Origin of the sequence: Mesorhizobium sp. ES1-4 (assembly GCF_020164745.1) — a bacterium.
Lineage (GTDB): Bacteria > Pseudomonadota > Alphaproteobacteria > Rhizobiales > Rhizobiaceae > Mesorhizobium.
Window position 1 is genome coordinate 621,891 of record NZ_JAIUGV010000001.1, and the last position, 57,299, is coordinate 679,189.

The following is a 57,299-nucleotide window of genomic DNA, read 5'->3' on the forward strand; positions in this document are numbered from 1 at the left end:
CTTCCATTTCTCAATGAACTGCTTGTTCGGCCCCATCCACGGCATGATCGCAAATTCCTTGCCGTCGAGTTTTACGACGCGGGATTTGAAGTCGAGCGACATGCTGAAATAGGTCCCAAGGAACGAGCTTTCACTGTGGATGTGGACCAGCCAGAACATCCGATGCTCGCGCCGATAGAAGGCCTCCCGTGCGTTGCGTTCGTCTTCGCTGATCGAGGAGTGCTGCAGTTCCAACACGGTTGCCATGGGGGTTCCGCCACCTACCAGGACGTCGGCGCGATGAAGCTCCCCGGTCAACGGATCGCGCAAAGCGATCTCGCGGCACGACATATCGAAGAGTTCTTTCCAGCCGAGGTGCCAAGGTCCCTCCGGTTCGCTCCACGAATCGCAGTCACCCGCCTTGTGCCGCCAGTGCGGCGTGTTCTCTACTGGCATAACGGCGGTAAGCAGGCCGCCACAATCTCGGCAGGTCGTCCGTTCTCCCTTCGCGACGGGAGCGCGTTTCTGGTCTCCGACCCATGCATAGAGCATAGCTACGCTCCCTCTTACGCGTCGGCCGTCGGCCAGCGCAGTTTTCCGCGACCGACGCGCAAGGCTTCCACAAGCCTGGTATTACCCGGCAACCGACCCGAGAAGAGGCTGGGCTTGGGATCGACCGCCGACTTCTTGAACGCGGCGACCCGCTGGTAATCGGGCGTCGCCAGCCATGTGCGCCCATCACCCTCGTCGGTGACGACCCGATAAAGGCCGGCAGGCGGAGCGGCGGCGATGTCGAGCAGGCGCTTGTAGTGTTCGACCGACCACTTCTGGATGCCGCCGCTGAGGGCCTCGGTACGGAAGCGTGCCCATAGCGCAGCAGTGTCGGGCGTCGGCCAGTCGCCAGCGTCTGTATAGGCCGTGATCTCGTCGGATTCGAGCCAGGCCCGCATCTCGGCGGGCGTGACGAAGATCGGTTTGGCATCTTCGATCGCCGCCATAGCCGCACGCCGTGACGGAAGGCCCGCGCGGATCAGCATCGCCATCATGAACTGCGGGACACCAGTTTCGACCGATGCCGCCGCACCGCCCGCCACCGTGTCCGGCGACCAGCCGAGCGACATTCGGCGGGTGCGGACAGCTTCCAGCGCCCAGACCAGGCGATAGGTGAAGGCCTCCTCGACCGCGCGCATGTTCTGCGGTCCAATCTTGGCGACATCCTCGCCAGAAACCCAGCTTCGCAGGATGGCTTTCCAGTTCGCCGGCAGCGCGTTCGCCTTGTCGGGGATGAACGGCCGCATGAACAGCAGGCGCTCCCCAAGGCCGCCAAGCGCATCGACAAGTTCGTCGATGTCACCGCTCAGCGCTGCGGCGTCGGCACGGTCGAGCAGTGCAGCCAACTCGTCGGCCATCGCGTCGATCGAGAGGCCCGCCTCAAGTCCAACGCCCATGGCGAAATGCCCGCGCCGCGCCGGCGCCGTGGTGGTTTTCCAAATAAGATCGGCGCGGGCCTCGAACACCTTCTTGTGCAGCGGGGCGACGTCCTCGTCTTCGCGGGCGATCTGACGTGCCCAGAGCGATCCCTTGAGCGCCTCGTCCAAGAGCTTCGGCAGGTCAGCGCGATCGGCATCAAGCGCTTCGATCAAGCCGAACACGGTCGCGTCGAGGCGCTCGACGATTTGCGAGAGCGGCTCCTCATCAACGCTTTCTTCCTCGTCACCGCCGCCGCCTTCATCCTCGTCGCCATCGGCATCGTATTCCGCACCGGCAGCGAGGCGCTCGGCGACCGCAGCTTCTTCCTCGGGTGATCTCCATGCTTCGCGGGCATTGGCCAGATATTCCCAGGCATCATCGCGATCCAGGACACCTTCGCGAGACAAGCGATCAAGGATCTCGGCGACGATCTGGATGAGGCCGCTTTTCAGCGTGCGGGCCTTGGCGGAGGCAACCAGCTTTCGCCACTCCTTCTTTCGCCAATCGATCTTGTCGAACATGACGTGGACGATGAGGCCTTCGACGTCCACGAAGGCGCGCCCGGCGCGGCCAGCAACGTTCGCGAACTCCTCGCCTTTGATCTTCTCGGACGCCCGATACAACGCTGGCACCAACAAGACGGCGGCGTTGAGGTTGCGGCCCAGCGCATTGTCATCTGGATCGTTACTCTCCAGCAGGCGGTTGGCGACGAACAGCAGGGAATCGGGCGTGCAACGGCCGCTATCGCGGTTGAGTACCTTGCGGGCGCTCGTGACAGTGGACTTGCCGAGCACCTTGTTGCTTTTGGCTTCGCCTTTCAGAAGCCAGAGCTTCTCGCCAGCCTCGTCGTATCCGGCGCCGATGAAGTCGTCGCCACGCATAGCCATGTTGCGCCCGTCTTTGTAGCGGAGGCGGCGCACGGGAACGCGCAGGCCGATCTCTTCCTCGACCAGCTCGGTCGCGAGAATCTCGCCGAGATCGCCGGAACGTCCTTTGGGCGTCTGGGGCATCGCCTCGCTGAGGATCTTGGCGGCGACCTTGTAACCGAGCCGCTCCACGTCCTCGGCGATGCGTTCGAGCCGGTCGTAGTGCGAGCGGATGGTTCCGACGAGGTCATTGCGAACCTCGTCGCGGCCGCCGTCCTTCTCGACATAGGTCCAGTAGCGTTTGCGCTTGTCCTCTTCCCTGGCGGCATCACACCACTTTCCGTATAGCCCCACGCTTTCCCCCAATCCCCATTATCCCGCCGCACGGTTCGCCCGTTCGGCGATGTCTGCGCACCGATCGATCAGCGCCTCAAAAGGCTCGGCATCTTCGAGGAGCAGCCCATCTTCGACCATGCGCGCATAGTCTGTTGCCAACACCGCGCGCGCCTCACCACTCGGTGCGAGCTGCAGCTTTCCGCCCACGGCGGCTTCATAGTCGATGGCCTCGCCATTGGCCGCCTTCTCCGCGAAGAACATGCTTTTGTGGCGAGCGACAGCATTGGCAAGGTCGCGGTCGGACATCGCGGCGTTGGCGATCCCCGCATCATCCAATCGAACAACGTCGTGCCAGTGGCGGGCGAAGCGTTCGCCACGAAGCCGCTCCTGCAAGCAGAAGACGTGCATCGCCGTTGCCTTTTCCCAGAAGGTCCGCTCGGCGTGCATCACCCGCGGCCGCGCCGCTGGAAATTCGATGCCTTCGATCAGTCCGGCCGCATCGCACACGACATCACGGGGGCTCGCCGGCTTCCCTGTCGAGCGGGCGCCGAACTCCAGCATCACGCTCGGAGCCACATAGCCCGATCCCGACGAGGTCGCTTCATAGTCGACAAACAGCTTGTCGCCTTCGACCCGGAGAGTCGCGGGCAGTGATTGCGCATCGATTGCGCCGGCAAGAAGAGGTCGGACCGTTCCGTCGACCCACTCAGGCAGGCGGTGCCGGACGGCCTTCGACCACCGCTTCTCCTCGCTCCGATTTTTCGGCAGGGCCTCGCCGTTTTCGTCCACCAGGTCGGGGGCTATGGCGCGAATATCGTAGGTGAGATCCACATCCTCGGAAAAGCGCCGGATGACGTGATACGCCTTCGACAGCGACGTGCCGCCCTTGAACACGAGGTGCTCGCCAAGGTCGGACCCGAACAACGTCGCGAGGGACCAGACGACCCACACATCCTTTTCCAGCAGATGAGGCGGACGGCCGGAGCGATCGGCGGCGACGGCCAGAGCCTCGCGCCGATCATCCGCCGACAATGTGAGAAACGCCTCAGCCATGCGCGACCTTGCCGACCGTTCTGGCGAGCCAGCTCGGGAGCTGGGGTGCGGCCGCGACAAGTTCGCCGAACGTGGAAGACGGCAGCTTGCGCTTCAGCATCTCCACGGCAGCTTCCGCCTTCTCCGGCCCCAGCCAGGCGAGCGCGCGCACGGCCTGTCCGGCGGGCCGATCAGCAAGCGCCAACTGCCAGCGCGGCGCATGCCGCAACTCGACGGTCTGCTGGCCCAGGCTCATGGTCCGGCTCCGGCCCGATGTCAGATAGACCGACCGGACCGGCACCTGGGTCGTAAGGCCGAGCGCGTTGGCGGCAGCAGCGCCGTTCGACACGATGACCTCACCGCGCTGGACTGCGAGGGCCTCGACGGCTTTCTCGACGGAGGGCGCGCGAACGCCGAACCGGCTCGAAACCGGACGCAGATAGACGCCGCGCCCGGCACGCATCAGCCGGCCACGTTCAGCCAGTCGCGACAACGCCTGGTCCACTGCGGCCCGATTGCCGAGATGGAGCAGGCTTTTCGCCGCGATCGGAGCGCCTTCGGGCAAGCCCTCGGTATGCGCCAGAATCTGTTCGGTCAGTCGTTGCACGGCAAATCTCCTGTCAGAAATATACGCGGTTTTCTGACAGTTTTCAACCCGGCTGCGAGATGGTGTGGATTAGGGCACCCCCCTGAAGGGAAAGGCCTCAAAGGGCCACGTCGCCGAGCTGGCGCCAGCTCTGAATCCGGCCAATTGGGAGTCAACGCCTCGCTAATTGGAAATGATGAGGCCGCAATTTGGGGGCCGGAGGGGAAGCTTTCCCCTGCGGCCGAGCCAAGGTCTCGGCCGACCCTTTCTGCGGGGAGACCCCGCAACGCCCCCTGAGAGTGAGAGTGTGGACGGGTTTTCCGTGACGGGCTGAGGGCTGGAGAAGAGGTCTCCCGCGCCTGTCGCGGAGAACTGCGATGTTCAGGAAAGATGGCAACGCGCGAACGGGTCAGGACCGGGCGAGCCTTTATGACGAAATCACTGGCAAGATCATCGCCGAGCTGGAGGCCGGGCGAGTGCCCTGGGTCCAGCCCTGGGGGGCGGTCTCGACCAAGGCGCCGCTCGCCATGCCGAGCAACGGTGCAACCGGACGGCATTATTCGGGCATCAATGTTCTCATCCTTTGGGGCGCCGTCATCCAGAACGGCTTCCCCGGCCAAAGTTGGCTAACCTTCCGCCAGGCGCTGTCGCTCGGCGGCAATGTCCGCAAGGGCGAGCGCGGCACCACCGTCGTCTATGCCGACCGCTTCACCCCGGAGGACGAGAAACGCCGCGCCCGCGAGGCCGGCGAGGAAGCCGCCGCCATCCCGTTCCTCAAACGGTTCACGGTGTTTAACACCGCGCAATGCGATGGCCTGCCTGACGCCATCGCCACGATTGTCCCGCCACCTCCGCCCGGCCTGATCGAGCCGAAGGTCGAGGCGCTGATCCGGGCAACAGGCATCGAATTCCGCATCGGCGGCGATCGGGCCTTCTATGCCCCGGCGCTCGAATATGTGCAGGTTCCGCCGCCGCAGGCGTATTTCGAGCCGATCAACTGGCACCGGACGGCCCTGCACGAACTGGGTCATGCGAGTGGCGCAGCCCATCGGCTGAATCGCGACCTTTCCGGCTCGTTCGGCACCAAGAAATACGCGTTCGAGGAGCTAGTGGCCGAGATCAACGCCGCTTTCTGCTGCGCCTCGCTCGGCATCGTGCCGACCGTCCGCCATGCCGATTATATCGGTTCCTGGCTGGAGGTGCTGCGCGAGGACAATCGCGCCATCGTCCGCGCCGCCTCCCAAGCAAGCAAGGCGGCCGACTGGCTGCTCGGCTATCTGCGCCATGACGGGCCGGAGCATGTGCTGTGCTTCGCACCGACCCGCTCCGGCAAGGGCGTCGGCCTGGTGGTCCCCTCGCTGTTGACCTGGCCGGGTTCGGCGATCGTCCATGACATCAAGGGCGAAAACTGGACCCTCACCGCCGGCTTCCGCGCGAAGCATGGCCGGGTGCTGCTGTTCGATCCGACCAATGCGAAGTCGTCGGCCTACAATCCGCTACTCGAGGTGCGGCGTGGCGAATGGGAGGTGCGCGACGTGCAGAACATCGCCGACATCCTGGTCGATCCCGAAGGCTCGCTGGAGAAGCGGAACCACTGGGAGAAAACTAGCCACGCGCTGCTGGTCGGCGCGATCCTCCATGTCCTCTATGCCGAGGAGGACAAGACACTTGCCGGCGTCGCAGGTTTCCTCTCCGATCCGAAGCGACCGATCGAATCCACGCTCGCCGCGATGATGAAGACGGCGCACCTGGGCGATGCCGGGCCGCATCCCGTCATCGCCAGCGCAGCGCGCGAGTTGCTCAACAAATCCGACAACGAGCGGTCCGGCGTGCTGTCCACCGCCATGTCGTTCCTTGGTCTCTATCGTGATCCGGTCGTGGCAGAGGTGACGCGCCGTTGCGATTGGCGGATCACCGACATCGTGGGCAGCAAACATCCGACGACGCTGTACCTCGTCGTTCCGCCCTCCGACATCAATCGCACCAAGCCACTGATCCGCCTGATCCTCAATCAGGTCGGTCGCCGCTTGACCGAGGATCTCCAAGCCAAGGCCGATCGGCACCGCCTGTTGCTCATGTTGGATGAGTTTCCGGCGCTGGGGCGTCTCGACTTCTTCGAGTCGGCGTTGGCGTTCATGGCCGGCTACGGTCTCAAGAGCTTCCTGATCGCGCAGTCGCTCAATCAGATTGAGAAAGCCTATGGCGCGAACAACTCGATTCTCGACAACTGCCACGTCCGGGTGAGCTTCGCGACCAACGACGAACGCACCGCCAAGCGCGTCTCCGATGCCCTCGGCACCGCGACCGAGATGAAGGCGATGAAGAACTATGCCGGCCATCGGCTCTCGCCCTGGCTCGGGCATCTGATGGTCTCGCGATCCGAGACGGCGCGGCCGCTGCTGACGCCCGGTGAGGTGATGCAGCTTCCGCCGACCGAAGAAATCGTCATGGTCGCGGGCACGCCGCCGATCCGCGCGAAGAAGGCGCGCTACTATGAGGATAGGCGGCAGCCATCGCTCCCACGAGCGCCCGTCCACAAACGCGCCGTAGATCGTGTGAGGTGAAGCCGCAATGATGCGCGATGCCGAGTCGGTCCTGCGTCCCGTCGAAGTCTTGCTCATGGTCGCTCTCCAGTCTGTTCTTTAGCGTACCGTCCCGCCGTTCTCCTGTATTTGCACGCCACGATACTACGACGCTTCAAATCTATTGAAGCTGCCAAATATATGGCTCTTTTAATCATCCCCGTGCGGGGAAGGTCTGTGTCGACCCCGATGGAATCGGGGATCACATGCCGGCATCACATCATAATTCTGAAAGTCTCGCGCGCGGCGCACGCATGCTGCGCACGGCGCTCGGGCCTGCGATTGCCCGCTATCTCGACGACGCCAGCATCGTCGAGGTGATGCTCAATCCCGACGGGCGTCTCTGGATCGACCGCCTGTCCGAGGGATTGTCCGATACGGGCGAGCGTCTGTCAGCTGCCGATGGCGAGCGCATCGTCCGCCTGGTCGCCCATCATGTCGGCGCCGAGGTTCACGCCGGCGCTCCGCGCGTCTCCGCCGAGTTGCCCGAAACGGGAGAGCGGTTCGAGGGATTGCTGCCGCCTGTGGTCGCGGCTCCGGCCTTTGCGATCCGCAAGCCCGCCGTCGCGGTGTTCACGCTGGACGACTATGTCGCGACCGGGATCATGTCGGCGGCGCAAGCCGAGACGCTGCGCCAGGGCGTCGCCGCGCGCGCCAACATCCTCGTCGCGGGCGGCACGTCCACCGGCAAGACGACGCTGACCAACGCATTGCTCGCCGAAGTCGCGAAGACCGCCGATCGCGTCGTCATCATCGAGGACACGCGCGAGCTGCAATGCGCCGCGCCGAACCTCGTGGCGATGCGCACGAAAGATGGCGTCGCCTCGCTCTCCGATCTCGTGCGCTCCTCGCTGCGCTTGCGCCCTGACCGTATTCCTATCGGAGAGGTGCGCGGCGCGGAAGCCCTCGACCTCCTGAAAGCCTGGGGCACCGGCCATCCCGGCGGCGTCGGCACGATCCACGCTGGAACCGCGATCGGCGCGCTGCGCCGGATGGAGCAGCTCATTCAGGAAGCCGTCGTCACGGTCCCGCGCGCGCTGATCGCTGAGACGATCGACATCGTTGCCGTCCTCTCCGGCCGCGGCTCCGCGCGCCGCCTCTCCGAACTCGCACGCGTCGAGGGCCTGGACGCCACCGGCGATTACCGCGTCGCGCCCGCCGTCATTGAGGGCGCCGACGGCCCGACCTTGCTCACCCAAAGCCCTGAAGGAGAAGACCTGTGATCCAACGCCTGCGCCTCGCGCGCCGTCATCTCGCCATGACTGTTTCCGTCGCCATGCTGTCGGTGGTCATGGCCGCGCCCGCTCACGCCTCCGGCTCGTCCATGCCGTGGGAACAGCCGCTCCAGCAGATCCTCCAGTCGATCGAAGGTCCGGTCTCCAAGATCATCGCGGTGATCATCATCATAGTCACGGGTCTGACGCTGGCGTTCGGCGATACCTCTGGCGGTTTCCGCCGGCTCATCCAGATCGTGTTCGGCCTCTCGATCGCCTTCGCCGCGTCGAGCTTCTTCCTGTCGTTCTTCTCTTTCGGCGGCGGAGCGCTGGTCTGATGACGGGCGGCGTCGATCAGAGCGGCGAAGTGCCGGGCTACACCGTTCCCGTTCACCGGGCGCTGACCGAGCCAATCCTGCTCGGCGGCGCCCCACGCGCGATCGCCATCATGAACGGGACGCTCGCCGGCGCTGTCGGCCTTGGTCTGCGCCTCTGGCTCGTCGGCCTCGCCATCTGGGCGATCGGCCACGTCGCGGCTGTCTGGGCCGCCAAGCGCGACCCGCTGTTCGTCGACGTCGTGCGCCGCCATCTGCGCGTCCCGGCGCATCTCACTGTCTGATCAAGGACACGCCATGATGAACCTCGCCGAATATCGCAACCGCAATAGCCGGCTCGCCGACTTCCTGCCCTGGGTCGCCCTGGTCGGCACTGGAATCGTGCTGAACAAGGACGGCAGTTTCCAGCGCACCGCGCGTTTTCGCGGCCCCGATCTCGATAGCGCCGTTCCGGCCGAGCTGGTCGCCGTCGCCGGACGCCTCAACAACGCCTTCCGTCGCCTCGGCTCCGGCTGGGCGATTTTCGTGGAAGCGCAGCGTCACGCCTCGAACCGCTATCCCGACAGCCGGTTTCCTGACGCGGCCTCCGCGCTGGTCGATGCCGAGCGCAAGGCGGGCTTTGAGGAGGCCGGCGCGCATTTCGAGTCGAGCTATTTCCTGACCTTCACCTATCTGCCACCCGCAGAGGACGCCGCCCGCGCAGAAAGCTGGCTCTACGAAGGACGCGAAAAGAAAGGCATCAACCCGCAGGAAGCCCTGACCGGCTTCGCGGATCGCACCGATCGCATTCTCCGCCTGATCGAAGCCTTCATGCCGGAATGCCATTGGCTCGATGATGCCGAAACGCTGACCTATCTGCACGGTTGCGTCTCGACCAAGCGCCACCGCGTCCGCGTCCCCGAGACGCCGATCTACCTCGACGCATTGCTCGCCGATCAGCCGCTGACCGGCGGCCTAGAACCGCGACTCGGGGCATCGCATCTGCGCGTCCTCACGATCACCGGCTTCCCGACTGCGACGACGCCCGGTCTGCTCGATGAGCTGAACCGGCTGGCCTTTCCCTATCGCTGGTCGACGCGCGCGATCCTGCTCGACAAAACGGACGCGACGAGGCTGCTGACGAAAATCAGACGGCAATGGTTCGCCAAGCGCAAGTCGATCGCCGCCATCCTCAAAGAAGTCATGACCAACGAGGCGTCGGTCCTCGTGGACACCGATGCAGCGAACAAGGCCGCCGACGCCGATCTCGCCCTTCAGGAACTCGGCGCCGACTATGCCGGCATGGCCTACGTCACCGCGACGGTGACGGTGTGGGACAGCGATCCTCGCGTTGCCGACGAGAAGCTGCGGCTGGTCGAGAAGGTCATCCAGGGCCGCGACTTCACCGCGATGGCCGAAAGCATCAACGCGGTGGATGCGTGGCTCGGATCATTGCCCGGCCATGTTTACGCCAACGTCCGCCAGTCGCCGATCTCCACGCTCAATCTCGCCCACATGATCCCGCTCTCCGCGGTGTGGGCGGGGCCGGAACGGGACGAGCATTTTGCAGCGCCCCCACTGCTCTTCGGCAAGACCGAAGGCTCGACCCCGTTCCGGCTTTCGCTTCATGTCGGCGACGTCGGCCACACGCTGATCGTCGGCCCGACCGGCGCGGGCAAGTCCGTCCTGCTGGCGCTGATGGCGCTCCAGTTCCGACGCTATGCGGGCTCTCAGGTCTTCGCCTTCGACTTCGGCGGCTCGATCCGCGCAGCCGCGCTGGCCATGGGCGGAGACTGGCACGATCTCGGCGGCGATCTCAGCGATGGCGCGATCGATAGCGTCAGCCTCCAACCGCTCGCCCGCATCCATAATGTCCCCGAGCGCGCCTGGGCGGCAGACTGGATCGTCGCGATCCTGATGCGCGAGGGCGTCCCGATCACGCCGGAGGTAAAAGAGCATCTCTGGACGGCACTGACCTCGCTGACGTCAGCGCCGATCGAGGAACGCACCATCACCGGCCTCGTCGTGCTGCTCCAGTCGAACGACTTGAAGCAGGCGCTCAGGCCCTATTGCGTCGGCGGCCCCTATGGCCGGCTGCTCGACGCCGAGCGCGAATATCTCGGCTCGGCGATGGTCCAGGCGTTCGAGACCGAAGGTTTGATCGGCACCGGCGCGGCACCGGCCGTCCTCGCCTATCTCTTTCATCGCATCGAGGACCGGCTCGACGGCTCGCCGACCCTCCTCATCATCGACGAGGGCTGGCTGGCGCTGGATGACGACGGTTTCGCCGGCCAGCTCCGCGAATGGCTGAAAACGCTGCGCAAGAAGAACGCCAGCGTCATCTTCGCCACGCAGTCGCTGTCGGACATCGATGGCTCGGCCATCGCGCCCGCCATCATCGAGAGCTGTCAGACCCGGCTTCTCCTGCCGAACGAGCGCGCGATCGAACCGCAGATCACCGCGATCTATCGGCGCTTCGGCCTCAACGATCGCCAGATCGAGATCATCGCGCGGGCCATGCCCAAGCGCGACTACTATTGCCAGTCCCGGCGCGGCAACCGGCTGTTCGAGCTGGGCCTTTCCGACGTGGCGCTCGCTCTGTGCGCCACGTCGTCGAAGACCGACCAGGCCGCCATCGCCCGCGTCGTCGCCGAACACGGCCGCGATGGCTTCCTCGCCGCCTGGCTCAACCACCGCGAGATCGGCTGGGCAGCGGATCTCGTTCCCAACCTCACCAACAAGGAGAATAACCTATGAAACTGCGCCATTCCCGCGCAGCGCGTTTCGCTGCCGCGCTGCTGACCGCCCCCGTCGCGCTCGCGCCCATGCTGGCGACGCCCGCTCACGCCATCATCGTGTTCGATCCCTCGAACTATGCGCAGAACGTGCTGACGGCGGCGCGTTCGCTCCAGCAGATCACCAACCAGATCACTTCGCTTCAGAACGAAGCGCAGATGCTGATCAACCAGGCACGCAACCTGACAAGCCTGCCGTACTCCGCGCTCCAGCAGTTGCAGCAGTCGGTCCAGAAGACGCAGCAGCTCCTCAGCCAGGCGCAGAACATCGCCTACGACGTCCAGAAGATCGACCAGATGTTCCAGCAGAAATATGGGAACGTTTCGATGTCGGCGACCGACCAGCAGCTCGTCACCGACGCCCGCTCTCGCTGGCAGAACACGGTGGGCGGCCTGCAGGACGCCATGCGCGTGCAGGCCGGTGTCGTCGGCAACATCGACACCAACCGTGCGCAGATGTCGGCGCTGGTCGGCCAGAGCCAAGGCGCGACCGGGGCGCTCCAGGCGACACAGGCCGGCAACCAGCTTCTGGCGCTTCAGGCTCAGCAGCTCGCCGATCTCACCGCCGTCGTCGCGGCCAACGGCCGGGCACAAGCACTGCAATCGGCCGAACAGGCTGCTGCCGCCGAGCAGGGTCGCGAACAACGCCGCCGCTTCCTGACGCCGGGCGTGGGCTATCAGCCCGGCAACGCCCGGATGTTCCCGAACAGCGGCAACTGAGGCCCGTGCGATGGACGGCAAGACCCTCGCTCGCATCGGCGCCATCGTCTTCGTCGCGGTCGCCATCACGGCGACCGCGATCGAGATGAACCGCAAGGACGATCGGCCGGAAGCATTTACGGGGCAGATCCGTCCCGTCGCGACGCAAGATCCGCTGGCGGCCGAGCTGCTTCGCTGTTCCGAGATCGGCGAGGTCGGCCCGCGTGATCCCTCGTGCCTGAGAGCATGGGCGGAGAACCGGCGCCGCTTCCTCGGGCACCCGGACCAGTCGTCATCGCAGGCCCCGGTTTCGTCGCCGTCGATGTTTCCGAATGCTCCGGCCTCGGCCGACCCCATCCGCAAGGAAAGCGCGCCAGCGGATCTGACCGGCCCCACGATGCAGGCCGAGCCTGCTCGGCCGGAGGTGCGCTGACATGGGCGGCACCGGCGTCATCGACCATTTCCTCGAAGTCTTCACGCGATACATCGACGGCGGCTTCGGCCTGCTCGGCGGCGAGGTCGGCTTCATCGCCACCACCTTGATCGTCATCGACGTGACGCTCGCCGCGCTGTTCTGGTCGTGGGGCGCTGACGACGACATCATGGCGCGCTTGGTCAAGAAGACGCTGTTCGTCGGTGTCTTCGCCTACCTGATCTCCAACTGGAATAATCTCGCCCGCATCATCTTCGAGAGTTTTGCGGGACTCGGCTTGAAGGCGTCCGGCACTGGCTTTGCCCTCAGTGATCTCATGCGCCCCGGCAAGGTGGCGCAAACCGGGCTCGACGCAGGTCGTCCGTTGCTCGACTCGATCTCAAGCCTGATGGGCTACTGGTCGTTCTTCGAGAACTTCATCCAGATCGCCTGCATGTTCTTCGCCTGGGCGCTGGTGTTGCTGGCGTTCTTCGTCCTCGCCATCCAGCTCTTCGTCACGCTCATCGTTTCAAGCTGGCGACGCTCGCCGGCTTCGTGCTGATCCCGTTCGGCCTGTTCGGCAAGTCAGCCTTCATGGCCGAGCGCGTGCTGGGCAACGTCATTTCCTCGGGCATCAAGGTGCTCGTTCTCGCCGTCATCATCGGCATCGGCTCGACGTTGTTCTCCGAATTCACCTCCGGCTTCGGCGGCGCCAAGCCGTCGGTCGACGACGCGATGGCGATTGTCCTCGCCGCGCTGTCATTGCTTGGCCTCGGCATCTTCGGACCCGGCATCGCCAACGGTCTCGTCTCCGGTGGACCGCAGCTCGGCGCCGGCGCGGCAGTGGGCACCGGCCTGGCTGCTGGCGGTATGGTCGCGGCCGGCGCCGCGACGGTCGGCGCGGTCGCGTCCGGTGGCGCTGCCCTTGCTGGCGGTGCCGCTGCCGTCGCGCGCGGCGGGGCCGCGCTCGCGGGCGGTGCATCGACAGCTTACAGCCTTGGCGCCGCTGGCCAGTCAGGCGCTTCGGGCGTTGCTTCTGGTCTCGGCAATGTCGCGAGCACCGGCGCGAAGGCCGCGGTCTCGCCGCTGAAACGCGCCGCCACACGCGCGGCCGATAGCCTCAAATCCAGCTATGACGCCGGCTCACGCGCCGCGACCGAAATCTCCGGCGGCGCATCCAGCGATGGCGGGGCGACAGAGTCCGCGGCTGCGGCCACTTCGGCTCCTGAGGCCGCTGGCCCGCCCGCTTGGGCCAAGCGCATGAAGCGCTCGCAGCAGATGTCCCATGGTCTCTCAGCCGCCGCGCACGCCGTGCGCAGCGGCGACAGCCATGGCGGCGGCTCCTCCGTCAACCTTTCCGAAAGCGACTGACCATGTTCAAACGACCATCCACCCACTACGGCAAATCCCCACCGCCCGCGACGCCTTATCAGCGCGCGAGCCAGGTCTGGGACGAGCGCATCGGCTCCGCGCGCGTGCAAGCCCGGAACTGGCGGTACATGGCATTCGGTTCGTTGGGGCTTGCCGCCGGCCTCTCCGCCGCACTTGTCTGGCAGTCGGCCAACGGTTCGATCGTGCCATGGGTGGTGCAGGTTGATCGACTCGGACAGGCGCAGGCGATCGCGCCGGCGACCGCCGACTATCAGCCGAACGATCCGCAGCTCGCCTTCTACCTGGCGCGGTTCATCGAGCAGGTCAGGAGCATCCCGGCCGATCCGATCATCGTGCGGCAGAACTGGCTGCGCGCCTATGACTTCACGACGCAGGGCGGCGCGCTCGCGCTCAATGACTATGCCCGCGCCAACGACCCGTTCGCCAAGGTCGGCAAGCAGCAAATAGCGATCGAGGTGTCGTCGGTGATCCGCGCCTCGCCAACCAGCTTCCGCATCGCGTGGGTCGAGCGCCGTTATCAGGACGGCTCACTCGCCTCCACCGAACGCTGGTCCGCGATCATGACCGTTGTCGTGCAGCCCCCGCGCGACGCCGACACGCTGCGCAAGAACCCGCTTGGAATCTACATCAACGCCATCAACTGGTCGAAGGAGCTTGGACAATGACGCCCGCACTCCGCAAAGCCACCCCCTGGAGTGCAGGGCGCCCGGCTTTCCTCATCCACGTAATGCCGGCTTTCCGTAGATCCGCGTTGCCGGCAATCCTGCTCGCCGGTTCGGTCCTGGCAGGGTGCGCCACGCACACGCCGCCGCCGGAGATCTCCTATGATAATGCAGCTCCGGCCGTGCAGACGACTGATCCGCCGGCACCCGTCAGGGTGGTGGAACTGCCGAAGCCGCTGCCGCTTCCGGGACAGTTGAAGCCGGTCGGCAAGGATGGCAAGTCCGAGCCGGAACCGGCCGATCCCGCAGCAAGGGTCAACCTGGCCAATGCCGCCGCGCGCATCCAGCCGGTTCGCAACGGCTTCATCAACTCGATGCAGGTCTATCCGTTCGTCGATGGCGCGCTCTATCAGGTCTATGCCTCGCCGGGGCAAATCACCGACATCGAGCTCCAGCCGGGCGAGCAGCTCGTCGGCTCCGGCCCAGTCGCCGCCGGCGACACCGTGCGCTGGGTCATCGGCGATACCGAGAGCGGCACGGGTGCGGCCAAGCAGATCCATATCCTCGTGAAGCCGACGCGCCCCGATCTGATGACCAATCTCGTCATCAACACCGACCGGCGCACCTACCACATGGAGCTGCGCTCGACGCCATCCACCTACATGGCGTCGGTGTCGTGGCAATATCCGCAGGACCAGCTCATCGCGCTGCGCCGTCAGAACAGCCAAGCCGAGGCTGCCCAGCCGGTTGCCAACGGCATCGATCTCGCCCGCGTGAACTTCCGCTACGAAGTAACAGGCGACCGCGCGCCGTGGCGGCCGCTACGCGCCTTCGATGACGACAAGCAGGTGTTCATCGAATTTCCGCGCGGCATCGGCCAGGGCGAGATGCCGCCCCTGTTCGTCGTCGGCCCCGAAGGCGACACATCCGAGTTGGTGAATTATCGTGTCCGCGGCAATTACATGATCGTCGATCGGTTGTTCGCCGCCGCCGAGCTGCGCTTCGGGTCGGGCAAGAATCAGAAGCGCGTCCGCATCTCCCGCACCGATGGGAGGCCGGCAACGTGAACGACGAACTCGATCCCGAAAAGGGAGAAGGTCGGGGACCGGCGAACGCGGTTCAGCCTCCGGCTCCGGCTGAGGACGACGCCCAGCCGCTCATCGGCGAGCCGGCCGCGACCATGCGGCTGCGCGCGGAGCCGCCACGCGTGACGCGCCTTTCGCGCAAGGTGCTGGCCGGATTGGGGCTGGCCGCGAGCCTCGGCGTCGGCAGCGCGCTGATCTATGCGCTTCAGACCCATCAACGCGGCCAGGGCGAGGAGCTGTATTCGACAGATAATCGCTCGACGCCGGACGGCCTCGCCGGTCTACCGAAAGACTATTCCGGGGTTCCAAAGCTCGGCCCGCCGCTCCCCGGCGATCTCGGCCGCCCGATCCTAAATGCGCAGAATGGCGGCTCGGTGCCCCCCATGGGCACGCCGGTCGGTGCTCCTGCCGGGCCAAGCCCGGAAGAACAGCGTCGGGCGCAGGAGCTGGAGGCGGCGCGGACCGCACGCCTGTTTGCCTCAACGGAAACGCGGCCTGCGGGCAACGCAACCACGGCCCAGCCGGCAACAAACGTCGCACCGCAACCGGATCTCGCAAACCTTGGCCTCGCCCCACAGCCGGCGACGCCATCGGCGGAGGATCGTCAACTCGCGTTCCTCAACCAGACACCCGACAAGCGCACCGTGTCTCCGGATCGCGTGGCGGCGCCAGCGTCAAGGAACGTCCTCCAGGCCGGCGCCGTCATCGCGGCCGCCTTGATCACCGGCATCCGGTCGGACCTCCCCGGGCAGATCACCGCACAGGTGACTGAGAATATCTATGACAGCCCAACCGGCCATGTTCTCCTGATCCCGCAAGGGACGCGTGTGATCGGGCAATACGACAATGGCGTGGGGTTCGGTCAGCGCAGGATGCTGCTGGTCTGGAACCGGCTGATCTTCCCGAACGGACGTTCCATCGTGCTGGAGCGCCAGCCTGGTGCGGACGCCGAAGGCTATGCTGGTCTTGAGGATGGCGTCGATTATCACTGGGGCGAGCTGTTCAAGGCTGCCGCGCTCTCCACGATCCTGAGCATCGGCGCGGAAGCCGGCTCATCGGGCCAGGACAGCGATATCGTGCGTGCGCTGCGCCAGGGCGCATCGAACAGCGTCAGCCAGACAGGTCAGCAGATCGTCCAGCGCCAGCTCAACATCGCGCCAACACTGACGATCCGGCCGGGATTCCCTGTGCGCGTCATTGTCACCCGCGATCTCGTCCTCGAACCCTACGGAGGCTGATATGGCCAAGTTGAAACTCGGGCCGATCGTCGACGATAAGCCAGTCAAGGTTACGGTGGAGCTGCCAGCAGGCCTCCACCGCGATCTCGTCGCCTATGCGGAGATCCTTGGTCGCGAGGCGGGAAAGCCATTGGCCGATCCGGTCCGCCTGATCGTCCCTATGTTGGAGCGGTTTATAGCCACGGATCGGGGATTTGCAGCAGCGAGGAAGACAAAAGGATCGCTGAAGTCACCTGAATGATCGCCGCGGCAGCCGACCGCGACATCGAACGTGCAAGACTCAAGAGGCGGCGCCAGGCGGGGTTGTCATTCCGTGGCGACCACACCGCACAGAATGGCAGAACCTCGTCGGCAATCGGCCGATAGACGATCCCTGGAAACTGAGCTGCCGTCCCGGCCTCGCTCATGACGGTCACGCCTCTCCCAATCGCCACGAGCGACAGCAGATTGTCTCGCCCGATGTATTGCGTATGGATTTCCGGGTGCCGCCCGAGATCAGCGAGACGCTGAACTAAATAGTCGTGAATCTCCGGACCTGGCGCTCCATCACTAACGATGAACCGCTCGCCTACGAGGTCATGCCAGTCGAGTTCCGTTTTTCCGCAGAGGGGGTGCTCAGAGGGAAGAACGACAAACACGCGCTCCGACCAGAGCTGCTCGATCTCGCAGTCGAGCCACTGCGATGTCCCGGTGATAAACGCAACGTCGAGGCGCAATTGTCGAATGGCCGAAACATGATCCGCCGGATCGCCGTCTTTCAGCTCGATTAGAACCTGCGCATGGGCTTTGTCATAGGCACGCAGCAAATCTGACAGAAAGCCCGATGCGAGCGAGGAGAATATCCCGATCTTGATCCGCCCGTCTTCAGACCGCCCGATCGTGGCGACATCCTTCGCGCCGTACTCAATCTGCCGTAGAGCCTTTCGCGCGTGTCGCACGAAGCGCTTCCCGGCCAGCGTGAGAAAGACGCCGCCATTGTGCCGCTGAAATAGCGAGGCTCCTAAGCGATCCTCGAGATCCCGGATACGCCGACTGATCGCCGATTCTTGAACGCCGATTGCCGCAGCCGCCTTACGGAAACTGCCGTACTCCGACGCGGCCAGGAAATAGCGAAGTTGACGAACCTCGATCATGCTCGCCCCATCGGCGCTCCGCGCTATCTGAGTTATTTGATCCGGCCGGTCTTGTTCACGACCTCGATGTCGTGACCATCCGGGTCTAGAACCCATGTTGCGTAATAGTCAGCGCCATACTGAAGCTGGGCCGCTGGCGGCACCTTCATACGGCCACCGGCGGCCATCGCCGCTTGATAGAACTTGTTGACGACATCCTGGCTCTCAGCAGCTATCCCGACATGAATAGCTTCCGGATCAGCCCGACCTTGCTTGAGCCAGAAGAAGTGATTTCCATTTCTTTTGCTGAACCCAACCAGATGTGGATGGTCATCCGATCCGGGGTAATCGATGACTTCCGTCACCCCAAATGGAATCAGAGCCTTCTCATAGAAGACAACAGACCGTTGCATGTCGTTAACAGTCAATATCACGTGGTCAATCACAACTACTTCTCCTTTACGATGGTTACCTACGATCAGAGATTTCAGAGAATTGTTTGCCGACCCATGGCAATTGGATTTGCACCGACGCGCCCAAAGTGCACTCGTCGGTCAGATCACTTTGCGCTCCTTGGGAGGCCGAGAAGCTTTTCGCTGAGATCCCAGAGCTGCTCCGCGGCATCTGGGTCGATAGCGTGGCGCGAGACGCCGAACTGCTGGCTTGAGTCATCGAGGTTCGGAGTAGCGCCTTCCTCCAACAGCGCCGCGATGTCGCAGTTCTCGCAATAGACGCCGCCCCTTCCGTCTAGTTGAGGGCTGGTCGCGCACCAGATACTGGTCGCGGCTCCCTGTTCGACGGACTTGATATTTTTTGAGGGGTCGTGGATCAGCTCGCCTCTTTCCCCGATCACACCGGCTGCCCGCTGTTCAGCGACGGAGACATGTTTTTGGAGACCGGTACCAGGAATACTTCCCGGATGGACCGCGAAAGCTCGCACACCATGCGGCTCGCCCAATTCATTCAGCGCGAGCGCGAACAGAATGTTGGCCGTCTTCGACTGCCCGTATGCTGTCCAGGGATGATAGTCCCGGCGCTCAAAATTGGGATCAGCGAACACCACGGGGGACAAATGGTGCCCCCAGGACGATACCGAGACGACTCGCGCGCCTTTCGCTTTGATGAGCGCCGGCCACAGGCGGACGGCGAGCTGAAAATGGCCCAGATGATTGGTCGCGAATTGAGACTCGTAGCCTCGCGCATCCCGGGTCAGCGGGTTCGCCATGATGCCCGCACTGTTGACCAGAATATGTAGCGGTTGACCGAGGCTCTGGAATCGCTCGGCGAAGGCGTCGATCGACTTTGGATCGAGCAGATCCATCGGCTCGATCTCGACATCGATCCCAGCCAGCGCCGATGCCGACCGCTCGACATCGCGCGCGGGGACAATGACCCTGGCTCCCGCCGCTCGCAGCTCGCGCACGGTTTCCCTGCCAAGACCGGAATAACCGCCTGTGACGATCGCGGTTTTACCCGCAAGGTCGATGCCCTTGATGACCTCGGCGGCGGTGGACGCGGAATTGAAACCGGAGCCGATGGGACTTTGAGGTGTAGGCATGGCGTATCTCCAGATCTAGTTGGCCGGAACTCGTCTCGGCTGCCGCGCGGCGTCGGCGTTCGGTGGATGCCGGCATGTTGAGACGCGCACCAAAGCGGCGTCCGGAAGCCTCCGCAGCCGTTACCGAGACGCAGCTCGGACCCCTGTGCCGGTCTCCGCAGTGAAGGCCGCCAGGGAATCCATGTAGTCCCGCCAATGTACGATCTTGCGGTCTTTGACGGTCACGACCGAGATGAACCGGTTATCGTAAGCCTTCCCGGTCAGGAGCTTCTTCCCATGCACCTCGTACTCAATAATGAGCACGCCTGGCTCCTGCGAACGATGTACGACGAGCGCATCACCACTGTGCAGGACGGTCGTGTCCCCGTATCCTGAATAGAGCGCTTCTAGCGCGGCGCGGCCGACGATCTTGGTAGGGAAGTCTGGGAATACATATCGAAACTCGAATACCGCGTCGTCGGCAATTGTTTCGAAGTAGTGATCGCCGTCCACCACGCCGGCCAGCCCTTGCATGACAACGTCGAAGAAGGGGTCCAGCGCAAAGTACGACGCATATTTTGAATTAGACATAAGTCATCTCCTTGGACTTGAGCGCAGGCGATGGTTTCAGTGCGATTGAATCTGTACGGGAGCACCGATCTTGTCCGGATGCCCAGGCGCGATCACGAGGTAGCGCTGCACCGCGGCGTTCGCATTGCTCACGAGCTGGCGGATCGGCCCATTAGCGTTGACGATCGCACCACCCGCCGGATTGGTCATGAAGGCCGCCAACGGCTGGAGGGACCCGCTTCCATCTGCCGCGTTCGAAAGCGCGAGCACATAAGGCGATTTCGGCTCAAGGCCCGTTACGGCGGCCTGCAACACCTGCACGAGCCCCTGATCGAACAAACTTACGCTCGTAGCCGGCACCGCTCCGGGAGCGCCCATCGATAGGTGGGTCGTTTCGCCGGCTAGGCCGAGCGGCTGGAGGTTCTCCTGCCCTTTTCCGGGCTCGGCGGCGCCGGGGACGTATGTGACCGCTTGCGGCGCCTGTCCGATAGGAATCGTCTCGACAACGCGGTTCTCTAGCGTGTCGATCGCATCCATGGCGTCCTGATTCTCGAGACCGACATACACGCGAGTGCCGTCGCCGGATGGCCAGATTCCGTGGGGAAGCTTGCCGACTGGAATGGTTGCGACCTTCTCGAAGTCGCTTCGACGAAAGGCCAGAACCTCGTTGAGACCACCCACCGTCACGTAAGCGAACTTGCCCTTCGCGTTGTCCGCGAAATTGACGTGGTTCGTTATCGGCCCGGTGTCGAGGATCTTGATCGTATTGAAGGGCGGCCGCGCGTTGATCACGACGGTCTTGCCGACGTCCTTGAGCGTGTACCAGACTTGCTCGCCATCGGGGCTGGCCGCAATGTTTGGACAGAACGGACTCGGCTGCGGAACCCGCCCGACTTCGCCATGCGTCTTGACATCGAACACGACCAGTTCGGGGGTGAACGAGGAGCAGACGTAGCCATATTTGCCGTCCGGTGAGAAAATCGTCATGCCGGGACCATTGGGCGTCTGGATACGGCCAGTCTCCTTGAAGGTCTGGCCGTTCAAAACTGCTACGTAGTTCTCGCCGCGCACCGTCACCCAGACTTCTTTGCCGTCAGGAGTGAAGAAGGCCTCGTGCGGCGAGCGGCCAACATAAGTGGTGGCCTTCACAGCGTTTGTCTTCGTGTCGATGAAGGTTACGGAGTTCGACCCAATCGACACGACCGCGATCGTGCGCCTGTCGGGAGAGAAACCCATGCCATGCACAAGCACCTGGCCGCGATAGAGCGGGCTGAAATTGCTCGGCTGTGGATCTCCGAGGCGAATGACACCCAGCAACTCGTTCGAGGCCGGGTCGATGACTGACACGGTGTTGGAGAATTGCTCTGCCGCGTACACGCGATCGGCGTGGCTCACTGGGATGTTTGGTGCCGACGTCTCAAAGGGCGCTTGTCCGGCTTGAGCGGCTGCAGCCAGGCATGAAACGCCAAACGCGGCAGCCAATATTTCTAGGGACTTCATTTCGGCATATCCTTCATGGTGTGGTCGGCGGGGCTTGTTGGCGCGTCCGTTGCAGCGGGGTCGCCGGATTCAGTGGGGGCGGAGACCGAGGGTGGCAGAGGCTGCCCCAACGCCAGCCTCATGGCGGCGATCTCCTGCTGCTGATCGACGATGATCTCTTGCGCGATCCGGCGGAGCTGTTCATTGCGCCCAAAGCGCAATTGCAACACCGCCATGTCGATTGCGCCCTGATGGTGAGGGATCATCATCGCCGCGAAGTCTACGTCGACGTCTCCGGTCGGCTTCACAGCCATCCCGGTCATCATCTTGTCCATAGCCCGCTGGTTTTCCGTGAGGAACGGGCGCTCGCTCTCAGCGGCGTCCGTTCCCCCGGCGGAGCAAATGCTTGTGCCTGTCGGGACCGCGCTCCCGCTGTCTTTGCCGGTCGCGGCATAAGAGGCTGCCGCCGCGACAAGGATTCCGCCAACACATAAAGCTAACTTGCGAGACGAGAGCGCGAACATCCTGATCCTCGATTTCTGTTGGGACGCTGTGGAAATCAGCCCGACGACCGTCCGCCGAAGCACTACTGCTGGCTAGGCCGCCCCTACAGCTTGCTTTACTTTCGCGGCCGTATCGGGATCGATGTTGTTCCAGTACCAGAGGAAGCGCTCTCGAATTTCTTCGACTCGGAGCTGCCGGTACTGGCCAACCAGCGTCTGAACGAGGCGCGCCCGCTGCGCGTCATTGTAGACGTCTCGGACAAGCACACCGGCTTGGCTGAAGTCATCGTCGTCCGCTCGCTTGGTGTAGGCTGAGCGGACCAAGTCGCCATCGGCGCTCCATCCGCCGGTCTCCCCAGCCTGCATGGGATCGGCCTTGGGACCTCCAAATGAATTCGGTGCGTACACCGGAACCTTGCCGGGCTTGAAATAGTGACGCAGGTGGCCGTCCTTGGTGTAGCAGTGTACGTCGTTGTGGGGGCGATTGACGGGAAGCTCGTTATAGTTCGAGCCGATGCGATAGCGGTGCGCGTCCGCGTATGCGAAGACACGCGCAAGCAGCATCCTGTCCGGGCTCACGTCGACGCCGGGCACCAAGTTCGATGGCTCGAACGCCGCTTGCTCGATCTCCGCGAAGTAGTTCTCCGGATTGCTGTCGAGGACAAACTCGCCAACCCTGATCAGGGGATAATCGGAGTGCGGCCAAGTCTTCGTAAGATCGAACGGATTGATCCGATAGGTCTTAGCCTCCTCATATGGCATTACCTGAACGGATACCGTCCATTTTGGAAATTCGCCGCGTTCGATCGCCTCGAACAGGTCGCGGGTGTGGTAGTCTGTGTCCCGTGCGGTAATTGCCGCAGCCTCATCATTCGTCAGATTTTGCAGGCCTTGCTGGCTGTGGAAATGATACTTGATCCAGAATCGCTCGCCCGCGGCGTTTATCCATTGATAGGTGTGCGACCCGTAGCCGTTCATCTTGCGCCAGCTCTCAGGCAAGCCGCGATCACCCATGAGATAGGCCACCTGGTGGGCGCTTTCGGGCGAGAGTGTCCAGAAGTCCCACTGCATCTCCGCGTCACGAAGATTCCTATCCGGCAGCCGCTTTTGCGATCGGATAAAATCGGGAAACTTGATCCCGTCGCGAATGAAGAACACGGGTGTGTCGTTACCTACGATGTCGTAGTTGCCTTCGGACGTATAGAATTTCAGCGCGAAGCCCCGGAGATCCCGCCAGGTATCCGGCGATCCGATTTCGCCCGCCACCGTCGAAAACCGCGCTAGCATCTCGGTCTTGGCGCCCGGCTGAAAAAGCGCAGCACGAGTATATGCACTGACGTCCTCGGTGACCGTGAGCATCCCGAAAGCTCCGCCGCCCTTTGCATGAACGACGCGCTCCGGAACGCGCTCGCGATTGAACTGCGCAAGCTTCTCAACAAGGTAGACGTCATGCAAAACTACCGGGCCATTCGGCCCGACCGTTCGCGAATACTCGTCAGAGGCTACCGCGGCTCCGGCCGTTGTGGTTGTGAAGTTCTTGCCGGTCATGATCACACTCCTTGGCGAGGGCAGCCGCTCACATTGCGCAAGGCTCAGCGGAGCCGTGCGATGCGCGGGCAAGGTTGTCAGGTTGGGATTCTGCGCTAGGAGCGCCACAGTCGGTCAGGATGCGAGGCCGCCTCCGACGGATCAGGCTGAGCCTGAATTGATCAATGCGTCTTCACGCCCAGCGCTTTGATCCGCGATCCCCTAGCTCTTTATGAAGGCCAGAAGATCCGGATTGATCACGTCCGCGTGCGTTGTGAGCATCCCGTGCGGATAGCCTGGGTAGATCTTGAGCCTGCTGTTCTTGACCAACTTGGCCTGTAGCTCTGCCGCGTCCTTATAGGGAACGACCTGGTCATCGTCGCCCTGAATGACCAGCGTTGGCACCGTGATCGCATTCAGGTCGTCCGTCTGGTCTGTCTCCGAGAACGCCTTGATGCCCTCATAGTGCGCGTTCGCGGCGCCCATCATGCCCTGACGCCACCAGTTGTCGATCACGCCCTGAGAGACCTTCGTACCCGGACGATTGAAGCCGTAGAACGGACCTGATGCCACATCGAGGAAGAATTGCGCCCGGTTTGCCGCCAGTGCTGCGCGAAAGCCGTCAAAGACCTCAATCGGCGTGCCCTCGGGGTTCTTCTCGGTCTTGAGCATCAGCGGCGGTACGGCGCTGACCAGCACAGCTTTTGCGACGCGGCCCTGTGGCTGACCATATTTGGCGACATAGCGGGCCACTTCGCCGCCGCCAGTCGAATGGCCGATATGCACTGCGTTCTTCAGGTTGAGATGCTCGGCCACCGCTGACGCGTCGGCCGCATAGTGGTCCATATCGTGACCTTCACCGACCTGAGACGAACGGCCGTGCCCGCGACGATCATGCGCGACGACGCGGAAGCCTTGAGCAAGGAAAAACAGCATCTGCGCGTCCCAGTCATCCGAGCTTAGCGGCCAACCGTGATGGAAGACGATTGGCTGAGCACTCTTCGGCCCCCAATCCTTGAAGAAGATCTCGACCCCGTCTTTGGTCGTGACGAATGACATGGTGTTGGCTCCTGCGTGCTTAGTTGATTTGGGGGACGTCGGCGCAGCCGTCGGGGTGGCGGCGAAGACAGGCGAGGATACAGCGGATACGGCGGATGCAGCGATCACACCGGCTGCGCCGATCAGCACGTCTCGACGAGACGCAGAAGAATTCGATGCATGCGAATTGGTCGACATGGTTCTCTCAATGAAAGAGTGTGCGGCTGGCTTAATTCACATAAGTGAAATGAAGGATCTACGCTGCCTTCACCTCGTTCATTGGCAATCCAGCCTTTCGCCAACTCGGCTGGTGCTGCAATGGACAGCCGTTAATTTAGAGGGACCAGCCAAACCAACAAGCTGACGACTTCGCTCACCTTCCGATTCCGAGGGGACAGATTCGCTCACCAGCCAAACGAGGGCACCCGCGGCCTGAGCCACTCGGGAGCCTCTTCAATAGTCTGCTGGTCCGCGCTGCCGAAACTCGGTTCGAGCTAGGTGTGCGAGGTGGCGAACCCGCCTCGCTGGCCCTCGATATGTGGGGGCCCGTTTAGAAGGTTGCCGATACTCGGAAGCTTGGGAACTGCACGCCGAATCTGGATGTCTACGCCAGGAGTGCGCTCCGGGGACCGGCAAATCTGGGCGCGAGATGGCAAACGCGCGGCTTGATATTACTTGTCACGTTGGAAACGGGCCAACCGCGCGGACACACCCGTGCTTGCCCTGCTTCGGCGCTCCTCCGCCCACTTCAGCGGCCAATGCGGGTCGCGATATCCTTAATTCTGGCTAGAATCTCCGGCTCGAATGTCTGGAGGGCCGCAGCGACACTATTCGCTCTCAGTTGATCGGGCGTCATGCCGGTCGCCCCTTTGATGAACCGACGATAGCTGCGCACATCCGCATACCCGAGGTCGGCCGCAATTGAACTGACACTGCGGCTTTCATCAGCGAGCAGATTCAGGCTGGCTTCCACGAGCGTCTCCTCGCGGAATCGACGAAAATTGCCTCCGGCTAGACTATTTCTCCGGCGAAAGGTCGCTGGGCTAATGCCAAGCTCGTCGCACAAGGCCATCGTGTTGAGGCGTCGGATCGTGACGTCGCTCTCCGTTACGAGTGCGCCCGTTCCTCCATCCAACGCTATTCGATGCTGAAGGACCGACCACCCGATATCATCGGTTGGTTGGCCCTGACGCGCTTCACGCAGCAGGGAAACCGGAAAGTGGAGTGCCGCCTGACTGCCAACATGGATGGGCGCCGACATCGACCAGTGACGCGCGCCAAGGACATGGCCGCGGTTGCGCGTCGTCACCGCCGTGGCGGGGAAGCGACGGCCAAGAAAGTAGCTCAGCCCGCCAAACAGCGTGTTCAAGTAAATATCTTCGATAACAGCTGCGTTGTCTCCGCCGAACACCTCATCGCAACTGACCTGGAGCTGAGCTTCGATTCCGTCCGTATACAGGCCGATCGCAATCGGCAGCCCCATTGCATGAAAGTGAGTGAGGCTGCCGATTGCGCGCTCGAGCGTCTCGCATGCCATCATTATCCGCAGCATGAGAATGAGCTGTGAGGGCGGATAAGGACGTCGACCGTATCCACTGAAATGGTCATCTGTCTCGACCATTGCATTCATCGCAACTAGAACGATCTGCCCGATCGAGATCAAAGGCCGGGCGTCCGGGTCAACGTAGCTCCGCTTGAACAATTCCTCTCTTGAGAGCCCGCGCATTACGGCTCCATCGGAATGGGAATATGCCTCGGAAATAGGTACGAAAGCAGTTTGACTGCCGCCTGAAGATTTCAACGCCACGGTTATCCTCCGACATCATTCCCTTCGGATTCAGTCTAAGCGTTTGCCGAGGTGAACTCGAAAGCCGCCGAAGCACGAGGCCATCAGTATAACCCAATGCCTCGCAAATACGTACCTTACTTCTTACTTGGCTTTTGCCGTCAGCGCGTTCCAGGCAGCGTGCGAGTCCATATAATCTCTCCAGCGCGCGATCTTGCGGTTTTCAAGTTCGATAATCGAGCAAAACCGATTTTCATACTTGGCGCCCGTCGAAAGAATCGTCCCGTGGATGTCATACTCGACGACGACGACTCGGCCGTTGGCGGCCTTGTTGACGAACAATTCGTCTGCAGAGCGCAGCCGGATGCTGCCGACATACCCTTCGAACTGATCCATCAGTTCCGTGCGCCCGCGCACCACACGAGGCCACCCCAGGTCGTAACGCACTTCGTAGGCGATATCGTCGGCTACGATGTCAAAGAAGTGCTCGCCGTCAACGAGGTCACCCAGCGCCTTACGGATCAGCGCAAAGTATGGCTCTGCGCCGGCATAGGTAGAATATTTGTTATGGGGCACTTTCGTTTCTCCATAGATTTCGGATTTCATAAGAGGTTTCGGCGCGGCGGCGCAACGCCGCGCCGGATGCGCGTTCGGTCAGGCAACCGGTTGAAGAGCCCAAGCGGCTGCATGTCGCTCGGCGAAGTCCCGAAAGCTGGTCGCTGGCCGGCCCGTGACCTTCTCGACGTCACCGTTGGGCCGTGCGCCGTTGCCAGAAATGATCGTCCCGGTCAGCCAGTGTAGCATCACGGCGTAGTCGGCGGGGACAAAGCCCGCATCGACCGCACCGTTAATCCATGCGTTCGGATCGATGTCAGTGTGGACCACACGCCGACCGATGACGCCGCTAACGATCTCGGCGACTTCAGCCACCGTAAGCGCCTGGGGGCCTGTCGGCGCGTACTGCGCTCCAGCGTGGGCGTCGGGATTGACTAGGGTCTCGACCGCGACCGCAGCGATATCCTGGGCATCGACAAAGGCTTCATTCTTGCCGCCTGTCGGCACCATGAACGCGTCGCCGATAAGTGGCAGATGCTGGTCACTGAAATTTTGCATGACCCATGCGGGGCGGAGAATCGAGTGGGTAAAGGCGCTGCGCTGGCCGAGTTCGAGTTCGACCGCGCGGATGTCGACCTCTTCGGGCGATCGGTCGCTGCCGTAGGCGCTGAGATACGTCACGTGGCGGATGCCGGAGGCCTCCGCAAGATTAAGGAATTCCGCGACCTGGTGGATGAACTTGGTCCGCATGACGGGGGTGACCAGGTACACGCGGTCCACACCATCCAACGCAGGAGCATAGGTGCTCACGTCATCCCAGTCGAACTTAACGTCCGCACCGCTGCGTGACGCCGTCCGCGCACGCAATCCGCGATCGGCGAGGCCTTTCGCGATGAGCGCTCCGGTTCGTCCAGTTCCGCCCAGCACGAGGACTGTTGGCAGTCGCGCACCGGTAGTTTCAGGCTTTTGGGTAGTGTCGTTCTGGTTTGGCATCTTGAGCCTCCTTGCTCTCATAGGGTTGCTTACTGAATGAGAGCAACATATATATGAGAAGCTAATTCCCGAAAAGAAGGCACTTTCACTTCAGTCACTAACACCGAGGTAAGCTATGAAGAAAACCCCCAAACCCGGCCTCCTCGATCCGTCGGCGATCTGCAGAAGTTCGGACCCGATGGCGGTGCGAGAGCTGCTCACCAAGATCGGCGACAAATGGACGATCTTCGTGATTCTCTCGCTGGACCTCCTAGGCGGGCGGGCGCGTTTCTCCGAGCTTGAGCGGTCCATCCCAGGAATCTCGCAGCGAATGCTGTCGACCACCCTGAAAAACCTCGAGCGCGATGGACTCGTCATCCGGGAGCTGTTTCCCGAAGTGCCGCCACGCGTGGAATACGAGATCACCGATCTGGGAAAGAGCCTGCTGCGCCCAACGCAGGGCCTAGTCGACTGGGCGAAGGACAATTGGGAGCAGGTTAGGCAGGCGCAGTCCAGATATGACGTGCGATAACCCCGAACGTCGCCGGAGATGTGGCGGGCTCCACAGGTTCGCGTTCACTCTTTCCGATTTCTAACCGGGAGCAGCCGTGCCCCCTACGCCGACCGATAGGGCCTTCCCCCCAACGCGCATCATGCTGCATCTATGTTCATGCAACAGCGTGAGCGACCGGACGTCGGCGAGCCCAGAGATGATGGTGGGTGACGACAGAATTCCACGAGCCGTCTTTCTGCGCTGGACCCTGACCCACGTTTGGCACAGCGGCGCCGATCCCTCGCCGCAAAAGGAGGAAGTATGGCGCACGGCAAATTTCTCACCGCTGAGGAAGTGGCGGAGCGTTACCGTGGTGGCGTTTCCGTTGGAACGCTCCGTAACTGGCGCGCAATGAAGATCGGCCCATCATTCGTGAAAATCGGCAAGGCCGTCCTCTATCCCATCGATGAGCTTGAGGCTTGGGACGAAAAGAATAGAGTGCAATGCCGTGCCTCAAGGCGATTGACTGAGCATGGAAGTGATCAGCCGTGACGATCACGAACAATCATTTAGTACATACCCCACTCCGCGGCACTAGTCTTGACGAAATCGCCAAAAAAATAAGTGATATCAATTGCTTGCTCAAGCACCTTGCATGGTCCACAACCATCCTTCCGGAGACCCGACGCCTTCGCGCGCCGATATCGAGATGACGAAAGAAATCATCGAAGCGGCCAAGCGGCTGGGTATCGCCGTGCACGACCACATCATCATCGGGCGAAAAGGCTATTCCAGCATGAAGGGCCTGCTGCTGATCTGAGCAAGGCGGGTTGTGAATCGCGCACCGCCGCTTGGAGCAGTTCCTGGCCGATCTTCTGAAACTGCGCAGGAGGAATAGCCGCCAGCGGAAGCCGCCCGGGCAGGCCAGGTCATGGCGGGTCGGTGTCGCAGCTTCCGGCAAGCTGGCCGACGGCGTCGTTCAGCCCTGCGAGGTCGAAGTCCGCCTGGCCGCGACCTGACAACAAACCGAACCGCCAGGAGAGCAACAGCCGGCTGGCGGGAACAAGACGCCTGACGCCGTCGGCACCGTCGCGCGTCAGCATTCTGCCGCGTGGCCCGACCGACCAGCTCTCGTCGAACTTGCCGCCGCCGTCGACGGTAAGCGACATGGTGATCTTGCGACTGGCCGAAACCGCGTCATTCAATTGCAGCCATTCGGTCCAGCGCGGTTCGCCACCTGTATGGCAGGCAATGGTCAAGACCGGGCTGTAGCTCAACGCTCCGCCGCCCGTGATCAGTTTGTTGGTGGCATGGAGCGAAGCCGTCGCTAGCCCGTCACCCGTGGTGAAACGCCAGCTGGCGGCAGTCGCGTTGGCGTAGGCGACATCGCAGGCAAAGAGCAGAACAAGCGAGAAGGCGAGAGCACGCCCCGTTTCGAAGAATTGGCTCAACGCCCCCTCCAGGAACCGTAAGGTTGCAGCACAAGCGCAGATAGTGACCAACGCTTCGTATCGCTAGGGCCGCTTCCCGCGAAGCCAGTCGGCTGTTGCAGTTTCGCAACGAAAAAGGCCGCCCCGGGGCGGCCTTGATCTATTCCGTCAGCTGCGAAGCTTATTCGGCGTCCTTGGCAGCCTTTTTCTTCGGTGCCGCCTTCTTCTTCGGCTCTTCCGCGTCGTCGGCCTTCTGATCGTCCGCCTTCTTCGCGGCGGCCTTTTTGGCCGGCTTCGCCTTGGTCGCGGTCTCGGCCTCCTCGTCGTCGGCCATCAGCTCTTCCTTGCTGACCTTGACGTCGGTGACCGAGATCTGTTCGAGCAGGTGGTCGACCACCTTCTCCTCGAACATCGGCGCCCTGAGCGCATTGAGCGCCTCCGGATTGCTGCGGTAGTACTCGAAGGCTTCCTGCTGCTGATTGGCCGGGAAGCGGCGAACCTGCTCGAACAGGCCGCGCTGCAGCTCCTCGTCGGACACCGTGACACCGGCCTTTTCACCGATCTCGGCCAGCACTAGGCCAAGGCGCACGCGGCGCTCGGCAAGGCGCATGTATTCGGCGCGCGCCTCTTCCTCGGTCGTCTCTTCGTCGGCGAAGGTGCGGCCGGCGGCCTCCAGGTCACGGTTGACCTGCGCCCAGATATTGTTGAACTCCGCCTCGACGAGCTTCGACGGCGCCTCGAACGAATAGGCCGCATCAAGCTGGTCGAGCAACTGGCGCTTGACCTTCTGGCGCGTCATCGAGCCGAACTGGTTCTCGATCTGGCCGCGCACGATGTCACGCAGGCGCTCCAGCGACTCCAGGCCAAGGTTCTTGGCGGTCTCGTCGTTGATTTCCAGTTCGCCCGGCTTCGACACTTCCTTGACGGTGACGTCGAAGGTCGCTTCCTTGCCGGCCAGATGCGCCGCCTGATAGTTTTCCGGGAAGGTCACGGTGACCTGCTTCTCGTCGCCGGCCTTGGTGCCGATCAGCTGTTCCTCGAAGCCCGGAATGAACTCCTTGGAGCCCAGCACCAGCGGCTGGTCGTTGCCGGCGCCGCCAGCAAAGGCCTCGCCGTCGATCTTGCCGACATAATCGATGCTGACGCGATCGCCCTCGGCGGCCTTGCCGGTCTTCGGCTCATAGCTGCGCGCCGATTCGGCGACACGCTTGACCTGATCGTCGATTTCCGAATCCGGAACGTCGAACACCTGGCGCGTCACCTTGATGTCGGAGAAATCCTTGATCTCGATCGCCGGAATGACCTCATAGTTGAGGCGGAACTCGAAGTCGGCGCCGCCGGCCAGGATCTTCTCGGCTTCCTTCTCGTCCTCGGTCATGATGACCTCGGGCTGCATGGCGGCCTTCTCGCCGCGCCCGGTGATGATGGAACGAGTCGAATCGTTGAGGATCTCGTTGACCACCTCGGCCATGAACGACTTGCCGTAGACCTTGCGCAAGTGCTGCACCGGCACCTTGCCCGGACGGAAGCCGTTGATGCGGACCTTGTTGCGGGCATCCGACAGCCGAGCCATCAGCTTGGCTTCCATATCACCGGCCGGCACGGTGATCTTGATCTCGCGCTTGAGACCGGAATTGAGTGTTTCGGTGACCTGCATCGTAAAACCTTTGTTTTCACCAATGAGACTGCCAAACGGCTCCCTGCCGTTCACAGCCTGCCGGTAATTCTTGCCGGGAATGGCTTTTGGTACGGAACCTGGCGATTTGACCGGAAATACGGCTCAAACTCTTCCAAACTGCGTCCCAAAATGTGAATAAGTTCTTGTTTTTCCTACTTCTTATCACATCTTGCAGAAGCGGATCGTCGCGTCCCGTCACATTTGACACGCCTTTTGTCACAGGCGAGGCTAATTTTCAACAGTCTTCGCGTTTAGGCGAATAACCAACATTCCGGCCCTGAACCCGACATCTTGTCTCCGACATTGACAGAATGATGGCTACATGGGATTGCCGGGTCATGCGGGTATGGCGGAACTGGTAGACGCACCAGATTTAGGTTCTGGCGAGAGATCGTGGGGGTTCGAGTCCCTCTACCCGCACCACCCTTCGCTCTTCGAGCTTCGGATGGCACGCCATACGGAGTTGGCAAGACGAAGGAACGTCTTCCGAAGCCTTGGCTAGGGAGGACCGGCGGCGTTGCCGGACGTCCCACGACCTAATAAAGCGGCTCCTCGAACAGCGTCTTGTCGCCATCCAGCAAAGCCTTGATCTGTGCCGTGCCGTCGGCGGCGAGCGCCAGCTTGATCCCGAATGGCCGCACCCGCATGTCGTTCTGGATCGCCAGCCCCTCGCCTTCCGGCAGGTAAAAGCGTTCGATGCCGTACTCAGGAGCGATCGTCGCTGCCTCGCTGCGCAGATCCCAACCCGCGGCGACATGCCCCGATATGTCGGCCTCTTCGGCGCCGGCCGGTGTCGGCGCCTTGCCGAACCAGGCTGTGGTTGGCATCCAGTAGCCGTCGGCGCCTTTCTTTAGCCTGACGATGATCGGCGTGGCGTCGCTGACTGTTTGTCCGGCGGAATGTTGGCGATCATCTTCGCCGGTATGCGCGAGATGTCATAGCCGAGGATGATATAGTCGCCGCGCAAGAGGTCACGAGGGTCGACCGGCTCGATCTTCAGCAGCACTTCCTTGCCGTTGCGAAGGATCGCCGCTCGTCCGGCGATGATCCAGCCCAGGAATCCGATCTGGACAAACGCCAGCGCCAATGCCGAGATGACAAGCCTCTTTCCGGTCATCATGCCGTGGCTCCCCCGATCATCGGGCCCTTCATGCGTTTTTCGACGCGGATGATGACAATCGCGAGAATGCCGAGCAGCACCGCGGCGGCAAGGAAGAAACCGGCGGTGTCGAGCATCGACTGCAAAGTCACGACGTAGATGATGGCGAGTTCGAAGGCGAAGCCGAGATAGGCGAGCCAGCGCAGCCCCCGGCTCTCGCGCCCTGCCAGCACGATAGCCGCGACGATGCCGGCAAGTGCCGCGACCGAGGCAATGGTGAAGCCGCTGTTGTAAGTGCTTTCGTCGGCCAGTTCGAACTGGATGATGGCCAGGCCGGTGAGGAAGCCAAGCAAAGCGTGCAGAGGCAAGCGGCCACCAAGCTGCACGATCCTGTCGACTGGTGCCGATGCGAAGACGGCAGCCGCGAAAAGGACGACAGAGGCAATGACCAGGGGGATCGCCACCGGCAGCGTCGCATGACTTCCGGCCAACAGCACCAGATAGAAGAGCACGGACAGAACAATCAGGTGCCTCGCCGGCTGGCTGCGGGTCCAGAACGAGACGGCAAACAGCACAACCGCCATGACGACGAAGGCATGGGGAAAATCGCTGCGGCTGTAGTAGTCGAACCCTTTGAGGAATAGCCAGGCATCGGCGATGCCGACCGCGGCCACGGTCAGCGGGTTGGAGCGCAGCGCTACCGCCGCCAACGCCGTGCCGGCGCCCCAGGTGACCAGCGCCGAAGCCTCGTCGCCGGACAAATGATACATCTGGCCAATCAGTGCGATCGAACCGCCGAACGCCGCCGCTGCCACGATCCAAAGCGCTTCGCCGATTGCAGCATGGTCGCGTGCCTTCAGCACGGCACCGCCGACATAGCCGGCGAGGATGATGGCAAAGAGGGCGGCCACCCGCGCCAGCCGCGGAATCGCTTCCCAATTGGCGGCGACGAAGATCAGAATGGCCGCGCCAAAAAGCAGGGCCGCCATCATCGCCAGGATCGAGCCGAAGCTGAGTGACTTGCGCGTATCGGCGTCGACATCACGCGTCAGCAGATCAGCCGTGGAGCCGTCAATCAATCCAGCCTGTCGCCATCGCTCGATGTCGGCTCTGACGCGTGTCGAATAGCCCGCCATGTCCTCCCTCCCCACCTTGTCGTCTTTTAGCCGACGCAGCCAAGCCGTTGACGTTGCGGCACTTTCTGATTCTGGCTTCTTTGTGTCAGGTTCGTGAAGCCGCGTTAATGTTGCATTGCACAATTTGCATTGCTGCCATGCAGCCATAGCGCTTTTAAATCGATATGGGTCCCCCTATTTATGCTTCGTACACAAACGGAATGATCCGCAAGAAAGACGAAACGAGAACTACCATGAACCTGATCCGCAACTACCGCAACTGGCGCCGCTACCGGGACACCGTCTCCGAGCTGAGCCGCCTGAGCAACCGTGAACTGACCGACCTCGGCATCAGCCGCAGCGACATTCCTTACGTCGCTCGCAAGGCGGTCTAATCCTTCGGACCGCGAATGGTCCGAACCAGTTTTGAGAAGAGCATGACAATGAACCTAATCCGCAACTATCGTAACTGGCGCGTTTATCGCGAGACGGTTACCGAGTTGGGTCGCCTTTCGAACCGCCAGCTGCATGACCTCGGTATCGTCCGCGACGAAATCAAGATCGTTGCCCGCAAGGCGATCTAGTTAAGGAATTTCGCTGGGGTCGACCTCCTCCCCGACCCGAGCGAAGACGGTCAGCCCTTATCCTCCTCCCAAGGGTTGACCACCAAAACGGCGCCCGCCGCACCTCCTCCCGCGGCGGGCGTTGTTTCCCCGGGCAAACGGATTTTGTCCAGAGGTTTCGCGCTCTTTAAAAATGCGAAAAGAATTTCGTCAAAGCCGACCTCCTCCCCGGCGATGACGAATAGGCCCAACCTTCACCTCCTCCCGAGGGTTGGCCACCCAAACGGCGCCCGCCGCACCTCCTCCCGCGGCGGGCGTTGTTTTCTTAGGGCGAAACGAATTTTGCCCCAGAGGCCTCGCCCTCTTTAAAATGCGAAAGGAATTTCGTCTGAGCCGACCTCCTCCCCGGCGACGACGAATACGGTCGGCCTTCACCTCCTCCCGAGGGTCGACCCCCAAAACGACACCCGCCGGACCTCCTCCCCCGGCGGGTGTTGTTGTTTTAAGCGGCTTTCCCGACCAGCGCTCACGTTGCCGCCGCGCGACAATTGCAATCGCGACGGCAAGCGATTATTCCGGCAGCCATGAAAAATCCGATCCACATCATCGGCGGCGGGCTCGCCGGTTCCGAAGCCGCCTGGCAGGCTGCCGAGGCGGGCGTCCCCGTCATCCTGCATGAAATGCGCCCGGTTCGCGGCACCGATGCGCACAAGACCGATGGCTTGGCCGAACTCGTCTGTTCCAATTCCTTCCGCTCCGATGACGCCGAAAACAACGCCGTTGGCCTGCTGCATGCCGAGATGCGGCTGGCCGGCTCGCTGATCATGAGCGCCGGCGACGCCAACCAGGTGCCGGCCGGCGGCGCACTGGCCGTCGACCGCGACGGTTTTTCCGACGCGGTGACGAAAAAGCTCGAAGCACACCCGCTGATCATCATCGAGCGCGAAGAAGTTCCCGGCCTGCCGCCCGCGGACTGGGATCAGGCGATCATCGCCACGGGCCCGCTGACCGCGCCATCGCTTGCCCAGTCGATCGCGGAAGCGACCGGCGCCGACGCGCTCGCCTTCTTCGATGCCATCGCGCCGATCATCCATTTCGACACGATCGACATGGAGACCTGCTGGTTCCAGTCGCGCTACGACAAGGTCGGGCCGGGCGGCACCGGCAAGGATTATATCAATTGCCCGATGGACAAGGACCAGTACCTGGCCTTCGTGCAGGCGCTGGTCGACGGCCAGAAGACCGAGTTCAAGCAATGGGAAGGCACGCCCTATTTCGACGGCTGCCTGCCGATCGAGATCATGGCCGAGCGCGGCGTCGAGACGCTGCGCTACGGACCGATGAAGCCGATGGGCCTGACCAACCAGCACAACCCGACGGTCAAAGCCTATGCCGTCGTCCAGCTGCGGCAGGATAATGCGCTGGGCACGCTCTACAACATGGTCGGTTTTCAGACCAAGCTGAAGCACGCCGAGCAGGTGCGCATCTTCCGCACCATCCCTGGCCTGGAGAACGCCGACTTCGCCCGTCTCGGCGGTCTGCACCGCAACACCTACATCAATTCGCCGACCTTGCTCGACGCCTCGCTGCAGCTGAAGTCGCGCCCCGGCCTGCGCTTTGCCGGCCAGATCACCGGTTGCGAGGGCTATGTCGAAAGTGCCGCGATCGGCCTGCTCGCGGGCCGCTTCGCCGCCGCCGAGCGACTCGGCCACGCACCGTCCCTGCCGCCGCTCACTACGGCCTTCGGCGCCCTGCTCAACCACATCACCGGTGGCCATATCGTTTCGGACGACGAACCGGGCAAGCGTTCTTTCCAGCCGATGAACGTCAATTTCGGCCTCTTCCCGCCGATGGAAGCGGTAAAGGTCGAAGGCAAGCGTCTGCGCGGCAAGGACAAGACGATCGCGAAGCGGCATGCCATCACGTCGCGTGCGCGGACCGACTGCCGGCAATGGCTGGGTTTGCCGGCGCCGGCAGCGCAAGCCGCTGCGGAATAGCCACGTGCCTGGATTCGAATTCGGCACGATCCCCCAGCTTCTGCCACCGGGTTGGCGGGAGAGCGAAAAAACGTTCGCAGGTAACTACGAAATTTTCTGGAGCCTCTACATCAGGTGCAACAACATGCGGAAGTTGCGCAAAATTCATATACCGGCGCTTGAGGCTCTAATCGGCCAGCCCCATGGAGGCAAAGGCTGGGTGTTCGAAGACGAAGACCATAATGAGGACCGAGATCGAAGCTTGCAAAGGATCGTTGCGGTGCAGCGCCTCAACGGCTCGTACAATAACCAGTTCCTCCTCGATTTCATGCAGACGCTGTATTCGCTCTCGCCGTCCTGGACCATCCAAGCGCGCCTTGATCCAGCACATCCTAAAGGGGTCTACGTCAATGCTCGATTTGCACGAGAAACAGCCCCTGAGGCACCGGCGGTTGTCGATGCAATGGTAGAGTTGGAAGGCAGTTTCACGGGCGCCATCGTTGGTGAATCCGGACGTTACCTCGGTACGGGTCAACGCATCGGCGGTGATCCTGAAGCCGACGGATCGTGATAGATTAGTTACTCCGCCGGCTCTGCTCCCGCCACCGGCAGCCCCGGCTTCCCCGCCTCACCTGGATTCCTCCTGACATAAGCCGCCTTCAAACTCGCCGACGTCTCTCGCGAGCCGTCATGGCTCCAGCCCGGCGGTTTGATCAGGTAGTTGAGACGCTGGCGCAACGTCAGCCCTGGCGAAATCGCATCCGCGAACATGCCGGCCCATTCGTGGAACGCCACCTTCAGCGGGTTGAAGGTGCCGATGTTCCTGACGATCCCGTAACGCGGCCGATCTTCCTCCAACTCCTCGACGAAGGTGCCGAACATGCGGTCCCAGATGATCAGCGTGCCGGCATAATTGGTGTCGAGATAGCGCGGGTTGGTGGCATGGTGGACACGGTGATGTGACGGCGTATTGAAGATGAACTCGAACCAGCCCCACATCTTGCCGATCGTCTCGGTGTGGATCCAGAACTGCCAAACCAGGTTGAAGCCGAAGGTGAAGGCAATCACCGCCGGATGGAAACCAAGCAGCACCAGCGGCGCCTGCAGCACGAACATGAAGGTGAACAGGCCGGTCCAGCTTTGCCGTAGCGCGGTCGACAAATTGTAATGCTGGCTCGAATGGTGGTTGACGTGCTCGGCCCACACCCAGCGGACCCGGTGTGCAATGCGGTGGTAGACATAGTAGCGCAGATCGTCGAGCAGGAAGGCGGCCAGGAACACCCAGACCGAAAGGCCGAGATTGAAGACGCGGAACTGCCAGAGCCATAGCAGCGCCCAATAGGATACGACGCCGAGCAGGAGCCCGGCAACGACATTGCCGGTGCCCATCATCAGGCTGGTCAAGGTGTCGCGCGTCTCGAACGAACCCCTGGCGCGACCGGTGCGCACCAGCCATAGCTCGATCAGGATCGCTGCGACGAAAAAAGGAATGGCCAACTGGGTGACCTGCGGAAAATCGTAGCTGTCCATTACGCGGCCTCCTCAGTGGAACTCGTGTCTCGCGGGCCGAGAGCGTTCAGCATGGCCTGCGCGTCGGCGGCGTTGGCAAAGCGAAAGCGGCCGCCCTTCCAGGTGAAGTCCGTCAGCCGCATCAGAATTGTGTTCGCCTCATCAGCTTTGGACATCGCAACGTCCGCGGCGGCGACGATACGCGTCAAGAAACAGTCGCCGATACCGTGAACGATGCCGACGCGCCCTCGCCCGATATCTAGAAAGGCGGTCCGGGCATCCGCCGTCAGACGGACTGCCGTGATTGCCTCATCGGGAAAATCCTCGGCGAAACGGCGCAGAGCTTCATCCCGGCTGTCCAGAGTGGCCATCTTGCTGCCGCCGGTGAAATGCACGGCGGCAACCGACAGCGCAATGCCTAGCACGACGATCGCGACCAGCACGGGCAAGCTCATGGATTTCCCTCCGCGCCAGCCTGTCGTCTTCGGCGACAGTACTCGGCACCGAGTCCTTAACATGATTGACGTTTACGTCAAAGCGCCGGCCAGCCCCTGCCTGCACGACGCAGCAGCAACCAATGCCGGCGCACCGCCGACAGCCGTGCCACGTCACCGAGCGGTGAGTGGTGCGAGCCGTCCATCTTGTCGAGATAAGCGCGTGACAGCGCCAGAGGCAGGAATGCCGGACGCAGGGCCCCCGGCAACGCGGCGGCGCCTTGCTCGAAGGCGGAAAGGTGTTCGTGCGCCAGCGCGATCATCGCCGCCACGGCGCGCCGGGCGCCAGGCCCGCCATCGCCGGCAACAAATTCTTCCGGCGACGAGCCCGCCGCGGCCAGGATGTCAGCCGGAATAAAACACTGACCGCGCCTGCGGTGCAGCGGCAACAGAAGCAGAAGGCCCGTCATCGCCTGCGCGCAACCCGCCCTGCCCGCCAGTTCGGCGAACTTTGGCGCCTCGACGGGATCGAGCACCATTGCCGCGAGTTGGATCAGCGCGGCTGCCGTCTCGCCGCAATAGCCCTCCAGATCGGTACGCGACGGCATCGGATCATCGTAGAGATCGAAGATGCGTGCCTCGAGCATGTTCTCGAAGGCCAGTTTCGGCAGCTTGAACGCTGCAATGGTGGCGTTCAGGGTTTCGGCAACGGGATGGCCCGCACCCGCCTCACCGCCGGCGGCGATCACATCACGCCACCATTGCAGCCGTACCTCGCCGGGCAACGCCTCATGGATGCGGTCACGGATGCCAGCGACCTCGGCATTGAAGGCGTAGAGCGAAAACAGCGCGCCGCGCTTGTCGGCAGGCGCATAGAGCGCGCTGAGATAGCGATCACGATCGGCGGCGCGCACCGCGTCCATGACGATTTTGGCGTTCTGCGGCATATCAATCGACGGCGATGAGCGCGGCGGCCACGGCGCGGTCTTCCGCCAGAAGAACATTGTAGGTCCGCACCGCGGCCCCGGTCGACATCGGGTCGGACGCAATGCCGGCCTCTTTCAGCGTGGCCCGCAGCGCCGCCGGCAAGGGTCGCAAATCCTTGCCCATGCCCACCAGGAGGATCTCGACCTTGTCGGCTTCGGCCAGGAGCTTGTCGAAATCCGCTGCTGTCAGCGCCAGCGGGTTAGCCGGCTCCCAGCCGTGGATACCGGACGGCAGGCACATGAGCGAGCCGCGATGCGACATGTCGGCAAAGCGGAATCCGCCATTGCCGTAGGCCTCGATCGGTGCGCGGCCGGGGAAATGCGCCTCGCGGATGACGATGCCTTTGCCGGTCACCACTCTGTCACCCCCTCGGGGCCGCGCGTCAGGTCGCGACAGCCTTGCCGCCGTTGACCGGCTTTTCCTCATCGGTCGAAGCCTGCGGCCGCAGCTTGAACAGGATGAGCAATGGCGCCGCGATGAAGATCGACGAATACGTGCCGAACACGACGCCGAACAGCATCGCCAATGTGAAGGAGCGGATCACTTCGCCGCCGAACAGCACCAGCGCCAGCAGTGCCAAGCTGGTCGTCACCGACGTCAGCGTCGTTCTCGACAACGTCTCGTTGATGGCGTTGTTCAACAGTTGCGGCAACGGCATTCGCTTGTATTTTCGCAAATCCTCGCGGACGCGGTCATAGACGACGATCGTGTCGTTCAGCGAATAACCGATGATGGTCAGGATCGCCGCGAGTGACGACTGGTTGAATTCGAGCCCGGTGATGACGAAGAAACCGAGGGTCATGACCACATCGTGCACCGTCGCGACGATGGCGCCGACCGCGAACTGCCACTCGAAGCGGAACCAGACATAGACCAGGATGCCGATGAGCGCGACGATCATGGCAATCGTGCCTTGCTTGGCCAACTCGCCGGAAACCGTCGGACCCACCACTTCGACGCGGCGGAAATTATACTGATCCTGCAGCTCGCCGCGCACCTTGTCGATCACGGTCTGTTCGGCATTTTCACCGGCGTCTTGCGTGCCGACGCGGATCAGCACGTCGTTGGGCGCACCGAACTGCTGCACCTGCACTTCGCCGATGTTCAGTTCCGTCAATCGGCTGCGGATATCGCCGAGATTGGCGTCGCCGCTCTTGGACTGCACCTCGATCAGCGAGCCGCCCTTGAAATCGATGCCGTAATTGATACCGACGCTCATGAACAACACGACGGACAGTATCGACAACGTGCTCGACAGCGCGAACGTCCACCGGCGGATGCCCATGAACGGAATTTTCGTGCCCGGTGGAACGAAGGTCACCGGTGCTTTCGGCAATTCCTTCGGACGCGCGCGACGAAGCCAGATGGAGACCAGCAGGCGGGTGAAGGTGAAAGCGGTGAAGACCGTGGTCAGGATGCCGATGGCATAGGTAATGGCAAAGCCCTTCACCGGCCCGGTACCGAGATAGAACAGCACCACCGTCGCAATGAGCGACGTGACGTTGGAATCGACGATGGTCGCCAGCGCCTTCGAGAAGCCGGTATCGATTGCCTGGATCACCGAGCGGCCGGCGCGTCGCTCCTCGCGGATACGCTCGTAGATCAGCACGTTGGAATCGACCGCCATGCCGATGGTCAGCACGATACCGGCAATACCAGGCAAGGTCAGCGTCGCCCCGAGCAGCGACAGCAGCCCGACGATCATCGCCACGTGCACCGCCAGCGCGATGTTGGCGATGAAGCCGAGGAAGCCGTAGGAGACGAACATGAATGCCACGACGAGGATCGAACCGATGATGCCGGCAACCTTGCCCGCATGAATCGAATCCTGGCCCAGGCCCGGCCCCACGGTGCGTTCCTCAATGACGGTCAGCGTCGCCGGCAGCGCGCCAGCGCGCAGCAGCACGGCCAGGTCGTTGGCGCTCTGGGCGGTGAAATTGCCCGAGATCTGGCCCGTGCCGCCGAGGATCGGCTCGCGGATCTGCGGCGCCGAGATCACCTGGTTGTCGAGGATGATGGCGAACAGCTTGCCGACATTCTGCGCTGTTGCCTGGCCGAAGCGTGCGGCGCCCTTCGAATCGAAGCGGAACGAAACCACCGGCTCGTTGTTCTGCGAATTGTATGTCGCCTGCGCGTCGACGAGGTTTTCACCCGACACGATGACACGGTTCTCGATCAGGTAGGGAACCGGCGGATCGTCCTGCGAATAGAGCACCGAATCGCCGGCCGGCGGACGTCCCTTGAGGGCGTCCTGCACCGGCATCGACTGGTCGACCATCTGGAAGGTCAGCTTCGCGGTCTGGCCGAGGATTTCCTTCAGCCGCTGCGGATCCTGCAGCCCAGGCACCTGGACGAGGATGCGGTCGTCACCTTGCCGCTGCACGATAGGCTCTGTCGTGCCGAGTTCGTTGACGCGGCGCTGGACCACTTCGATCGACTGTTCCAGTGCGGTCGCTGTGCGGTATTTGATGCCGGCGTCGGTGACGGTGAACTTGAGCAGGCCGGGCTCCGAATCGTCCAGTGACATTTCCTGGATGGAGCCGCCGGTGAAGAGGCCGGCGGCGACGGGATCCGTCAAGCTCTTCAAAGCCTTCTTTGCGGCATCGAGCTGGGCTGGATCGGTGATGCGGACCTGCAAGGTCCGGCCCGTGCCGGCAAGGCCGGTATATCCGATCTTGGCATCGCGCAGCATTGTTCGGATTTCATCGCGCGCCGTCTCCAGCCGATCCTTGATCAGATCGTTCTGGTTCATCTCCAGCAGGATGTGCGAACCGCCCTGCAGGTCGAGGCCGAGCGTCATCTGCCGCTTCGGCACCCAACTCGGGAGCTGGGCAAGCGTGCTGGCGGGGAACAGGTTTGGCGCGGCGAGGATCACTGTGGCGGCCACTGCCAGCCAGATCAGGATCATCTTGAAGCGCGAGAAATAAAGCATATGGCGTCGTCCGTCAGAGCGTGTCCGCGGATCGCTCCGCCTGGAATTTGGTTATTTCTTGGCGTTCTGGTTCGCGACCGGTTCGCCCTTGACGCGCACGTCGGCGATCGTCGAGCGCAGCGCCGTCACCTTGGTGCCGCCGCCGAGGTCGATCTCCAGCTCGTTGTCGTCGATCACCTTCGTCACCTTGCCGACGAAACCGCCGCCGGTGACGACCGTGTCGCCGCGACGAACCGCCGCCAGCATCTCGCCGCGCTTCTTCAGTTGCGTGCGCTGCGGGCGGATGATCAGAAAATACATGATCACGAAAATCAGGACAAACGGCAAAATGCTGATGAACATATCGGGAGAGGCGCCGCCGATGCCTTGAGCGTATGCCGGTGTCACGAACATCGAGGTACTCCTGAACTTTTGAAAAGCAGCCGCCAAACGGTTGAGCGAGATTTGGCGGCCCCGCGAAATTTGGCCGGAATATAGTCGGTAAAGTTGTCAATGCAACTGCGCGGCCGGGCAAATCGGCTGCTTTTCCGGCCTGTTTAGCCGTGTTAGAGCAGGATCACGAAAGCCGAGACCCGGTTTTCGCAAAAGATCACGTTCGAACAAATGGTTGCGACCGGTTTCGAAACCGCTGGAATCGAACCGCTCCGCCTGCCACCGCAAGAACCAAGCAAAAAGACCTGACATGACCGATACCAGCATCGACGCCTTGAACCAGAAACTCGATCGGCTGATCGAGGCGGTCGGCCGCCTCGCTCCGCCGCCGGTGCCTGAAACCGACCTCGACATGGCCGATTGCTTCGTCTGGCAGGCCGATCCCGGCTATCTGGAGCCGGTGCGCAAGGTGAACCGCGTCGACATCGGCCTGATCCGCGGTGTCGACCGCGTCCGCGACATCCTCGTCGACAACACCGAGCGCTTCGCCGCCGGCTTTGCCGCCAACAACGTCCTGTTGTGGGGCGCGCGCGGCATGGGCAAATCGTCGCTGGTCAAGGCCGTGCATGCCGAGATCAACGCCAAGGCCAAATCCGGCCTGCCGCTGAAGCTGATCGAAATCCATCGCGAGGACATCGACACGCTGCCGAAGCTGATGGGCTTGCTGAAGGCGGCTGCTTTCCGCGTCATCCTGTTTTGCGACGACCTGTCCTTCGATCATGACGACACGTCCTACAAGTCGCTGAAGGCGGCGCTTGAAGGCGGCGTCGAGGGTCGCCCGGCCAACGTCATCTTCTACGCCACGTCGAACCGCCGCCACCTGCTGCCGCGCGACATGATCGACAATGAGCGCTCGACCGCCATCAACCCGTCCGAAGCGGTCGAGGAGAAGGTCTCGCTGTCCGACCGTTTCGGCCTGTGGCTCGGCTTCCACAAATGCTCGCAGGACGAATATCTCGACATGGTCAATGGTTATGCCACCCACCATGGCCTCGACATCGACCCCGAGCAGCTGCGGGCGGAAGCGCTGGAATGGGCGACGACACGCGGCAGCCGCTCGGGCCGCGTCGCCTGGCAGTTCACGCAGGACCTGGCCGGCCGGCTCGGCAAACCGCTGAAGGACTAGGTCGAGACTTAGTCAGCTGATCCAGGCAAATGACCATGGAGACCGGAGTTCAGGCGATGGCCATGGCGGCCGACGGGTCGCTGTCGTCGGGCGGTAGAGGAACGGTGGCGTATCCGGCATAGCTGGCACTCAGGCGTGCCTGCCCTTTCGAATGTGAAAGGAGTGCATCCTCCAGCTTGAACATGTTGGCCAACGGCACTGTGGCGTTGATGACGGCGGCCAGGTCATGGGTTTCCCTACCGCGGATCTGGCCGCGACGGCTGTGCAGTTCTGCGATGACGCTGCCGACGTGGATTTCTGGCGCCACCACTTCGATCTTCATGATCGGCTCAAGCAGCTGCACGCCAAGCTTGGGTGCCGCTTCACGGAAGCAGGCGCGGCCGGCGATTTCGAAGGCAAGCAACGAGGAGTATACGTCGTGGTAGGCGCCGTCGATCAGCGTCGCCTTGACGCCGATCATCGGAAATCCGGCGAACGGGCCGGACGTCATGACGCTGTTGATACCCTTTTCGACACCTGAGATGTATTCGTTCGGCACGGCACCGCCGACGATCTTGGTCTCGAACTGGAGCTCGCTGCTGTCCGGATTCGGTTCGAAGAGGATCTTGACGCGAGCGAACTGCCAGGTACCGCCGGTATGCTTATCGTGCGTGTAGTCCTGCTCGTGCTTGCGCGTGATCGTCTCGCGATGGGCCACCTGCGGTGCGCCGACATTGACCTCGACCTTGAACTGGCGACGCATGCGGTCGACGATGGTGTCGAGGTCAAGTTCGCTCATGCCCGAAATAATCGTCTGGCCGGATTCTTCGTCGGTCTTGACGCGGAAGGAAGGGTCCTCGTCGACCAGTTCAGACAAAGCGACAAGCAACTTCTCCCGATTGGCCTTCGACTTAGCCTCGATCGCGACTTGCAGCAAAGGCCATGGCGCGGCAGGGTTTTCCATCATGTCGATAGGATCGCAGGTTGGCTAGTTGTCTGCAACGGATCGAACTCGACTGAAAAAGCCCGCTCCTTGCGGAACGGGCTGAGCCGGCGGGCCGGACTGGAGGTCAGGCGGACCGCATATCGCTTCTTTTCTTCTATTCGAGATAGGCTGACGGATCGACCGGAGCCGAATTCTTGCGCACTTCGAAGTGCAGCTTCGGCGAGTCCGTCGTGCCGCTCATGCCCGACAGCGCGATTTCCTGGCCGCGCTTGACCTTCTGGCCACGCTGGACCTCGATCGAGCTGGCGTGACCATAGACGGTGACCAGACCATTCTCGTGGCGCACCAGCACGGTGTTGCCGAATTCCTTCAGGCCGTCGCCGGCATAGATGACCACGCCGTTCTCGGCCGCCTTGACCGGCGTGCCAGTTGGCACGGCGATGTCGACGCCGTCCTTGCCGGATCCGAAACCGGAAATCACCCGGCCACGGACGGGCCAGCGCATCTTGCCGATCCCGGTGGCACCCGGCGCCACCGCGTCGTCATCCTCTGCCTGCTGGATGACTTTCGCGTCCTTCTTCGGCGGCGTATAGGAGGCCAGCGTTTCCGAAGGCGTGGCCTTTGCCGCCGGCTGCGTCGTGGCGGTGGTGACCGGATCGACCTTCGCCGGCTTGGCGCTGGCGACCGTACCCGTTCCGCCGGCCGGCACCTTCAAGGTCTGGCCGATTTTCAGCATGCCATCCTTCATGCCATTGGCCTGCTTCAGAGCAACGACGCCGACACCGGTCTTCCTGGCGATGGAGGACATCGTGTCGCCCGACTGCACCGTATAGGTGCCGGCGGCGCCGGTCACCCGGGCCACCTGCGCCGGCTTGGGTTCCTTGGGTTGGTTCGCCGCGGCCGACGCATCGACCTGGGCGGCGGACTTGCCCTCCTTCAGCTTCGGCTGCTGCGGCAGCACGGCCACCTTGTCCGGCACGCTGGCCGGCAGATCGTGCTTGCCGTCCTTGACCGGCTTTGCGTCGGCAATCCTCGGCTCGGCCTTGCTTGAGTAGCCATAGGCCGGAATGACGATCTTCTGGCCGCTCTTCAGCCCCTTGGTCGGGCTCAGGCCATTCACCTTCATGATGACATCGGCGGGCACCTTGTAATGCGCCGCCAGGCCGGAAATGGTTTCGCCGTCCCTGACGACGATTTCGGTCGCGTGTGGCCTGCCTGCCTGGGCCATCTTCGGCTCGTCGGGCTGGGCATTCTTGAAGGGCTTCGCGGCCGGCGTGACAGTGCCGGTCGTCGTGCTGTCGACGTGAGGAGCGGGCCGAACGAGGGCCGGCGCCGATGCAACCCGCACCGGATTGGCGGCAGGCGCGAGCGCCGGCGCGGCCTGGGCTGAAGCCGGCGGCGGCAACGGCCGGCTCGAAACCGGCTCAAGGCTGGAACGGGTCACCGACTGCGTGTGGCTGCCGTCGAGCGGAGCGGCGGACACATCGCCGGGATAAGGCTGCACCGCATCCTGCTTGTTGATGATGGCGCGCTGATTGTTGGTCGAGGAGGTGAAGACGTCGTCGACACTGTTGAACCGCGAAGCCTGGGAACTGCACCCTGCCGCCGCGCCCGCAATCATCAAGACGGCGCACCCTCGCGCCAGATTGCGACTATTTGCTTTCAAAACACTGAGTTGCATCGCACTGACCCGCACAAACTCTGCACCAACTGGACGGGATTAAAGCGCGTTAATGTTACTGGGCAGTTAACCCATTAGAATCCGACAAAAATTTTCTTAAAACATTTGGGAACGGTCAGCGCCACGGATACCAAGACCCGGAAGCGACCGGCAGCCGGCCCGAAGCTAGATGACTGCTGCCAAACTGCGCAGGATCGGTTGCAGCCGGACCATGCCGATATCCTCGCGTTCGAAACGGCTGCCGACTTTGGTGAGCTTGGCCAGCACCTGCTCGCCCTCCTCCGGCCCTATCGGTGCGATGACGATACCGCCGCTCGACAACTGGTCGAGCAGGAAACGCGGCAGGCTGTCGAATGCCGCCCAGGCCACGATGCGGTCGAACGGGCCTTCATTGGGCAATCCGTTGGAAGCATCGGCCTGCCGCACGATGGCATTGCCGATACCGAGCGCCTCGAAACGCTGCCGGGCTTGCTCGACCAGCGTCTTGTAACGATCGACGGTCACGACCCGCGACGCCAGCCGCGACATGACCGCCGATGTGTAGCCGGAGCCGGTGCCGATCTCGAGCACGCGGTTTCCCGCTTCGATGGCGAGTGCGGCGATCACCGCCGCCTGCATGTCAGCCCCTTCGATCGCTTCGCCGCATTCGATCGGCAGCATGCGGTCGGACCAGGCGATCTGGTGGAACTGCGCCGCCAGGAAGCCGCGCCGCGGCGTCGCCTCGAACGCCGCGATCAGCGCCTTCGGCACGGTCCCCCTGCCGCGCAGGCGCAGCAGGAAAGCGGCAAATCCTTCGCGGTCATCGATTGGAACGCCTTGGCTCATGCAAGCGCCTTGCTCAGCTGGTCACGGATCTCATGCGCGGTAAGGTCAAGCTGCAACGGCGTCACCGACACCAGCCTGTTGCGCAGGGCAAAGAGGTCGGTTCCCTGCTTGCCCTCGACCGGCTCGCGGCCGAAGCGCAGCCAGTAATAAGGCAGGCCGCGCCCGTCGCGACGCTCGTCGACCCACAGGCTGTGCACCAGCTTGCCCTGCGTGGTGACCACCGTGCCGGCCACTTCCTCGGGAAGGCAGTTCGGAAAATTGACGTTGAGCAGCACACCGTCGGGCAGCGGCGCCGCGACCAGCTTCTTCAGCAGCGCCGGCGCCAGCGCCTCGGTGGTCTCGTAGGCGACGACACGGTCCTCGCCGACATAGCTGTAGCCCTGGCTGAGCGCGATCGACCTGATACCGAGCAAAGCGCCTTCCATGGCGCCTGCGACGGTGCCCGAATAGGTCACGTCATCGGCGATGTTGGCGCCCGAATTGATGCCGGACAGGATAAGGTCCGGCGCGCCGGGCAGGATCTTCTTGACGCCCATGATGACGCAGTCGGTCGGCGTGCCACGCACGGCGAAATGCTTCTCGCCTATCTTGCGCAGCCGCAGTGGTTCCGAGATCGACAGCGAATGCGCGTAGCCGGACTGGTCCTGCTCCGGCGCCACCACCCAGACATCGTCGGAAAGTGTGCGGGCGACGCGCTCCAGCGAAGCCAAGCCCTCGGCATGAATGCCGTCGTCATTGGTCAGGAGGGTGCGCATTATTTCGATTCGATCTTTTCCAGGCCGCCCATGTAAGGCCGCAGCACTTCAGGAATGGTTACGCTGCCATCTTCATTCTGGTAGTTTTCGATGACAGCAATAAGCGCGCGGCCGACAGCAGTGCCCGAACCGTTGAGCGTATGGACGAAACGGTTGCCCTTGCCGTCCTTGTCCCTGTAGCGGGCATCCATGCGGCGCGCCTGGAAATCGCCGCAGACCGAGCAGGACGAGATTTCGCGATAGGCGTTCTGGCCGGGCAGCCAGACCTCGATGTCGTAGGTCTTGCGCGCGCCAAACCCCATGTCGCCAGTGCACAGCACCATGGTGCGGAACGGCAGACCGAGCCGCTTCAAGACTTCCTCGGCGCATTGCGTCATCCGCTCATGCTCGGCGAGCGACGACTCCTGGTCGGTGATCGACACCAGTTCGACCTTGTAGAATTGGTGCTGGCGCAGCATGCCACGCGTGTCGCGCCCGGCCGAGCCCGCCTCCGAGCGGAAGCACGGCGTCAGCGCGGTGTAGCGCAGCGGCAGCTTTTCATGCGCGGTGATTTCCTCGCGTACGAGGTTGGTGAGCGGCACTTCGGCGGTAGGGATCAGGCCAAGCCTGCCCTCCCCGTGCGACGTGAAGAACAAATCCTCCTCGAATTTCGGCAACTGGTTGGTGCCGAACAGAACGTCGTCCTTCACCATCAGCGGCGGGATGACTTCTTCATAGCCGTGTTCGGTCGTGTGCAGGTCGAGCATGAACTGGCCGAGCGCGCGCTCCATCCGCGCCAGGCCGCCCTTGAGCACGGTGAAGCGCGAGCCCGACAGCTTTGCCGCGCGCTCGAAATCCATCATGCCGAGCGTTTCGCCGATCTCGAAATGCTCCTTCACCCAGTTCGGCCGCGTCGGTATCTCGCCGACGACGTGCTTGACCACATTGTCGTGCTCGTCCTTGCCGACCGGCACGTCGTCGAGCGGCACATTGGGCAGCACCGCCAGCGCGTCGTTCAGCGCCTTGTCGAGTTCACGCTCGCGTGCCTCGCCGTTCTGGATGAAGGTCTTGATCTCGCCGACCTCCGCTTTCAGTCTTTCGGCGAGCGCCGCGTCACCCGAGCGCATGGCGTTGCCGATCTCCTTGGAGGCGGCATTGCGGCGTTCCTGCTTGGTCTGCAGCTCGGTGACGTGCTCGCGCCGCGCCTCGTCCGTGGCGATCAGCCCGTCTACCGCGGACTGCGCCTCAGCCGACGGCCACGAGCGCTTGGTGAGCGCCTCGACAAGGGCCTTCGGGTTGTCGCGAATCCATTTGATGTCAAGCATGGTTTGAACGCTCCTGAGCTAAGCTCCGAGGGCGTAAACCGCATCCTTGATCGATGCAAGATGAGGCCGGGCGGCGGTTGTGGTTTTCCGCCGCCGCTGGCGTCTTACGAGGCAGCAGACGCCGGAGGCTCGTCCGGGGCCTTGTCCGCGACGGTTTCCTCGGCGTCCTGCTTCTCGCGCGCCCGGCGCTCGCGCTCCTGGCTGCGTTCGATGAGGCGGGACGACCAGATGGCGATCTCGTAGAGCAGGATGGTCGGGATGGCCAGGCCGATCTGGCTCATCGGATCGGGTGGCGTCAGCACGGCGGCAACGACGAAGGCGATGACGATCGCCCATTTGCGCTTTTCGGCCAAGGCCTTGGACGAGAGCATGCCGACGCGTGTCATCAGGCTCGTCACCACCGGCAACTGGAACACCAGGCCGAAGGAGAAGATCAGCGTCATGATCAGGCTGAGATATTCCGACACTTTCGGCAGCAGCGAAATCTGCACCTGCTCGTCCGTGCCCGTCTGCTGCATGGCAAGGAAGAACCACATCACCATCGGCGTGAAGAAGAAATAGACCAGCGAAGCGCCCATAAGGAACAGGACGGGCGATGCGATCAGGAACGGCAGGAAGGCGTTTCGCTCGTTCTTGTAGAGGCCGGGTGCGATGAATTTGTAGATCTGCGTGGCGATCAGCGGAAACGCGATGACCATGCCGCCAAACATCGCCAGCTTGACCTGGGTGAAGAAGAATTCCTGCGGCGCGGTGTAGATCAGTTCGACCTTGTGTGGGTCGAGTCCCGCCCATTTCGTCGCCCATTTGAACGGGATGACCAGAAGGTTGAACAGCCTCTTGGCAAAGAAGAAGCAGACCAGGAAGGCTACGAAGAAGCCACCGAGCGACCAGATCAGCCGCCTGCGCAGCTCGATCAGGTGCTCCATCAGAGGCGCCGACGATTTTTCGATCTCGTCCTTTTCCTTGTCCGAAACGCTCACTTGGCGGCTCCAGCCGTCTTTTTGGTCACCTGCTTCTTCGCCGGAGCAGGCTTCGGTCCGGCCTTTGCAGGCGCCTTGGCAGCAGGCGCCTTGGCCACGGCAGGCTTCGTCACAGCCGCGGCTTCAGGCTTTGCCACCGTGGCGGCCTTCGTCGGCGCCTTGGGTTCGGCCTTTGCCTTCACCGCAGTTGTGGATGTCAAGGCCCTGGACGAGGCTTTCGCAGCCGGTGCCGTCTTGGCGGTTTTCCTGCCTGCGGATGCCTTCGGCGCAACGACAGGCTCCGTGGATGCCGCCACCACCGGTTCATCGGTCATTGCCGGGGAAATCGGGGCGGGTGTCGCGGCTTCGGGCCCATTGACCCCAGGCATGATCGTCGCGCCGTTCTTCAACGGCTCGGCCGCCTGTGGCGTCGAAGCGGCAGGGGCCGACGGATCGGCGGCCGGCTTCGGCTTCATCGCCGCGTCCACGCCTGCGCGCACATCGGCGGCGGCCTGCTCGAACGGATTGAGCTGCTTCCGGATTTCGGCAACCGGGCTTAGCCCCCTGAGTTCGTCGACCGACTTCTTCACGTCGTCGAGCTCGGCTTCCTTCAATGCCTCGTTGAACTGCTTCTGGAAGTCGGCGGCCATGGCGCGCAGCTTCGCCGTCGTGCGGCCGAAGGTGCGCAGCATGTTGGGCAAATCCTTCGGCCCGACGACAACGATCATGACGATCGCGATCACCAGCATTTCGGTCCAGCCGACTTCAAACATGGCAATCTGTTCCGACTAGAATTTTTGGCTCAGCTCTTGCTGGCCTTTTCCTTCACGCCCGAAACAGTCTCGTCGGCACGATGCTCGACGGTACGCTTGTCGTCGGCAACGTCGTCGTCGGCCATGCCCTTCTTGAAGCTCTTGATGCCCTTGGCCATATCGCCCATCAGCTCGGGAATCTTGCCCCGGCCGAACACCAGAAGCACGATGACCAGCACGATCATCCAGTGCCAAATCGAAAATGAACCCATAGCAAATCTCTCTCGAATGTTTTCCCTGGCGATGATCTATGCGTTTTCGCGTTGGGATTCAAACACAACCGCGACAGAGTTTATGAAAGGGCGTCGGATGTCACCCATTTTCAGCGATGCTGCCCGCTACCAAACGGCGCATGTAAAGCCGCAAGAAAGCTTTTTATAGGCGGTCGTGGTCAATCTTCCGTGACGCGCGGCGTCAGCAGACCGAGTTCCTCGAGATCGATGTCGGTCAGCGGATCCTCGTCCTCGGTCAGCGCGTCGGGATCGGCCGGCGGCTGCGGAATGGAGAAGTTCGACGGCATGCGGCCCGAAAGCAGGCCGGCGCCCTTCAGTTCCTCCATACCCGGAAGATCGCGGATCTCCTCGAGCGCGAAATGGTCGAGGAAGGTCCCGGTAGTGCCATATGTGACAGGGCGGCCAGGCGTTTTGCGCCGGCCGCGCATGCGCACCCATTCCGTCTCGAGCAGCGTATCCAGCGTCCCCTTCGAGGTTTCGACGCCTCTGATATCCTCGATCTCCGCGCGCGTCACCGGCTGGTGATAGGCAATGATTGCCAGCACTTCGAGCGCCGCCCGCGACAGCTTGCGCTGCTGCACCGTGTCGCGGCTCATCAGGAACGCCAGGTCGCCGGCGGTGCGGAACGCCCAGGCGTCGCCCACCCGCACCAGATTGACTCCGCGGCGCGCATAAATCTGCTGCAGTTCGGCCATGGCCGCCGCGACATTGATGCCATCGGGAAGCCGGGCGGCGAGCTGCTTTTCGCTGACAGGCTCGGCGCTGGCAAACACGATCGCCTCGGCCATGCGCACGGCTTCCGCCATGTGAAGGCGTTCGGCTGGATTCTGCGCCGGGTTCTGGGCCGAAGCCTGGCCGATCTCGCCCGCTTCCGGCTCGTCGTCCATCTTGAAAGGGATAACCGAAGCGTTGGCGCGTTCGCTCATGATGCCACCTCGACTGCCTTGACTGTCTGTGCGCGATGGTCGCGCAGATAGATCGGTGCGAACACCTCATCCTGCCGCATATCCACCTTGCGCTCGCGCACCAGTTCCAGTGTGGCCGCGAACGAACTGGCGATCGCGGTGCGCCGCTCTTGCGGGCTGGTCAGATATTGAATGAGAAAGCTGTCCAGCGTCGTCCAGTCGCGCAACGAGCCGATCAGCCGGATCAGGATGTCGCGGGCATCCTTGAGTGACCAGACGCCGCGCCGGGCGATCGTCACATTGGTGATCGCCTGCTTCTGCCGCTGCTGGGCATAGGCGGTCAAGAGGTCGTAAAGCGAAGCCGAATAGGTGTTGCGCTTCTCGACGATGACCATTTCCGGCATGCCGCGCCCGAACACGTCACGGCCGAGCCGGTTGCGGTTGACCAGCCGCGCCGCCGCGTCACGCATGGCTTCGAGCCGCTTCAGCCGGAACTGCAGCACCGCCGCCAGTTCCTCACCGCTTTCGCCTTCTTCGCCTGGCTGCTTGGGAATCAGGAGCTTGGATTTGAGAAAGGCCAGCCACGCCGCCATCACCAGATAGTCGGCGGCCAGTTCCAGCCGCAACGTCCTCGCCGCCTCGATGAAGGCCAGATACTGTTCGGCCAGCGCCAGGATGGAGATACGCGCCAGATCGACCTTCTGGTTGCGGGCAAGATGCAAGAGCAGATCGAGCGGGCCTTCGAAGCCGGCCACGTCGACGACCAGCGAGGGGTCGCCCGTCAACCGTGAATCATCGTTCTCGGCCCACAGGCGGTCCATCGGTGCAGCCTTCGCGGCCTTGCTTTCCAATGATTCCGCCACTGCCTCTCACTTCCCCTTGCTAGGCCACCGCATCGAAATAGGTGGCAAATTCGGCACGAATCTCGGTTTCTTCGGCCGCGTCGCGTTTGCTTATATAGGTCATCGCCCGCTTGGCGCGCTCCAGCGGCTTGCCCTCAAGCCCTGTCGTGCGCGATGCAACGCCCGCCATCTCCTCGAAAACACCGTTGCAGTGAAGGACCAGATCGCAGCCCGCCGCAAGGATCGAGGCCGCCTTTGTCGGGAAATCCCCAGAAAGTGCCTTCATCGAGGTATCGTCGCTCATCAGCAGTCCATCGAAGCCGATCTCGCGGCGGATGATCTCGTCTATGACCTTGCCGGACGTGGTCGCCGGGTTCTTGGGATCGATCGCGCTGTAGACGACATGCGCGGTCATCGCCATCGGCAGATGGTTGAGCTCGCGGAACGGAGCAAAGTCGTGCCGTTGCAGATCGCCGAGCGAAGCGTCGACGACAGGCAATTCGAAATGCGTATCGGCAAACGCGCGGCCGTGCCCTGGAATGTGTTTCATCACGGGCAGCACGCCGCCCGACATCAGGCCTTCGGCCGCCGCGCGGCCGAGTTCGATGACCGGACGCGGGTCCTTGCCATAGGCGCGCGCGCCGATGACATCGCTGGCCCCTTCGATCGGCACGTCGAGCACCGGCAGGCAATCCGCTGATATGCCGTAGCGCAGCAGGTCGAAGGCATGCAGCCGCGCCATCAGCCAGGCGGCGCGGGCGCCGGCATCGTGATCGTCGCGCCACAGCGCCCCGAGCGCACCACCAGAGGGATAGTTCGGCGCCAGCGGCGGCCGCAGCCGTTGCACCCGGCCGCCTTCCTGGTCGATGAACACCAGCGCGTCGGGCCGTCCGATACAGTCACGCATTTCGGCGACCAGATCGCGGATTTGCTCGGCTTCGCCGATGTTGCGGGCAAACAGGATGAAGGCCCACGGGCATTCATTGCGATAGAAATTGATTTCTTCGCGGGTGAGCGATTTCCCGGCACAGCCGAGGATCATGGATTTTGATTCGGTCATTTCACAAGTCTAGGGCTTCGCGCCGTCGAAGGGAATCATCCTTGACCACATGCGCAGGACCGCAAAACATGCTTCCACATGAAAGCATCACGCACATGAATGTCGCCATGTGAAAAGCCGGCGCGGCCTCGGGCCGCGCCGGCTTTGAACAAGTGGATCGACGTCTAGCGCGATACGAAGCAGTTACCGCCCGCGGCCTTGTAGCTGGTGCACAAATTGATGGCATCGTTGCGCGACTGGGCCGGAACGCGGACGCGGTAGAACGTCCCCTTGCCGGCAATCTCGGCCTTCACGATGTTGGCCGTGCGGCCGGAAAGCACGGCGCCATAGCGACGCTGCAAATCCTGGTAGGTCGACTGGGCACTCTCCACAGTCGGCTGCGAAGCGATCTGCATCGACCACGAACCGCTGCCGGTCGCGGTCGACGCCGGATCGATGGAAGCGACCTGATCGGGCTTGACCTCACCGACCACGTCGACCGGCTGGTCGGACGGACGCTGCGGCGCGATCGCAACCTTGGCTGGCGTGTTGACCGACTGCGCCTTGGCTTCAGCCTTGGCTGCGGGCTTCAGAGCCGGCTCATCGGCAGCCTGCGCAGCGGCAGGTGCAACGGTGCCAGTCTGGTCGGTGCCAGTCTGATCGGAATGAGTCTGGTCGGCATGAGCCTGATCGGCACCAGCCTGGCCGGCAGGCGCCACATGCTGTGGCGCCGGATCGGTCGGCTCCGCCGCAGCCACCTGCGGTGCTGCCGGTGCCGAATCCTCGCGCGCCATCAGTGAGCCGTCGGGCTTGACCACCATGGTCCTGACCTTGCGCGGCGCAACGGCAACGATATCGTTGTTGGTGCCCTTGTCGGCTTCCTGCAGGACTTGCGCGATGCGATCCTCAGACTTCGGCGTGGGCGCCGCATTGTCGGCGGGGGCCGCACCAGCGGTCGAAACGTCGCCGCCATTCGTGCCGGCGGCAACATTCTGGCCGGGAGAAAGATCGACGGCGCGGGCCGGGTCCTTCGCCTTCACGTCCACCGGCTCCTCGGCGTTGGTGACGAGCTTCTGCTGGACTGGCTCGGCGGGCTTCGCGCCCTTGACCACCGCGTCATAGACCTTGTTGTCCTGGTTCGGCACCACGGTGCCGCCGGGATTTTCCGGCTTGACCTTGATCGGTGAATTGTCGGCCTTGACGATCACCGGGGCTTCGCTGCCGCCCTTGCCGCCCAAAGACAGCGCGAAGGCGCCAAGACCGCCCGCGACCGCCACGGCACCGACAATCGCGGCAACGAACAGGCCGCGCCGGCCCGACGACCTGGCGGCTTCCTGCTCGCCAAGCCCCGGAACCGACATCGCTTCGTCCAGATCGGGATCGTAATCGAGTTCATCGACGGTAAAATCGTCCGCCTGCGTGGCAGGCTGGCTGCCGGGCAGATTGTCGAGGTCGAAACCTTCGGCAGCATCGGCATACCCCGAAGCCGCCGACGCGCGGGCGGGCATTTCCGCCGGCCGTGCAGCATAGGTCCGCGCTTCCGGCCGATAAGCCGGTCGCGATTGTTGATATCCCGGATTGACTTCGTCATATCGCGGATTGACTTCGTCGTATCCCGGCTTGCCCCCGTCATACCCCGGATTGAACCCGGTATTGTAGGATTCGTCGGCATAAGCAGCGGCGCTGGCGGCAGCAGGCGCGACCTCCACGGAATTCATTTCGGTCAGAAGGCTGGCGAACTCGGCGTCGAGATCGTCGTAACCGGACGCCCCCGGCTCGTCGTCCTCGAAATGCAACTCCGGAATGTCTAGATCGTCAGCCAGCGCCACGACGCGCTCCGGCACATCGACCGTCTCGACGTCGGGCATCTCTTCATAACGCGGGGACTGCCGCGCCTGCGGTGCCGATACCGGAGCCGTATAGGGAACAGCCGCAACCGGCTCGTCCCGATGGTAGGACGGTACGGCGGCCACTTCCGGTGTCGCCGTCCTGGCCGCCATCGCGGCAGCAGGCTGGGCGGCAAATGCCGGCTGTTGAGGGACTGGCGTCACGCGGCTCCAAGAGCGGGCCGGCTCCAACGGTGCGGAGCGATCCGCCAGCCAATCGAGCGAATCGTCCTGATCCTGCCGGGATGCTGTTTCGCCACGCGGGTCGACGCTCTCGGCCAGGGCCGCGTCGAAAGCATTGTTGTCGAAATCGACATCGCCCTGCTCAGCGGCATCCGAGCCGAAATCCTGGCCCCGATGGGTGGAACCGGAGTGATACACATCCTCGGCTGCTGGTTCATCGATATCCCAGTCGAGATCACCAACGAGATCGGCGGGTTCCTCCGGAACCTCTGCAGTCGCGGCGAGAGGCGGCTGAACGGGGGGCGGCGCCGGCTGGGTCACGATGGGTTCAGCATTGGCGGGCTGAGCACTGGCAGGCTCCCTGGCCGAAGGCAGCGTGCGCGCGGTCATGGCGCCAAGAAGCGCGTTCAACTCGTCCTCGAGGCTTGGTTCATCCGCGATGGGCGCTTGCGCCGGTGGCGCAATGGCTGCCTCGGGCGCCATCGGTTGCGCGGCCGTAGCCGCGGCGGCGGGCTCTTCGGGAAGCTTGCCAAACGCCTCGTCCAAATTCAGGTCGAAAGCGTCATCCGACACACCGTCGGCGCCTGAAATCTCGTCCTTGGTATCGACAGCGCCGGCAAGCAATTCGTGCGCTTGCACCTCATCAAAAGCCTCTGGCTCATGCGCCTGAACGTCAGAATCCACGTCAACATCGGCCATGGCATCGTCGAATTGGCCCACGAAATCCTCGTCGGAGATCGCCTGGGTTTCATTCGCAGTGGCCAGTGCCGGTTCCGGATATTCGACAGCAGTCGCTTGGCGATGATCCTCGGAGTGGTCGTCGAGCATCAGTTCGTCTTCGAGCGAGATCGCGACCGCATCGTCGAATTCCTGATCGGAGGCCGGCTCGACGGCCACCGGCGCTTCGGCAACCGGCGATACAGCGGCATACCGGGTCTCGTTCGCCTCGTCCTCGACATGGAAATGCTGATCGAGCGAGGCGGCGAGCTCGTCCTCCATCGCCAGATCGTCGTCAAAGGGCGAAACGTCTTCGAGCGAACTGGCGATAGCATTGTCGAAATTGGCGTCCAAGGCGGGCTCGACCGACGAGGCGGCTTCCGAGGCGCCAGCGTTCCCGGGGCTGGCGACGACTGTCCGGTCATCGACTTCAGTCATGTCCAGATGGAAATCGTCATCGAGCGACAGCGCCAGATCGTCGTCCGCCGCATCGACGACCATCGGCTCGAATGCCGGCTCATGAGTCTCGACAACTGGAGCGGCAACGCTGTCGCCAGCGTCGAATTCGCCCATCAGTTCCTTCTCGAGATCGATCTCGAAATCGCCCTCGGCCTGATCGGCGGCAGCGGCTTTCGGCTCCGCCGGCGCCGGCGGCCTGACGGGCTGGCGCGGGTCAAATCCCATGATCCTGGTCAGTTCCGCGAACGGATCATCGTCG

53 protein-coding genes, 1 tRNA gene and 6 pseudogenes (2 of these 60 cut by a window edge) are annotated in these 57,299 nt (G+C 62.8%); 22 read left to right on the forward strand and 38 right to left on the reverse strand.

The features are described from left to right. The 4 genes in view from LB556_RS03155 to LB556_RS03170 are tightly spaced (at most 18 nt apart) and all read right to left on the reverse strand, a layout consistent with a single transcriptional unit that may run on beyond the window. On the reverse strand, positions 1-531 hold the 5' portion of the coding sequence (locus tag LB556_RS03155; protein ID WP_224563405.1) for a competence protein CoiA. The gene continues 174 nt to the left of window position 1, outside the view; the window shows 531 of its 705 coding nt (coding positions 1-531); its start codon is at positions 529-531; its stop codon lies beyond the left edge, outside the window. A 14-nt stretch (positions 532-545) separates the two neighbouring features. Then, positions 546-2,669 (reverse strand): DUF1837 domain-containing protein, encoded by a 2,124-nt coding sequence (locus LB556_RS31980; RefSeq protein ID WP_224563408.1) that lies wholly within the window; start codon positions 2,667-2,669, stop codon positions 546-548. Between the two features lie 18 nt (positions 2,670-2,687). Further along, positions 2,688-3,704, reverse strand: a complete 1,017-nt coding sequence (locus LB556_RS03165; RefSeq protein WP_224563410.1) for a nucleotidyl transferase AbiEii/AbiGii toxin family protein — start codon at positions 3,702-3,704, stop codon at positions 2,688-2,690. Then, a complete protein-coding gene (locus LB556_RS03170; protein ID WP_224563414.1) occupies positions 3,697-4,290 on the reverse strand; it encodes a DUF6088 family protein in 594 nt (197 codons plus the stop codon). Before LB556_RS03170 ends, LB556_RS03165 begins: the two co-directional genes overlap by 8 nt. A gap of 356 nt (positions 4,291-4,646) precedes the next feature. Between LB556_RS03170 and LB556_RS31985 the strand changes: the two are divergent. From LB556_RS31985 to LB556_RS03230, 13 genes and pseudogenes are all read left to right on the forward strand, one after another. After that, positions 4,647-5,051 (forward strand): annotated as a pseudogene (locus LB556_RS31985) (ArdC-like ssDNA-binding domain-containing protein); the annotation flags it as partial. A gap of 6 nt (positions 5,052-5,057) precedes the next feature. Continuing rightward, positions 5,058-6,776, forward strand: a pseudogene (traG, locus tag LB556_RS03175) (IncP-type conjugal transfer protein TraG); the annotation flags it as partial. A 281-nt stretch (positions 6,777-7,057) separates the two neighbouring features. Continuing rightward, positions 7,058-8,074: a P-type conjugative transfer ATPase TrbB gene (trbB, locus tag LB556_RS03180; protein ID WP_224563417.1), complete on the forward strand. Its 1,017-nt coding sequence runs from the start codon at positions 7,058-7,060 to the stop codon at positions 8,072-8,074. A 35-nt stretch (positions 8,075-8,109) separates the two neighbouring features. Then, positions 8,110-8,403, forward strand: coding sequence for a TrbC/VirB2 family protein (locus LB556_RS03185; protein WP_263485081.1), 294 nt, complete (start codon positions 8,110-8,112; stop codon positions 8,401-8,403). Then, positions 8,403-8,684, forward strand: a complete 282-nt coding sequence (locus LB556_RS03190) for a VirB3 family type IV secretion system protein (RefSeq protein ID WP_224563422.1) — start codon at positions 8,403-8,405, stop codon at positions 8,682-8,684. Before LB556_RS03185 ends, LB556_RS03190 begins: the two co-directional genes overlap by 1 nt. 13 nt (positions 8,685-8,697) lie before the next feature. Continuing rightward, on the forward strand, positions 8,698-11,136 hold the full coding sequence (trbE, locus tag LB556_RS03195) for a conjugal transfer protein TrbE (protein WP_224563433.1): 2,439 nt from the start codon (positions 8,698-8,700) through the stop codon (positions 11,134-11,136). Next, positions 11,133-11,894 (forward strand): P-type conjugative transfer protein TrbJ, encoded by a 762-nt coding sequence (gene trbJ / locus LB556_RS03200; RefSeq protein ID WP_224563443.1) that lies wholly within the window; start codon positions 11,133-11,135, stop codon positions 11,892-11,894. Before trbE ends, trbJ begins: the two co-directional genes overlap by 4 nt. A gap of 10 nt (positions 11,895-11,904) precedes the next feature. Further along, positions 11,905-12,306 carry a putative entry exclusion protein TrbK-alt gene (gene trbK-alt / locus LB556_RS03205; protein ID WP_224563445.1) on the forward strand — a complete coding sequence of 134 codons (402 nt, stop codon included), beginning with the start codon at positions 11,905-11,907 and terminating at the stop codon, positions 12,304-12,306. A 1-nt stretch (position 12,307) separates the two neighbouring features. Beyond that, positions 12,308-13,656, forward strand: a pseudogene (gene trbL / locus LB556_RS03210) (P-type conjugative transfer protein TrbL). A 2-nt stretch (positions 13,657-13,658) separates the two neighbouring features. Beyond that, the gene (gene trbF, locus LB556_RS03215) at positions 13,659-14,342 is read left to right on the forward strand and encodes a conjugal transfer protein TrbF (RefSeq protein ID WP_224563457.1); all 684 of its coding nucleotides are present in this window, start codon (positions 13,659-13,661) and stop codon (positions 14,340-14,342) included. Further along, on the forward strand, positions 14,339-15,406 hold the full coding sequence (gene trbG, locus LB556_RS03220) for a P-type conjugative transfer protein TrbG (protein ID WP_224563474.1): 1,068 nt from the start codon (positions 14,339-14,341) through the stop codon (positions 15,404-15,406). Before trbF ends, trbG begins: the two co-directional genes overlap by 4 nt. Next, positions 15,403-16,662 carry a TrbI/VirB10 family protein gene (locus tag LB556_RS03225; RefSeq protein ID WP_224563477.1) on the forward strand — a complete coding sequence of 420 codons (1,260 nt, stop codon included), beginning with the start codon at positions 15,403-15,405 and terminating at the stop codon, positions 16,660-16,662. The genes trbG and LB556_RS03225 overlap by 4 nt, the downstream gene beginning before the upstream one ends. Position 16,663: 1 nt before the next feature. Next, positions 16,664-16,903 carry a DUF2274 domain-containing protein gene (locus LB556_RS03230; RefSeq protein WP_224563480.1) on the forward strand — a complete coding sequence of 80 codons (240 nt, stop codon included), beginning with the start codon at positions 16,664-16,666 and terminating at the stop codon, positions 16,901-16,903. On the opposite strand, the gene LB556_RS03235 is transcribed toward LB556_RS03230, so the two are convergent. The 11 genes from LB556_RS03235 to LB556_RS03285 form a co-directional block, all read right to left on the reverse strand. After that, positions 16,836-17,795, reverse strand: a complete 960-nt coding sequence (locus tag LB556_RS03235) for a LysR family transcriptional regulator (protein ID WP_224563483.1) — start codon at positions 17,793-17,795, stop codon at positions 16,836-16,838. The two genes, LB556_RS03230 and LB556_RS03235, sit on opposite strands and share 68 nt — an antisense overlap. A 32-nt stretch (positions 17,796-17,827) precedes the next feature. Beyond that, positions 17,828-18,220, reverse strand: coding sequence for a VOC family protein (locus LB556_RS03240; RefSeq protein ID WP_224563487.1), 393 nt, complete (start codon positions 18,218-18,220; stop codon positions 17,828-17,830). 113 nt (positions 18,221-18,333) lie between these two features. After that, entirely contained in the window at positions 18,334-19,332 is a 999-nt protein-coding gene (locus LB556_RS03245) for an oxidoreductase (RefSeq protein ID WP_224563510.1), read from the reverse strand. A gap of 120 nt (positions 19,333-19,452) precedes the next feature. Beyond that, on the reverse strand, positions 19,453-19,902 hold the full coding sequence (locus LB556_RS03250) for a nuclear transport factor 2 family protein (protein ID WP_224563513.1): 450 nt from the start codon (positions 19,900-19,902) through the stop codon (positions 19,453-19,455). A gap of 36 nt (positions 19,903-19,938) precedes the next feature. Beyond that, on the reverse strand, positions 19,939-21,381 hold the full coding sequence (locus LB556_RS03255) for a YncE family protein (protein WP_224563516.1): 1,443 nt from the start codon (positions 21,379-21,381) through the stop codon (positions 19,939-19,941). Continuing rightward, positions 21,378-21,884, reverse strand: a complete 507-nt coding sequence (locus LB556_RS03260; RefSeq protein WP_411908556.1) for a DUF305 domain-containing protein — start codon at positions 21,882-21,884, stop codon at positions 21,378-21,380. Before LB556_RS03260 ends, LB556_RS03255 begins: the two co-directional genes overlap by 4 nt. Positions 21,885-21,956: 72 nt before the next feature. Continuing rightward, a complete protein-coding gene (locus LB556_RS03265; RefSeq protein ID WP_224563519.1) occupies positions 21,957-23,411 on the reverse strand; it encodes a catalase in 1,455 nt (484 codons plus the stop codon). 201 nt (positions 23,412-23,612) lie between these two features. Beyond that, complete coding sequence (locus LB556_RS03270; protein WP_411908561.1) at positions 23,613-24,449, reverse strand: alpha/beta fold hydrolase; 837 nt, start codon at positions 24,447-24,449, stop codon at positions 23,613-23,615. A 727-nt stretch (positions 24,450-25,176) separates the two neighbouring features. Continuing rightward, positions 25,177-26,235: a helix-turn-helix domain-containing protein gene (locus LB556_RS03275; RefSeq protein WP_224563537.1), complete on the reverse strand. Its 1,059-nt coding sequence runs from the start codon at positions 26,233-26,235 to the stop codon at positions 25,177-25,179. A 123-nt stretch (positions 26,236-26,358) separates the two neighbouring features. Then, positions 26,359-26,820: a nuclear transport factor 2 family protein gene (locus LB556_RS03280; protein ID WP_224563540.1), complete on the reverse strand. Its 462-nt coding sequence runs from the start codon at positions 26,818-26,820 to the stop codon at positions 26,359-26,361. Between the two features lie 48 nt (positions 26,821-26,868). Continuing rightward, complete coding sequence (locus LB556_RS03285; protein WP_224563543.1) at positions 26,869-27,762, reverse strand: NmrA family NAD(P)-binding protein; 894 nt, start codon at positions 27,760-27,762, stop codon at positions 26,869-26,871. A 115-nt stretch (positions 27,763-27,877) separates the two neighbouring features. Here LB556_RS03285 and LB556_RS03290 point away from each other — a divergent pair, with 115 nt between their 5' ends. The 3 genes and pseudogenes from LB556_RS03290 to LB556_RS03300 all read left to right on the forward strand — a co-directional run. Then, a complete protein-coding gene (locus LB556_RS03290) occupies positions 27,878-28,273 on the forward strand; it encodes a winged helix-turn-helix transcriptional regulator (protein WP_224563546.1) in 396 nt (131 codons plus the stop codon). A gap of 282 nt (positions 28,274-28,555) precedes the next feature. Next, a complete protein-coding gene (locus tag LB556_RS03295; protein ID WP_224563564.1) occupies positions 28,556-28,786 on the forward strand; it encodes a helix-turn-helix transcriptional regulator in 231 nt (76 codons plus the stop codon). A gap of 94 nt (positions 28,787-28,880) precedes the next feature. Next, positions 28,881-29,054: pseudogene (locus tag LB556_RS03300) on the forward strand (JAB domain-containing protein); the annotation flags it as partial. 109 nt (positions 29,055-29,163) lie between these two features. Here the strand turns inward: LB556_RS03300 and LB556_RS03305 are convergent. Beyond that, on the reverse strand, positions 29,164-29,685 hold the full coding sequence (locus LB556_RS03305; protein ID WP_224563568.1) for a hypothetical protein: 522 nt from the start codon (positions 29,683-29,685) through the stop codon (positions 29,164-29,166). Positions 29,686-29,845: 160 nt separating this feature from the next. Then, complete coding sequence (gene tig, locus LB556_RS03310; RefSeq protein WP_224563589.1) at positions 29,846-31,321, reverse strand: trigger factor; 1,476 nt, start codon at positions 31,319-31,321, stop codon at positions 29,846-29,848. Positions 31,322-31,682: 361 nt separating this feature from the next. Between tig and LB556_RS03315 the strand changes: the two genes are divergently transcribed. Next, positions 31,683-31,765, forward strand: a tRNA-Leu gene (locus LB556_RS03315). 113 nt (positions 31,766-31,878) lie between these two features. Here LB556_RS03315 and LB556_RS03320 read toward each other — a convergent pair. After that, positions 31,879-32,462 (reverse strand): annotated as a pseudogene (locus tag LB556_RS03320) (GDYXXLXY domain-containing protein). Continuing rightward, positions 32,459-33,577: a DUF2157 domain-containing protein gene (locus LB556_RS03325; protein ID WP_224563592.1), complete on the reverse strand. Its 1,119-nt coding sequence runs from the start codon at positions 33,575-33,577 to the stop codon at positions 32,459-32,461. Before LB556_RS03325 ends, LB556_RS03320 begins: the two are co-directional and overlap by 4 nt. Before the next feature lie 233 nt (positions 33,578-33,810). On the opposite strand from LB556_RS03325, the gene LB556_RS03330 reads away from it, so the two are divergent. Both LB556_RS03330 and LB556_RS03335 read left to right on the forward strand, forming a co-directional pair. Further along, on the forward strand, positions 33,811-33,951 hold the full coding sequence (locus LB556_RS03330) for a DUF1127 domain-containing protein (protein ID WP_013531315.1): 141 nt from the start codon (positions 33,811-33,813) through the stop codon (positions 33,949-33,951). A 48-nt stretch (positions 33,952-33,999) separates the two neighbouring features. Beyond that, entirely contained in the window at positions 34,000-34,140 is a 141-nt protein-coding gene (locus tag LB556_RS03335) for a DUF1127 domain-containing protein (protein WP_135904405.1), read from the forward strand. A 50-nt stretch (positions 34,141-34,190) separates the two neighbouring features. On the opposite strand, the gene LB556_RS03340 is transcribed toward LB556_RS03335, so the two are convergent. Then, positions 34,191-34,370 carry a hypothetical protein gene (locus tag LB556_RS03340; protein WP_224563594.1) on the reverse strand — a complete coding sequence of 60 codons (180 nt, stop codon included), beginning with the start codon at positions 34,368-34,370 and terminating at the stop codon, positions 34,191-34,193. A 333-nt stretch (positions 34,371-34,703) separates the two neighbouring features. Here LB556_RS03340 and trmFO point away from each other — a divergent pair, with 333 nt between their 5' ends. Both trmFO and LB556_RS03350 read left to right on the forward strand, forming a co-directional pair. Continuing rightward, positions 34,704-36,116, forward strand: coding sequence for a methylenetetrahydrofolate--tRNA-(uracil(54)-C(5))-methyltransferase (FADH(2)-oxidizing) TrmFO (gene trmFO, locus LB556_RS03345; RefSeq protein ID WP_224563596.1), 1,413 nt, complete (start codon positions 34,704-34,706; stop codon positions 36,114-36,116). Positions 36,117-36,120: 4 nt separating this feature from the next. Next, positions 36,121-36,666 (forward strand): hypothetical protein, encoded by a 546-nt coding sequence (locus LB556_RS03350; RefSeq protein ID WP_224563598.1) that lies wholly within the window; start codon positions 36,121-36,123, stop codon positions 36,664-36,666. 8 nt (positions 36,667-36,674) lie between these two features. On the opposite strand, the gene LB556_RS03355 is transcribed toward LB556_RS03350, so the two are convergent. The 6 genes from LB556_RS03355 to yajC form a co-directional block, all read right to left on the reverse strand. Then, entirely contained in the window at positions 36,675-37,625 is a 951-nt protein-coding gene (locus tag LB556_RS03355) for a sterol desaturase family protein (protein WP_224563600.1), read from the reverse strand. Then, positions 37,625-38,047, reverse strand: coding sequence for a hypothetical protein (locus tag LB556_RS03360; protein ID WP_318011256.1), 423 nt, complete (start codon positions 38,045-38,047; stop codon positions 37,625-37,627). Before LB556_RS03360 ends, LB556_RS03355 begins: the two co-directional genes overlap by 1 nt. Before the next feature lie 89 nt (positions 38,048-38,136). Further along, a complete protein-coding gene (locus tag LB556_RS03365) occupies positions 38,137-38,985 on the reverse strand; it encodes a phytoene/squalene synthase family protein (protein ID WP_224563605.1) in 849 nt (282 codons plus the stop codon). Between the two features lies 1 nt (position 38,986). Continuing rightward, the gene (locus LB556_RS03370) at positions 38,987-39,379 is read right to left on the reverse strand and encodes an Mth938-like domain-containing protein (RefSeq protein ID WP_224563882.1); all 393 of its coding nucleotides are present in this window, start codon (positions 39,377-39,379) and stop codon (positions 38,987-38,989) included. A gap of 28 nt (positions 39,380-39,407) precedes the next feature. Continuing rightward, positions 39,408-41,957: a protein translocase subunit SecDF gene (gene secDF / locus LB556_RS03375; RefSeq protein ID WP_224563607.1), complete on the reverse strand. Its 2,550-nt coding sequence runs from the start codon at positions 41,955-41,957 to the stop codon at positions 39,408-39,410. Between the two features lie 51 nt (positions 41,958-42,008). After that, positions 42,009-42,350: a preprotein translocase subunit YajC gene (yajC, locus tag LB556_RS03380; RefSeq protein WP_010909882.1), complete on the reverse strand. Its 342-nt coding sequence runs from the start codon at positions 42,348-42,350 to the stop codon at positions 42,009-42,011. A gap of 289 nt (positions 42,351-42,639) precedes the next feature. Between yajC and LB556_RS03385 the strand changes: the two genes are divergently transcribed. Then, entirely contained in the window at positions 42,640-43,515 is an 876-nt protein-coding gene (locus LB556_RS03385; RefSeq protein WP_224563609.1) for an ATP-binding protein, read from the forward strand. A 49-nt stretch (positions 43,516-43,564) separates the two neighbouring features. Here the strand turns inward: LB556_RS03385 and fusA are convergent. From fusA to LB556_RS03445, 12 genes and pseudogenes are all read right to left on the reverse strand, one after another. After that, positions 43,565-44,476 (reverse strand): annotated as a pseudogene (fusA, locus tag LB556_RS03390) (elongation factor G); the annotation flags it as partial. 118 nt (positions 44,477-44,594) lie between these two features. After that, the gene (locus LB556_RS03395) at positions 44,595-46,121 is read right to left on the reverse strand and encodes a peptidoglycan DD-metalloendopeptidase family protein (RefSeq protein WP_224563612.1); all 1,527 of its coding nucleotides are present in this window, start codon (positions 46,119-46,121) and stop codon (positions 44,595-44,597) included. Between the two features lie 165 nt (positions 46,122-46,286). Next, positions 46,287-46,946 carry a protein-L-isoaspartate(D-aspartate) O-methyltransferase gene (locus LB556_RS03400; RefSeq protein WP_224563616.1) on the reverse strand — a complete coding sequence of 220 codons (660 nt, stop codon included), beginning with the start codon at positions 46,944-46,946 and terminating at the stop codon, positions 46,287-46,289. Beyond that, positions 46,943-47,701 carry a 5'/3'-nucleotidase SurE gene (gene surE, locus LB556_RS03405; RefSeq protein WP_224563619.1) on the reverse strand — a complete coding sequence of 253 codons (759 nt, stop codon included), beginning with the start codon at positions 47,699-47,701 and terminating at the stop codon, positions 46,943-46,945. Before surE ends, LB556_RS03400 begins: the two co-directional genes overlap by 4 nt. Continuing rightward, a complete protein-coding gene (gene serS / locus LB556_RS03410; RefSeq protein ID WP_224563622.1) occupies positions 47,701-49,005 on the reverse strand; it encodes a serine--tRNA ligase in 1,305 nt (434 codons plus the stop codon). Before serS ends, surE begins: the two co-directional genes overlap by 1 nt. Before the next feature lie 104 nt (positions 49,006-49,109). Next, entirely contained in the window at positions 49,110-49,985 is an 876-nt protein-coding gene (gene tatC / locus LB556_RS03415; protein WP_224563626.1) for a twin-arginine translocase subunit TatC, read from the reverse strand. Continuing rightward, positions 49,982-50,737, reverse strand: coding sequence for a Sec-independent protein translocase protein TatB (tatB, locus tag LB556_RS03420; RefSeq protein ID WP_224563629.1), 756 nt, complete (start codon positions 50,735-50,737; stop codon positions 49,982-49,984). The genes tatC and tatB overlap by 4 nt, the downstream gene beginning before the upstream one ends. Before the next feature lie 29 nt (positions 50,738-50,766). Next, positions 50,767-50,988 (reverse strand): twin-arginine translocase TatA/TatE family subunit, encoded by a 222-nt coding sequence (locus LB556_RS03425; RefSeq protein ID WP_149905444.1) that lies wholly within the window; start codon positions 50,986-50,988, stop codon positions 50,767-50,769. A gap of 179 nt (positions 50,989-51,167) precedes the next feature. Next, the gene (scpB, locus tag LB556_RS03430; RefSeq protein WP_224563632.1) at positions 51,168-51,935 is read right to left on the reverse strand and encodes an SMC-Scp complex subunit ScpB; all 768 of its coding nucleotides are present in this window, start codon (positions 51,933-51,935) and stop codon (positions 51,168-51,170) included. Further along, positions 51,932-52,735, reverse strand: coding sequence for a segregation and condensation protein A (locus LB556_RS03435; RefSeq protein WP_224563885.1), 804 nt, complete (start codon positions 52,733-52,735; stop codon positions 51,932-51,934). The genes scpB and LB556_RS03435 overlap by 4 nt, the downstream gene beginning before the upstream one ends. Before the next feature lie 61 nt (positions 52,736-52,796). Beyond that, positions 52,797-53,816 carry a beta-N-acetylhexosaminidase gene (nagZ, locus tag LB556_RS03440; protein WP_224563634.1) on the reverse strand — a complete coding sequence of 340 codons (1,020 nt, stop codon included), beginning with the start codon at positions 53,814-53,816 and terminating at the stop codon, positions 52,797-52,799. Between the two features lie 164 nt (positions 53,817-53,980). Further along, positions 53,981-57,299, reverse strand: the 3' portion of a protein-coding gene (locus LB556_RS03445; RefSeq protein ID WP_224563635.1) for an SPOR domain-containing protein. It continues 47 nt past the right edge of the window; the window shows 3,319 of its 3,366 coding nt (coding positions 48-3,366); its start codon lies off the right edge, out of view; the stop codon is at positions 53,981-53,983.

Coding starts and splice junctions, on each gene's coding strand:
- LB556_RS03400 (WP_224563616.1), bottom strand. CDS start 46,946: ATGAGCCAAGGCGTTCCAATCGATGACCGCGAAGGATTTGCCGCTTTC.
- tatB (WP_224563629.1), bottom strand. CDS start 50,737: ATGTTTGAAGTCGGCTGGACCGAAATGCTGGTGATCGCGATCGTCATG.
- LB556_RS03435 (WP_224563885.1), bottom strand. CDS start 52,735: ATGGACCGCCTGTGGGCCGAGAACGATGATTCACGGTTGACGGGCGAC.
- trbJ (WP_224563443.1), top strand. CDS start 11,133: ATGAAACTGCGCCATTCCCGCGCAGCGCGTTTCGCTGCCGCGCTGCTG.
- LB556_RS03395 (WP_224563612.1), bottom strand. CDS start 46,121: ATGCAACTCAGTGTTTTGAAAGCAAATAGTCGCAATCTGGCGCGAGGG.
- yajC (WP_010909882.1), bottom strand. CDS start 42,350: ATGTTCGTGACACCGGCATACGCTCAAGGCATCGGCGGCGCCTCTCCC.
- LB556_RS03335 (WP_135904405.1), top strand. CDS start 34,000: ATGAACCTAATCCGCAACTATCGTAACTGGCGCGTTTATCGCGAGACG.
- tig (WP_224563589.1), bottom strand. CDS start 31,321: ATGCAGGTCACCGAAACACTCAATTCCGGTCTCAAGCGCGAGATCAAG.
- trbK-alt (WP_224563445.1), top strand. CDS start 11,905: ATGGACGGCAAGACCCTCGCTCGCATCGGCGCCATCGTCTTCGTCGCG.
- secDF (WP_224563607.1), bottom strand. CDS start 41,957: ATGCTTTATTTCTCGCGCTTCAAGATGATCCTGATCTGGCTGGCAGTG.
- LB556_RS03260 (WP_411908556.1), bottom strand. CDS start 21,884: ATGTTCGCGCTCTCGTCTCGCAAGTTAGCTTTATGTGTTGGCGGAATC.
- LB556_RS03330 (WP_013531315.1), top strand. CDS start 33,811: ATGAACCTGATCCGCAACTACCGCAACTGGCGCCGCTACCGGGACACC.
- trbF (WP_224563457.1), top strand. CDS start 13,659: ATGTTCAAACGACCATCCACCCACTACGGCAAATCCCCACCGCCCGCG.
- LB556_RS03285 (WP_224563543.1), bottom strand. CDS start 27,762: ATGCCAAACCAGAACGACACTACCCAAAAGCCTGAAACTACCGGTGCG.
- scpB (WP_224563632.1), bottom strand. CDS start 51,935: ATGAGCGAACGCGCCAACGCTTCGGTTATCCCTTTCAAGATGGACGAC.
- trbE (WP_224563433.1), top strand. CDS start 8,698: ATGATGAACCTCGCCGAATATCGCAACCGCAATAGCCGGCTCGCCGAC.
- LB556_RS03325 (WP_224563592.1), bottom strand. CDS start 33,577: ATGGCGGGCTATTCGACACGCGTCAGAGCCGACATCGAGCGATGGCGA.
- LB556_RS03290 (WP_224563546.1), top strand. CDS start 27,878: ATGAAGAAAACCCCCAAACCCGGCCTCCTCGATCCGTCGGCGATCTGC.
- surE (WP_224563619.1), bottom strand. CDS start 47,701: ATGCGCACCCTCCTGACCAATGACGACGGCATTCATGCCGAGGGCTTG.
- LB556_RS03355 (WP_224563600.1), bottom strand. CDS start 37,625: ATGGACAGCTACGATTTTCCGCAGGTCACCCAGTTGGCCATTCCTTTT.
- LB556_RS03280 (WP_224563540.1), bottom strand. CDS start 26,820: ATGAAATCCGAAATCTATGGAGAAACGAAAGTGCCCCATAACAAATAT.
- trbG (WP_224563474.1), top strand. CDS start 14,339: ATGACGCCCGCACTCCGCAAAGCCACCCCCTGGAGTGCAGGGCGCCCG.
- serS (WP_224563622.1), bottom strand. CDS start 49,005: ATGCTTGACATCAAATGGATTCGCGACAACCCGAAGGCCCTTGTCGAG.
- LB556_RS03255 (WP_224563516.1), bottom strand. CDS start 21,381: ATGAAGTCCCTAGAAATATTGGCTGCCGCGTTTGGCGTTTCATGCCTG.
- nagZ (WP_224563634.1), bottom strand. CDS start 53,816: ATGACCGAATCAAAATCCATGATCCTCGGCTGTGCCGGGAAATCGCTC.
- LB556_RS03185 (WP_263485081.1), top strand. CDS start 8,110: ATGACTGTTTCCGTCGCCATGCTGTCGGTGGTCATGGCCGCGCCCGCT.
- LB556_RS03165 (WP_224563410.1), bottom strand. CDS start 3,704: ATGGCTGAGGCGTTTCTCACATTGTCGGCGGATGATCGGCGCGAGGCT.
- LB556_RS03190 (WP_224563422.1), top strand. CDS start 8,403: ATGACGGGCGGCGTCGATCAGAGCGGCGAAGTGCCGGGCTACACCGTT.
- LB556_RS03265 (WP_224563519.1), bottom strand. CDS start 23,411: ATGACCGGCAAGAACTTCACAACCACAACGGCCGGAGCCGCGGTAGCC.
- LB556_RS03230 (WP_224563480.1), top strand. CDS start 16,664: ATGGCCAAGTTGAAACTCGGGCCGATCGTCGACGATAAGCCAGTCAAG.
- LB556_RS03245 (WP_224563510.1), bottom strand. CDS start 19,332: ATGCCTACACCTCAAAGTCCCATCGGCTCCGGTTTCAATTCCGCGTCC.
- LB556_RS03385 (WP_224563609.1), top strand. CDS start 42,640: ATGACCGATACCAGCATCGACGCCTTGAACCAGAAACTCGATCGGCTG.
- LB556_RS03270 (WP_411908561.1), bottom strand. CDS start 24,449: ATGTCATTCGTCACGACCAAAGACGGGGTCGAGATCTTCTTCAAGGAT.
- LB556_RS03295 (WP_224563564.1), top strand. CDS start 28,556: ATGGCGCACGGCAAATTTCTCACCGCTGAGGAAGTGGCGGAGCGTTAC.
- LB556_RS03425 (WP_149905444.1), bottom strand. CDS start 50,988: ATGGGTTCATTTTCGATTTGGCACTGGATGATCGTGCTGGTCATCGTG.
- LB556_RS03250 (WP_224563513.1), bottom strand. CDS start 19,902: ATGTCTAATTCAAAATATGCGTCGTACTTTGCGCTGGACCCCTTCTTC.
- trbB (WP_224563417.1), top strand. CDS start 7,058: ATGCCGGCATCACATCATAATTCTGAAAGTCTCGCGCGCGGCGCACGC.
- LB556_RS03235 (WP_224563483.1), bottom strand. CDS start 17,795: ATGATCGAGGTTCGTCAACTTCGCTATTTCCTGGCCGCGTCGGAGTAC.
- trmFO (WP_224563596.1), top strand. CDS start 34,704: ATGAAAAATCCGATCCACATCATCGGCGGCGGGCTCGCCGGTTCCGAA.
- LB556_RS03365 (WP_224563605.1), bottom strand. CDS start 38,985: ATGCCGCAGAACGCCAAAATCGTCATGGACGCGGTGCGCGCCGCCGAT.